We start from the raw sequence: 40676 nt of genomic DNA, 5'->3' as shown, positions 1-40676 counted from the left end.
TTTGTCACCTTGATTTCATTGACATAATAGTATTTCAACAACACGAACCCGTAATGAAGCATTACGGGTTGTTTTTATGGCGGAAAAAAATTTCAAAAAATATGAATCGGAATGGAATTGACATCCGTCAGTAGTTTAGAAAGAAGGTGAGGGCAACAATGGATATAGAAAAGATTATCGAGGTGCACGGTGACTATTTACTAAAGGTTGCTTATCTATATGTGAAAAATACAGCAACAGCTGAGGACATTGTGCAGGATGTATTGATTGCCTTTTATCAAAAGCAGGAGCAGTTTCGCCAGGAATCATCATTACGTACATATTTAGTGAAAATGACGGTCAATCGAAGCCACGATTATTTAAGAAGCTGGAAAAGTAAACGATTAACACTGCTAGAAAAAATAACTGGACGTACAACAGCAGTCACACCTGAAAAGGAATTTCTAGCTAAGTCAACGAAGCGAGAGCTAGTGGAAGCGTTGTTTACCTTATCAGTTGCCTACAGAGAGGTTCTTATTCTTTATTATTTTGAAGAAATGACGACTGTGGAAATTGCACAGCTCGTATGTTGTCCTGAGGCAACAATCCGAACACGCTTGCAACGTGCTAGAAAACAGCTAGCAGCAGCAATGGGAGATTATGATTGGGAGGTGTTACGCCATGAATCGATTTAAAGAAGATATGCTAAAAGAACTTCAAGGGGTAAAGCTTACAACTGAAAAAAAACAGGCGATTGCCCAAAAAGCGCGACATAAAAGTATTCGAAGAAGCAGTCCTTGGCAATATCGTGTTGTACTTACAACGTTTACGGTTTTTGTGATTTCCTTTGTGTTTCTATTATCAAATAAAAAAGATCAACAACTTGGAAGTCAACAAGCCACAAATATACAGCAGGAAACATGGAGTATTTTGGGTTTGCTAGAAAATGACTTTGTCAAAGGTATCTTGATATTTAGTATTTTTCAATTATTAGCTCTTTTTTTAAGGAGATATTTAAAAAAGAAAAAATATGGTTTACCAGTGTGTATTCAGTGTGGTGAATCATGGTCAAAAAAACAAGCTCACATGCTTTTTTGGAAAAATAATGCTAAACCAATTACATGTAAACATTGTGGAAAAAAACAGTATCGTACAAACAAATCGATGCAATTAAATGGATTAGTACAGCTACCATTAATTCAGCTTTTATTTTTAGTAAATTTTAATTTTAACAATATTTTAGTTGGCATAGCCTTTTATGTATTAAGCATCCCTGTATATCACTTTATACTATCCCCATATATATTTGCTTTACAAGAAAATGATCCGATGAAAGAGCCTCAAAAACCACTTTGGTAAAAAATTTTTAAAAAGAATTTATGAAAGGGGAATTGATATGGAAACGGTTATACAGATAGAAAATTTAAAAAAATCTTTTGGTTCCTTTGAAGCTATTCAAGATTTAACATTTAGCATTCGAAAAGGAGAGATTTTTGGCATAATTGGTCCAAATGGGGCTGGAAAAACGACAACAATTGAAATTATAGAGGGTTTGCAGGAATGTTCATCTGGCAAAGTAACAGTTCTTGGCTATGATCCTTGGAAAGATGCGAAAAAATTGAAGGAAAACATTGGTGTAATGTTTCAACATACAAATTTACAGTCAAAAATTAAAGTAGGTGAGGCTATTGAACTATTTGCCTCGTTTTATCCACGTCAGATTGATACAAAAAAAGCACTGGAAAATTTAAAATTGGAACCTTTTCGTCATACGTATTTTAAAAATCTATCTGGAGGATGGAAACAAAAATTACTTTTAACTTTAGCAACTTTGCATTCACCATCAATAGTTTTTCTAGATGAACCAAGTACAGGGCTAGATCCAAAGTCCAGAAGAGAACTATGGAAAATGATTGTTTCGCTAAGAGATGCTGGAACAACAATTGTCTTGACGACACATTATATGGAAGAGGCAGAACAGCTTTGTGATCGGATAGCAATAATGAATCATGGCTCTGTAGTTGGGTTAGATACGCCTCAAAAACTTATTCAAAGCCTGAACAAAGATAAATCAATATTAATAGCATGTAAACAATTGGATATAGCATTGGTTCAAAAGATAGCAGGTGTCTCAAGAGTAGTATCAAAAAATAATCTACTTCAAATTTTCACAGATACTATAGAATGGACGACATTTGAGCTTTTCAAATTAATTAGTACTGAAGGCTTGATAGTAGATGATTTTCGATTTAGTACGGGTTCATTAGATGATTTATTTGTCAAATTACCTCAGCTGCAAGAGGAGATGATGTTGTGAAGGCAATTCACATATTAACTTTAATTGAATTGAAATTATTTTTTAGAGATTTACAATCGTTAATTTGGACTTTTATTTTTCCCTTTGTCATGATTTATTTTTTAGGACTTTTATTTGGTAATTCTGCTGTGGGTGAAATGGACTATAAAACTTTATTAATTCCAAATATGATAGCACTATGTCTGTTAAGTACAGCTTTATTTACATTAGGTACTCGAATTGTTAGCTATAAAGAATCCCAGTTACTGAAAACTTATCAAATAACGCCATTACATTCTATTCGAATCATTCTTTCTTTTTGTTTATTGGGAGTAATTATTTCCCTTTTTAGCATTATTATTGCTTGTGTTAGTGGTCATTTCATTTACAATTTACAACCACCCATTTATCTAATAGCAGTAATTTTTTCTTTAATGTTAAGTATGGTAACGTTATTCTCGTTTGGAATTTTAGTAACAGGCATTAGCTCCACAATGCAAGGAGCGGCTGGCATAAGTGTTTTAGCTTTAAACTTACAAACTTTTTTATCTGGTGGGGTAATACCTTATCAAATTTTGCCTCTACCTCTAAAAATTGTGGCAAAAGCTTTACCATTACACTATGTAAATGACATATTAACATTTGCTTGGACAGGTCAATCAGTCAATTCTATATGGTTAAATATAATAATTCTAATAGGAATGGCTTTCGTATTTTTTATTCTATCAATTCGTTGTTTTAGATGGACTTAAAAAATTTTATAAGGGTGAGTGTTTATGAATTCTAAAAAAATAAGTAAAAAGAAAATATGGATAATTATGGGTTGTATACAAGGGACTATTCTCTTGATGCTATTACTATATTTAAGTGGGTATTTATAAATTTATTGTAAAGAAATTGCTAGCTCAACATTGTAATTTCATTTTTTATAGCTATTTTTCAAAATTGATTGACAACGGTTTTCATTTGCTTTAATCTTTGTGTTAACTTATTTTATATTGTAGTTAACGCACAAGGGGAGGCAATTTAGTGTGAAAAAGAGTAGTACATATCAATACGTATTAACAGCATTTGGAGCTGCTATTGTTTCAGTTTTGGCACAAATCAGTATTCCAATCCCATTATCACCTGTACCTATTACTGGGCAGACACTTGCCATTGGCTTAGTTGTAACAATCCTCGGAACAAGACTGGGCACATTATCAGTGCTATTATATATTTTAATTGGAGCAACTGGTTTACCGGTTTATAGTAATTTTTCTGGCGGCCCTAGTATTCTCTTTGGTCCTACTGGTGGCTATATTGTCGGCTTTTTACCAACAGCTATCATCATGGGGCTTTATTTAAAGAAATTTGGTCTTACAATTCCACATGCGATTGTCTCAAATGTAATAGGGATGGTTATAACTTTAGCATTTGGTACGGTATGGTTGAAATTTGCAATGAATCTTTCTTGGATGGGGGCATTTATGTCAGGTGCAGCGCCATTTATTATTCTAGGTTTAGCAAAAGCAGTACTTGCTGCATGGGTTGGCGTTATTGTTCGACGCCGCTTAGAATCTGCTCGTTTAATTGAAGCAACCGCATAGGAGGCGAATTGTTTTGGCAACGTTATGGACAGGCGGGAAAATTTACACGATGGCGAAAGTTGGCGAAACAGTTGAAGCTGTCCTTGTCAAGGATGGAAAAATAGTGGCGACAGGCTCAGTCGATAGTCTGTCGCCACATGCTACTTCTATTCAGGATTTACAAGGAAATGTCATGTATCCAGGGTTTGTGGATAGTCATTTACATATAATTGGATATGGGGAAAAATTAAAGCATATCGATGTATCGAACGTCACAAATAAGGATGAGCTACTTTCTATTATTGGTGAGCGAATGAAAAGTGCCTCAAGTGATGAATGGGTTATTGCCATCGGGTTGAATGAAACACAGTTTGATAAACCTATTTTTCCAACCCTGATGGAACTCGACGCACTAGGTGATGCTCATCTTATTATAAAGCGTAGCTGCCATCATTTAATTTTAGCCAATTCTAAGGCACTCGCTTTTGCGGGTATTACCAATGAAACGCCTTCACCCAAGGGGGGCATTATAGAGAAAGTACAAGGACAGCTAACTGGTGTATTAAAGGATACAGCTTTATATATGATTGTAAACAACATGCCTCATATCACACCTAGCTATATTGAGGATGCACTGAAAAAGGCTGTAGCATCACTACTATCATTCGGTTTAGTAGGCGGTCATTCAGAGGATTTAAGCTATTATGGACCACCAATGCAACCTATTCAAGCGTTCCGAAAGGTTGTAGACGCTCAACAATCGTTTAAGGTGCATTTATTGCAGCATCATACAATATTTGAGGAAATCGCTAAAATGGGGGAGACATCATCACCTTATATGGAATTTGGTGCGATGAAAATTTTTATTGATGGTGCGTTTGGTGGACGCACAGCTGCACTTCGTAAGCCTTACTGTGATGAACCCAATAATAGTGGTATGCTTGTTCATTCCACGGAGCAGTTAAAGTACTATGTTCAACTTGCACGTCAGCATGGACAAACTGTGGCAGTTCATGCGATTGGAGATTTAGCAATTGAAACCATTTTAGCGGTATTTAAGGAGTATCCGCCACTACAAGGGCAGGTAGACCGTGTTATTCATTGTAGCTTAGTAGATGACGAAATTTTAGCAAAACTAGCATCCTTACCCGTTGCAGTGGATATGCAGCCGCAATTTGTGCAGGGAGAGTTTCAAGCAGAGCTAGCTAGACTGGGTGAACAGCGAGCACTAGGATTGCATCCGTTAAAATCGCTTTTAGAGCGGGGATTAATTGTCGCAGGTGGCAGTGATGCTCCGATTGAAGTGCCAAATCCATTGCATGGTATTTATGCAGCGGTGACAAGACGAAACTTCGGTGAGACACATAACGGCTATAATGCTCATGAGAAGATTACACGCCATGAGGCAGTGCACCTTTACACTATTGGAGCTGCGCAAATAATAGGCCAGGACCATTTTCGTGGTAAGATTGAAGAAGGCTATACTGCAGATTTCACCATTTTTGAGGAGGATTTATTGGATATTGACATTGAAAAATTACCGCATGTAAAAGTGGTCTACACGGTTGTTGATGGCCGTATTGTTTACGCAAATCGCTGTGAGGGTTAATCCTGACAGCGATTTTTTAATGTTTTAGAAATGATTTTAGTTATAGTTTTCTGTAATTGGGCAATGATAACTCACCTCTTTTTCTAGCTTCAAGAGGTGGGCGCCTTATTGCCCGTTTGTGCGGGATAGCTTGTCAAGTTGTTGTTCGAGGCTTTGTACACGCTTTGTTAGTGCTTCTACTTGTTGCTGTAATGTCTGCTGTGGGGGCAGAGGGGTAGTAGCTTTCATTTTCTTTATCATATGAATCATGACAAAAAATATAGCCAGGAACATAACAAGAACTATACTCGTACTAATAATATCCCCAAGATTAAAACTCTTCTGTGTCATTATTACCTAACCCCCTTAAATTCTTCTCCATTATAGTATTTACTGGATGACCTATCTAAAAGTTTCAAGAAAATTGTCTAATACTATAAATACACAAATCTTAAGCATCTTTCTGGCATATGATATGAGACAAATTCAAATTCATTTCTATTGATGAACGTAATTTTGCAAATTAAGCATATTATATAGGAACATGTGTAGTAAGCGAAAATGGGGGAATACGGTAGTATGGACTGGGGTGATTTAAATGCAAAGAGCTGGACAAGTAATGCGACATGCTATCTACAATATATATCATTATCGCTTTGATTATATACAGGTTTTCGCGCTTATTCGGTTATGTCAGTTTTTATTCTTTTTACCTGTGTCAACGATTGTCTTCAAATTAATGCTGCGGGTTACAGGTTATACGCATATTACTGAGCAAAATATTCAAAGCTTTATTTCACATCCCTTTGTTATTTTGATGTTATGTTTGGTAATAATGGTATTTTTGCTTTTTATTTATTATGAAATGGGCTTTCTTTTTTTAATGGCCTTTTACCAACAAAGAGGCATTCGATACCGATTTCTAACCATTTGGCAGCGATTAAATCGAAAGGTTTTTTCTTTTTTTAGTGTGCAAATACTTTTTTTTATTGTTTATCTTGTTCTGTTATTACCATTGGCTTCGTTTATGTTACCTTTAACATTAACTCAAGCAATTACTATACCACGTTTTTTGATGGAAGAGATTATGAGTACTCATGAGGGCAGACTAATGTATGCAGCCGTCGCTAGTATTTTAGTTATCATAGGCATCCGTAGTATATTAACATTACCAATTTTTACGGTACAACCCAAAATTTCTATTTTCCAATCATTGATACAGAGCTGGCGTTTCTCAAAACGTGGTCTGTTTGAAATCCTCGTTTTATTAGTTATGCTTTTAACTGGCCATTTACTTGTCCTAGTAGGAGTTACGATTATCGGTACGTTGCCATTGTATATTTTGGAGCGTTTTATGCCCAGTATGGCGCTTCTTACAGCAGGGATGACATTGGCATTTTTAGAAATGGTTTTTGTCGTGTTATTCACTTTACTGCAAGCAACCTATTCACAGGTAATGGTGGCTATTACCTTTAATACATCTGTTTTAGGCAAGTTTTCGCAGGTGCCGAAGTTTAAGAAAAGGCGTTTAAAACCACTGTCATTTATTGTATTTTCTGTTTTTATTGCTTTAAGCGTGATGAACACTATCTCTTTAGAGAAAAGTGTCTATGCACCCGATACTAAAATCATTGCTCATCGAGGCTACACAGCAGGCAATGTGGAAAATACAATCAGTGGTCTTGTTAGTGCGGCTAGTGCTGGAGCAGACTTAATCGAAATTGATATTCAGCAAACTGTTGATGGGGAGTTTGTGGTCTTTCATGATCGAACCTTAAGAAGATTAGCCGGGAAAAATGGTGTGATTGCCAATATGACACTCGGCGAATTAAAAACGCTGAAGATCCATGCAAATGGTTTTAGCGATAAAATTTCCTCTTTGGATGATTTTATTGAGATTGCAAAGGCTTTAAACGTTTCATTGTTAATTGAGTTCAAGGTACATGGAAAGGAAACAGAAGATGCTCTGCCCAAATTAGTAGAAAAGCTTCGGGCTTATAAGGTGCTTGATTCATATTATGTGCAATCCTCTGATCCACAAATGATGACCCAATTAAAAAAATTGGCCCCAAATTTACGTGTAGGTATAGTCTATGCTTTAAATATCGGACCAATGGTTGAAACAGTAGACTTTATAGCTCTTGAGGAATCTTGGGTGACAGCTGAGCTAATTGCTGATTTGAAGCAACAGAAAATTGATTTATTTGTATGGACGTTAAATAAGGATCGCTCATTGCATGAATTTATTGAGAAAAATGTCAACGGTGTAATTACTGATCATCCCGATGTCGCCTTGGATATCCGAACAAAGCAGAGCGAGCATCAATACTTTTTACAGCGTGTCCTAAATAGACTTCAATTTATATTTTAAATAGCCTCCTAAATAAATATGGAGGAAGAATTTTAGGATAACTATCAAATAAAATATGGAGCTGTAACCTTTTTCATTTGAATACGACTACTTTTATGAATTCGAAATGATGAAGGAGATGCTTTTTATGAAAATGAAGAAAGTCGTACCATTTGCGATGACAGCTTTATTAATCGGGAGCGCAATCGGTGTTCCATCTGCATTCGCAAACGAAGAAGCAGCAGCTGTGACAAATGCAGCTAATAATAAGGAGCAAAATCCACAAATTCAGCCTACTTTTATAAAAGTAGCTGGCACTGTAGAAAATGTTGAAACTCGTAATAAAGCGACATATTATACGGTGAAAGATGGCGAAAATATAAATGTATTTGTGGTCACTGACGATACGTTAGTATTTGATAATACGGGTAAAGAGGTTAAGCTTCAAAAGGGTGATAAAGTAACGGCTTATACGTATGCCAATAAGCCGATGATTATGATTTATCCGCCTCAATATAACCCAGAGGCAATTATTGTGGAAACAAAAGAAATGGGAAGTGTTGAGCTTGACTTTTTCAATAAAGATTTAGTCAATACAAATAACACGTTAAAACTTAATATTGGTGAACAGACAAAATTACTTAGCCTATCTGGTAAAGAAGTAAAAGTAGCTGATTTAGCAGAGCAACATTTACTAGTGTTTTATACAATCGCAACAATGAGCATTCCAGCTCAAACACCACCTTCAAAAGTGGTTGTAATTGATACAATTACTGAAAAGCCAAGTGAGGTTGATCCTGAAGAAGGGGAGCCATCTGAATCTGCTGTACAAGAAATCATTAATAAAGATTTTTATGAAGTAGATGGAACAAAAATGGTACCATTACGCTTAATTGCTGAAGAATTAGGCTTTACTGTAGAATCAACAGGAAAAGGCGCAATTGTTTCTAAAGGTGCACGATCTTATACAATTACGCGAGGTCAAAAAGAATATGGTTATAATAAGGCAATTCGTCACTTTGAAGCAGCACCAGCTTTGTTAGAGCCAACAAAAACCTATGTTCCACTTGAATTTGTAGAAGAATTAATGAAATAACAACTATGAACCCTCCGTAGCATTTAGCTATGGAGGGTTTTTATCTTCTCTTAAAACAAATTTTCAATAAAAAATTTTGGACAATAAACAAAAGAATTAGCATGTTTTTGGTTATATTCAAAATAGTAATAATAATCTGATAATTTATTGACTTTTTACTGACCTAAAAATAATATGTACAATAACCGGTTTAACAAATAAATGCTTTAAAGCAGCAATTAAATGTTTGAATAATGATATAAAGACACAAGGGGTGATTGATTTGAAATCAGTTGTAACAAGAAATATCATTTTCTCTGCTTGCTTTATCGGGTTAATTTTACTAGCAAGTTTTCCAGGCTTATTTGATTTTAGTAATAAAATTGAGCCAAGAATTTTCAGTTTATCCTTTGCATATTTTTGGCAAATTTCTATGAATATCTTGATTTTTGCGCTATTAATAATTTGGTATTTTGTAGATTCCAAGTATGGGGATTTAGATATTGATATTGAGCCTTTAACGAAAGCGGAATTGCTAGAAAGAGAGGTGACTCGTTAATGCTATCTATTACCTTTATTGTCATCTTCTTTGTCATCGTTTTTGCAATCAATGCTAAAAATTTTGGTGTTAAGTCATTCGAGGAATATGCAACTGCACGAGGAAGCTTTGGGGTTATGGCAATTTCATTAGCCGTATTTTCAACCTGGTATGTTGGAGCCACATTTACGGCTTTTGCAGGCTATTCAGTGGGTTATGGATTTATTGGTCTTTACGTACTGACATATGCAACCTTAACAATGCTTTCCATGTATTTGGTTGCCGAAAAAACATATATTTGGGGTAAAAAATATCATATTGGTACGCAGGCTGAGTTAATGGATTTACGCTACAAAAGCAGCATGGTGCGTTTAGTTGTCGGTATTGCAGGAATTGTGTTTACTGCCCCATGGCTATTAATGGAATGGATTACCCAGGGCGTTATTTTCAACTATGCTACGAACGGCTTAATTAGTCCTGTTGTTGGGATGATTATTGGCATTATTGTTGTGCTTGCTTATGTTTCATTAGGTGGAATGAAATCAGTCATTACAGCGAATATTTTCCAAGGTGCTTTTATGTTTTTCGTTGGGACAGGTGTAATGATTTATATGATTTTTAAATTTGCTGGAGGAATATCTTCAGGTATGGATTCTTTAGTGGCTAACTATCCTGAAACATTAACATTCCCTGGACCTGGTTGGGAATTACCTACTCCGTTTTGGACGTCGATTATTATAACTAGTGGATTAGGAGGATTCATGTGGCCATGGGTGTATAATAAATTATTTGCCTCAGATAGTATTCGCTCCATCAAACAATCTGCATTAATTGCGCCTATTATCGGAGGGATCTTCTATGTAGCGTTCCAGCTACTCGGAAATGTACTGTATATGAATGATACAGCAAGAAGTAATCCTGAAGAAGCGTACATGTGGGCAGCTGGACAAATGGGACCATTCGTACTTGCTCTCATGTCTACAGTTATTATGGCGACAAGTATTGCAACAGTAAGTGGAATTATTCAAGCTATGTCAACATCGATTTCTAGAGATGTTGCGACCGTTATGAAAAAGGATATTTCTGAAAAAACAGCAATGAAAATTGCAAGAATTTCAGTATTTATAATAGGAGCCATTTGTGCAGTATTAGCAACAGTAGATGTAGGGGCATTAATTAATGTAGCATTATTGTCCTATCAAGGGATAATTATGATTTTCCCTGTGGTGATTCTGGGTCTATATTGGAAGCGTGCGAATAAAGAGGGTGCAATTGCAGGAATGATTGTTGGCACAATTGTATCCATGACACTAACTGTAACCGAGCCAGCATTTATTGCAGATTTAGGATGGTCTGCTGGTGTATACGGTCTGATAATAACAACTATTATTATGATTATCGCTGGGTTTATGAAACCAATAGAGTCACATGTTGAGGATCTATGGCAAGATGTAGAAACAGCAAGACAAAATAAAAAGGCAGTTTCGCAGAACGCAACAGAAACGGAACCAGCCATGGCGAATATCGGCTTGAAAAATGAGTAAAACAGGAGGAATAATATGAAAAATACATTATCAGTTGAAAACATTCAGCAAGACGTATTAGCTACCATAGATGAGATGCGTGAAGAAATCATTCAATTAGCAAGTAATATGGTGAAAATTCCAAGTGTAAACCCAAATTACGATGGGGTCAACAAGGCTGAAGTGATTGGTGGAGAAAAGAATGTACAGCTATTTTTGAAGCCAATCTTTGAAGGGATTTGCGATGAAGTAGATATGTGGGAGGTTGAGGAGCAACGGCCAAATTTAGTAGGACGAATGAAAGGCTCTGGTAATGGCGGTAAATCACTTATTTTTAATGGACATATCGATGTAGTGCCTCCAGGGCCAAACTCAGATTGGAAATTTAATGATCCTTTTTCGGGTAGAGTGGAAGATGGCAGACTTTATGGACGTGGCGCCTGCGATATGAAAGGTGGAATTGCTGCTCAAATAATGGCAGCAAAAGCCTTGAAGAAATTAGGCGTGCAATTGAAGGGGGATTTATTGCTAGAAACGGTTGTCGGTGAAGAAACAATGGACCATGAACTAGGTGTTACTGCTACTGTTGAAAGAGGCTATACGGCTGATGCTGCAATTGTATCTGAACCCTCTGGCCCACCACAAAGTTTAGCTGTAGTGCCAGTTAGTCCAGGTGTCATTCGAATGCACATTACAGTCAAAGGGAAAACAACACATGCATCTGTACGAAGAGAGTTTATTCGGGCTGGTGGGAAGCATGGTGAGGTTGGTATCAATGCTGTTGAAAAAGGAATGTATATTGTACAGGCTCTACAACAGTTAGAAGAGGAGTGGGGATTTACGAAAAAACATGAGCTGTTTGAACCAGGACATTTTTCAATTCATCCTGGCATCATTCATGGAAAATCCTATGATGTAGATTTACCGTTTGTCGTTTCGGATTATTGTACGATTCAATATGCAGTATGGCACCATCCTAAGGAAACCTTTGAGGAAGTAAAGGCAGAAATTTTAGGACATGTAGAAAGAGCTGTGCAGAATGATTTATGGTTACGAAATAATCCTCCAGAAGTTGAATTTTTATTGCATTGGCCTGCATTTGATGTAGCGGTAGATCATCCGATTGTGCAGGCAACAAGTCGTGCACACAAAGAAGCAACCGGTGAAGAAGCGACTATTCATGGCTTTGTAGCCGTGGCGGATGCAGCATTTTTAAATGCCAAGGGAATTCCTTCTATTATATATGGTCCAGGAAGTATTTTAGTAGCCCACGCTGCTAATGAGTACGTACTAGTTGAGGATTTAATAAAAGCTGCTAAAACATATGCATTAACAGCTATAGATTGGTGCGGTATTGATGGTTTATAAAGAGAGGTGTAGATGATGGGGAAATTAGCTGGGAAAACCGCCTTTATTACAGGTGGTGCTCGAGGAATGGGCAGGGAGTATGCTCTACGGTTTGCAGAGGAAGGCGCAGCAATCGTGATTACTGATATTGCGAAGGATGTCCCGACTGTTGCCTATGAAATGGCAAAGCAATCGGAATTAGCACAAACCGTGGATGAAATAAAAAAGCACGGTGTAGATGCCTTAGGTTTAGTAGCGGATGTTCGTAATGCACAGGAGCTTGAATTAGCTGTCCAAAAGACCATTGAACATTTTGGAAAAATCGATATTCTAGTAACAAATGCGGGCATATTATCGTATAACAAGCTATGGGAAATGTCAGAACAGCAATGGGATGAAATGCTCGATATTTGCTTAAAGGGTACCTGGTTAACCTGTAAATATGTACTTCCACATATGATTGATCGTCAAGCAGGGAAAATTTTATGTGTATCATCAGTCAATGGACTTCGAGGCGGTCAAAATGTAGGGCATTATGTGGCTGCAAAACATGGTGTATTAGGGTTAGTCAAAACTTTAGCAATGGAGGTAGGGCCCTATAATATTCATGTCAACGCTATTTGTCCAACCGCTGTTGATACAACAATGGCTAATAATCAAGCTACCTATGATCGTTTGGCTAACAAAAAAGGAGCTACAAGAGAAGAAGCGACACCTGCATTTGGCAATCATCATGTATTCCCACATCAAGATTTTATCGCGCCGAAGGATGTTATTAATGCAGCACTTTTCTTAGTGTCAGATGATTCCAACAATATTTCAGGATCACATATTGCAGTGGATGCTGGCTATTTGACAATGTAGGAGGGAACCATATGGTAGGTAGATTACGGGATAAAGTTGTAGTGATTACAGGTGCTGCACAGGGAATCGGCTTTGCAACAGCGAGGAAATGTGGCCAAGAGGGAGCGAAAGTCGTTATTTCGGATTTTAATGTGGAAAAATTACAGGAGGCTTCTAGACAATTACAGCTAGATGGCTTTGATGTTCATGCAGTAGTATGTAATATCACTGATGAAGAGCATATTGCTAAGCTTTATGAGGAAGCAATAAAAAAATATGGCTATATTACAACAGTTGTTAATAATGCAGGTATTTTTGTCAATAATACAGCCGAAACGTTTGATGTGATCACCTTTGAAAAAATTGCTAATATCAATATTAAAGGTGTGATGCTCAGCACAAAACATGCCATTCCATATTTAAAGGGACAAGAGGGTAGTTCTATCATCAATTTGGCATCTATTTCAGGTATGATCGGTACCAAAAACCATAATTTGTATATTATGACAAAGCATGCAGTGGTAGGTATTACACGAAGTACTGCTGTAGAGCTTGGGCAGTATGGGATTCGTGTTAATGCAGTATGCCCAGGATTAACAGACACGAATATGGCAGAGCAGCTAATCGAGGGAGATGGCGGCGGTCAATCTATACGGCAGGCTTATGAAAATGCCTATTTATTAGGAAGATTAGGTAGACCCGAAGAAATCGCCAATACAATTTCTTTCTTAGCCTCAAATGAAGCATCCTTTATCACGGGGGCCTTAATACCTGTGGATGGTGGCTATACGGCAACTTAAATTATCTAAAAAACAGTCTATTTTTATCGATTACATAAAAATAGACTGTTTTTGGTACTGCCATTATTGATAAGTAGGCAGTTGAAGCTCTTCTAGTAAGAAGCCAATATAAAATAAAATTTGATCCTGTAGTTTTTCAGGATTGAGCTTTGTGATTTCTTTAATTAAGCTAAGACGATAACGGACTGTATTTTTATGAACGAAAAGCTGCTCAGCGGTTTTATTAAAATCGGCGTTATTAAATAAAAATACTTTCAACGTATTATAGAGCTCCGCTGTCTTTTTTTCATCGAATTCTTTCAATGGCATTAAGTATTCCTGCTGAAGAAATGAAGCTTCTTTAATTGGCTGACTAGAAAAAAGGATTCGTTCAAAGTTTAATTGTTCAAAATTTATGACCTTCGATAATTGATTTTTTTTCGCTTGTGCAAAATGTAATGACACTAATGCTTCGTTGTAGCTTTTTACAATAGATTGCAAATCATATAATCTCCCAATACCGCCAAAATAAGCATTGTTGACATTATATTTGGCTAATAGATAATCGATTTTTTCACAAATAAATGCAACATCAATTTCTGCTGTCGCATCTAACAGCATAACTAAATAATTATTGGAATCAAACCCTATCTTGGTTAAAGTATACTTTTCCAATAAGAAGATAAAATTTGATGTTAAGATAAGTGTATCTTGTTTGTTATAATCCGGGAATTTTAATTCAATTAAAAGTAATTGATACGGGTGATCCTTCAAATCCCAATTGACCTCTCTTGATACTCGAATAATCTCCTCAGTACTACTAAATTTTCCATGTAATAAATCTACTAGAAAGCCGCTTCTATTTTGCTGAGATAATGAAATAATACTTTTTATCTTTTGTAGCTCAGTTAATAGAATAGCAGTTGCTTGTGAAATGGCAACCTTTTCCCATGGCGCGTGAATATCTTGACAATCCCAAAGAATAATACATCCCTCAAGATATCGGTTTTCATAAATCGGCTTCACATATACTTGGATGGGCAGCTCCTGAAAACTTTCTTTCGTTAGGTTTTTTGTTTTAATAATATGGATAATCTCTGAAGTAATTTCTTCATAAACGGATGTCAATTCAAATGAGCTATACAACTTATCAATGGAATGTAAATAAATAGTAGTTTTTCGGGAAGTCAATTTTTCAATTAATAATGGTAATTGTTGAAAATCCGTTTTAGATAATAAGAAATATTGAAATTCTTCATAGATATTCTTTACTTTTTCTAATTCGAGCCTTTGTTCATTATTAATATGATTGACAATTGGAATAATCATATCTGCCCAAGCAATTTGGTTGTCCAGCTCAACTATAACAATCCCATTCTGTTCTGCAAAATACTGCACGTCTATGGAAATAGACGGAACATGCCGACCAATTTTAATGCCTAAGCCACTAACACCTTTTTCAGAGAGTGTCAGAATTAATTTTTTTAATGTTTCATCTAAGCTACTTTCGTTTTTTAAGAATGGAAAACCCGTTGTAAGAATGAAATTACCTCGTTCAATCCAAGCAAATCCATCTGGTGCGTCCACGATTGTAGCACCTGTTACTTCCTTTTCCAATAAATCTTTTCCAGCGATAATCTTGGCATGTGTAAATTCTTGTAAAAGCATAACATCTTTTATCCGCAAGTTAATCACCTCATAATGTATGAATGAAAAGATGGTTATGTATGCTTTGAGCAACATCATAGTAATTTTATTTTATAAAAAAATGGAAGCATTCTTTTGGCACTTAGCCAAAAAATACAATGCTATAGTAAGTGAAAGGTGAGATTACTAGTATAATACACTAAATTTTTGTAATTTTCACTTATTTTTTGATTAGTAGCTTTAGATTCTTAACAATATTGACTAGGAACATACGCTACATTTCTATTGTGATCCAGTCTAGGAAGGGAGGTGTTATTTTGATTAATAAGGAAAGAGCAACGCAATTCTTACAAACTTTAGTTCAAATCAATAGCGTTAATCCACCTGCTAATGAGCTGGTAGTCGCTCATAAAATAGCTGAGCATTGTACGAGCTACGGCTTAGAAGTAGATATTCAAATGATAGATGATGCTAGAGCAAACATCATTGTAAGACTATTAAGTAATGCAAAAGAAAAGAATGCATCTTTGGTGTTCAGTGGTCACTTGGATACAGTTCCTGTTGGGGATTTACCTTGGGATTACGGGCCTTTTTCGGCAGAAATCATTGATGGCAAAATGTATGGCAGGGGAACGACAGATATGAAAGGGGGAGTAGCTGCCTTACTAGAGGCAATGATTATTTTAAAGGAAAAAAAGATTCCTTTAAAAGGAGATTTATTGTTTTTAGGGACAGCAGGTGAAGAGGTGGATTGCATAGGCGCAAAACAAGCCATTGAAACAGATATTGTAAAAAATGCAGGTGCCATTATTATTGCGGAACCGAGCAGCGGGGAGATTTTTTGCGCGCATAAGGGTGTTTTATGGTTAGAGATTGAAACTTTTGGTAAAACGGCACATGGTTCAATGCCTCAAAATGGCATAAATGCTATTACGCATATGCACAAAATTATAAGCGCCTTGCAAACTTATTCATTTAGAGCAGTGGAAGAGCATCCCTTATTAGGTCGACCGACACTTGTCATCAGCACGATAAAAGGAGGGGTTACTACAAATGTAATACCAGATTATTGTGCAATACGTATAGATATTAGATCCACACCGTTGCTATCTCATCAAGAAATAATAGAGGATATAAAAGGAATTATTGGAGAAATTCAAAAGACAGAACATGACTTCAATGCAAAGATCCATGTGCTTCATGATTTAAATTCAATTGATTATTCAGGTAGCCAAGCATTATTAGCACAATTGAAAGCGGTGAAAAATGAATTATCCAATGTGACATTACAAGAAAAGGGTGTTAATTACTATACTGATGGCTCTGTTTTTTCAGTTGCTACAAATGCACCTATAATCATCTATGGTCCCGGCAATGAAAATTTAGCACACCAGCCAAATGAACATATTGAAATGAATGCCTTTTTTGATGCGATTGAATTTTATAGTGTTTTTGCAGAGAGATATTTAACTTGATAGGGAGGATTAAAAATGAATGCATATTCGGAAACTGTTTTTAATGCCAAAACGAAGATTTATACAGGCGTATCTTCTATAAAAAATTTGGGGCCTGTTCTACAAGAAATTGGTGCTCATCGTATTTTAATGGTCACAGATCAAGGAATTAAGCACTCGGGTATTTTAAAGAATGTGCTTGGTGAAATCCCTGAAAATATGGAGGTTTTGATTTATGACGAGGTAAAACCTAATCCAGATGTTGCAAGTATTGATGAAACTGCCAATAACTATAGGAAAAAAGAGATTTCAGCTTTAGTAGCTGTAGGAGGAGGTAGTGTAATTGATAGTGCCAAGGCTTTAGCAATTGTACTAACAAATGAGAGCTCTATTTCAACCTATTATGGCTTCGATCAATATACTGAAAAAGCACTTCCGCTAATTGCTATTCCAACGACGGTTGGAACAGGGAGTGAAAGTGGAAATGCAGCAGTTATTACGGACGAGACAGATGGATTGAAAACGAAAAAATTAGTTTTTGGAGAAGATTTATTCCCTAGAGTAGCGATATTAGATGCAAGCTTATTACGTGCTATGCCAAGTGGTCTAATAGCCTCAACAGGGATGGATGCTTTAACACATGCTATTGAGGGATACGTATCTATTTGGAGCTCACATTTTACCGATGCACTTAATCTACATGCGGTGCGAGTCATTGGAAAATCATTATTACCTGCCATTGCCCATAGTGAAAATACAGAGGCAATGCATGGCATGTTATTGGCTAGTTCTATTACAGGCTTAGGAATGGCTAATTCAGGGTTAGGAATGGTACATGGGATATCACACGCTATTGGTGCGCAATATGATGCTCCACATGGTATTGTCAATGCTATTCTATTGCCTTATTTACTAGAATACAATTGGATTGCGAATCCTGAGAAATTTAAAGATATTGCTGAAGCCTTACGTGTCAATATCGAAGGACTTTCGGTAGAGGAGGCAGCCAAAGCAGCAGTAGCCTATGTGAAGAATTTAACGAAAGAAGCTGGTATCCCTGAGAAGTTGAGTGCTATTGGTGTAAGCAAAGAGCATATCGATGTTTTAGTTGATATTGCCTTCCATGATGCTCAGTACATGGTGCCGAATCCACGCAAAATGTCTAGGCAGGACATCTATAATATTTTAGATCAATCAATTTAATAAGGAGGTCTATAGATGCTAGAGATGAAATTACCACAAGCAATTGAATTATTACCTAAGGTGCAAGCTTTTTTAGAGGAAACAAAGGGCTTATATATTAATGGAGAATTCATTCAATCAAAAGCCGGGAAAACCTTCGATACCATAAATCCTTCTACTGGAGATAAAATAACGGATGTATATGAAGCACAAGCGGAGGATATAGATGCAGCAGTGGGAGCAGCCAGAGATGCTTTTGATCATGGACCATGGTCAAAGATGGATGCTGCTCAAAGAGCCTTATTGATGCTAAAACTAGCGGATTTAATGGAAGAGCATAAAATGGAAATCGCTCAGATTGATGCCTTGGATAATGGTAAGCCGATTAATGAGGTTTTGGGCAATGATATTCCAAATGCTGTTGAGCAATTTAGATACTTTGCGGGCTGGGCAACCAAAAATATGGGACAAGTTCTGCCTGTAGCGGGTAATTTCCTAAATTATACAAGACATGAGCCAGTAGGTGTAGTAGGGCAGATTATCCCTTGGAATTTTCCGTTTATGATGGTTTCTTGGAAAATTGCCCCAGCATTAGCAACTGGATGTACTGTTGTCCTTAAGCCTGCGGAACAAACACCACTGTCTGCACTTTATTTTGCTCAATTAGTGTCTGAGGCAGGCTTTCCTCCAGGTGTTATTAATATCGTACCTGGCTTTGGTCCAATTGCTGGAGAGGCGCTAGTGATACATGAGAAAGTCGATAAAATTGCATTTACTGGCTCTACAGATGTAGGAAAGGGCATAATGAAAAAAGCAGCTGACACAATGAAACGCGTGACATTAGAGCTTGGAGGAAAGTCTCCTAATATTATTTTGCAGGATGCTGATTTAAGTACAGCAATTCCAGGTGTTCTTTCGGGTATAATGGCCAATCAAGGTGAAGTTTGTAGTGCGGGTTCAAGAGTATTTGTTCATCGTAGCCAGTCCGAGGAGATCATTAAACAAATGGTGAGCTATGCTTCAAAAATTCAACAGGGTCATGCTTTAAATTTTGCTACACAAATGGGAGCACTTGTTTCGGAAAAACAGCTAAATCGTGTTAAAAACTATATTGAAATAGGTGTCGAAGAGGGAGCAACATTAGCATGTGGTGGTAAATCAACTGATAATGGCTATTTTATGGAGCCTACTATTTTTACAAATGTTTCTGATACGATGACAATTGCACAAGAAGAAATCTTTGGACCTGTAGTTGTTGTGCTAGAATATGATAGTTTGGATGAATTAGTAGAAAGAGCAAATAAGTCGAATTTTGGGCTAGCAGCAGGCATTTGGACACAGAATTTAAAAAACGCACATTCATTAGCTGCAAAATTAAATGCGGGTTCAGTATGGGTGAATTGTTATAATATGACAGACCCTGCTTCTCCATTTGGAGGATATAAGCAATCAGGCATCGGCAGGGAAATGGGCTCGTATGCTTTACAAAATTACACGGAAGTGAAGAGTGTTTGGATTAATTTGGATTGATGTTGTATTTTAATCAAACTAAACAAGTTCCCTAGTTATCATAAAACTACTAGGGAACTATATTTTTGTAGAAAAATATAGTATTAAGGAGAAAAAATACACGAAATTTAGATAAATTTAATATTTATAGTATTGACAATTATCTAACTATTCTATAAAATTCAAAACAAATCCACATAAATACAGAATATGAATGTTGGTTTTGTGGATTTTGTTGGATTCTACTATGTGTTTGGAGTGATTGTGTATGTCCCTTTCGTTTGAGGAACGCAAAAAAGTAATTTTAGATATTTTAGATTTAGAAGGCAAAGTAAAGGTAAGTGATGCCGAACAACTATTAAACGTATCAGGTGAGACTATACGTAGAGATATGGACCGATTGGAGAAGGAAGGGCTCCTGCACAAAGTTTATGGAGGTGCCGTGAAGGCTAAAGAAAAGTATGAACGGACATTTGAACAGAAAACTTCACTCAACAACTTAGAGAAAAGAATGATATGTAAGGCTGCAGCGAGTATTGTGGAGGATGGAGACGTTATTTTTATTGGTCATGGTACAACAGCCTATGAAATCGTTCGTTATTTAAGTGATAAACCAAATGTAATAGTGGTAACAAACTCTCTCCCGGTTCTTTCATTAGCAGCAGAATGCTTTCAAGGCAAAGTGCTTTTTGCAGGAGGTGAGTATGAGCATCGACAAAAATTTATGGGTGGTACTTTAGCTGATTTGTTTTTTAATCAATTAAAGGCAAATAAAGCCTTCGTAGCTGCAGGCGGAATTTCTTTAAATGAGGGCATTACAGATTATGATATTACTGGAGCTGCTATTTCAAAGAAATTAATAGAACGAGCTGAAAATACGATTATTTTAGCAGATCACACGAAATTTGGAGTCTCCACATTCGCACATATTTGTCATTTGGAAGATGTTGCTATGGTGATTACAGATCAAAAAAGCTCTACGCAATGGCAAGAACGCTTGGCCCAAAAAAAGGTTGAACTATTAATAGCAGGTGAAATTTTGGAGGATGTCAACGTATAGGAAGGTGGAAAACATGGATTATTTTGCGAATAAACAAGCGACCTTACAAAAATCAATTGACTGGTGGAATCCAGGGAAAACAAAACAATGGCAAATAGATGGCGTTGATGTCGTCATCGGAAAAAGAGAAGGCTATTACTTTTATGATGTAGATGGCAAAAAATTAATGAATGCCCATTTAAATGGCGGAACCTATAATTTAGGCCATCGTAATCCAGAGGTAATCGCAGCTTTAATTGAAGGAACAAATTATTTTGATATTGGTAATCATCATTTTCCTTCAACAGCTCGTGCCCAATTAGCTGAAAAATTAGCAGCCTGCACACCAGAAGGCTTAAAATATACGATTTTTTCAAGTGGTGGAAGTGAAGCGATTGATGTTGCCTTAAAATGCGCTCGCTATGCCACAAAACGTAAAAAAACCATTTCGATTAAAAATGGCTATCATGGACATAGTGGTTTAGCCGTGTCATTAGGGAATGAACGTTACTCTAAGCCATTTTTAAGTGAAGGCGATCCAAGTGAATTTGTACATGTGCCGTTTAATGATTTACCGGCGATGGAGCGAGAGCTGTCCAAAGGGGATGTAGCGAGCGTTATAATCGAAACAATTCCGGCAACATATGGTTTCCCTTTACCGAATGCCAATTATCTATCAGGGGTAAAGGCCTTGTGTGAGCGCTACGGTGCACTATATATTGCAGACGAAGTGCAAACTGGATTAATGAGAACTGGGAAGCTATGGGGTATTGATCATTATGGTGTGAAGCCGGATATACTAGTGACAGCCAAAGGTTTAAGTGGAGGTATTTACCCAATTGCAGCAACCGTTGTAAATGAACGAGCTGGCGGTTGGATGGAGGAGGATGGACTAGCCCATATTTCTACTTTCGGTGGTGCTGAGCTTGGATGTTTTGTTGCCATGAAGGTATTAGAAATTTCCCAACGACCAGAAGTAGTTAAAAATGTGGAATATGTCGCACGTTATTTACGTTCAGGCTTAGAGCGTATCCAACAGAAATTTCCGGATTTCTTTGTTGGCATTCGTCAATTAGGAGTTGTCATGGGGCTAGAGTTTAATCATCCTGAAGGGGCAAAGCATGTAATGAGCTCCCTGTACAAGCATGGAGTGTGGGCAATTTATTCAATGCTCGATACACGAGTTCTTCAATTTAAACCAGGCTTATTATGCGATAAAGCATACTGTGATGAGTTACTTGAAAAATGTGAAGCAGGTATTAAAGAGGCTGCACAGCTTGTAAAGTTTGCACGTTATTGAAGGGGTAGAAAGATTGGCGATTTGTAAACAAGGGGGTTTTCAAATGGGACAAATGGATTTCTTAGATTTAGAAGCTGTACTATCTAATTTTCATCAAGCTGCGCATGATGCCTTGAAGGAATTCAGCTGTTTAGCAGGCGCATCTTGTAAAATGATTGATTATTCCGAAAACTCTACGTATTTAGTAGAGGATGGACAAGGTAAAAAGTATATTTTGAGAATTAGTCGACCAAATTATCATAAAAAAGAAGAAATAGAAGCGGAGATTGCTTGGTTAAACTCATTACACGAGCAATCTCCCATCGATGTATCATTACCAATTCGAGCAGATGACGGTGACTACGTACATGCTCATAAATTAAATGACATCATCTATTATAGCACGTTATTTACATTTTTGGAGGGAAATGCACCGGATGAAAATAACGAAGAAGATTTAATTCAACAATTTGAAACATTAGGAACAATTACCGCGATGTTCCATAAACATACAATTGAGCAGCATGAGTATTATAAAGACTTTAAACGAATGACGTGGGATTATGACACGATTGTAGGAAACTCACCGAAATGGGCTAGGTGGCAGGATGGCCTTGGTATGACACCGTCACGATTAGCTTTATATGAAGAAGCATCTCTTATTATTAAAAAGAAGTTAGAAGCGTTTGGTAAAAGTAAGACAAGATTTGGACTAATACACTCAGATCTACGTCTAGCCAATTTATTAATTTGTGGAGATGAAATAAAGGTTATCGATTTTGATGATTGTGGCTTTGGTTGGTTTTTATATGATTTAGCCACGTCAGTAAGCTTTATAGAGCATATGCCTTACCTAGATGATTTAATTGCTTCTTGGTTAAAAGGCTATAGTAAAATAAGAACCTTAACGGATGAAGAAATTGAAATGATTCCAACTTTTATTTTAATGAGAAGACTACAGCTTATTTCTTGGATAGGTAGCCGCGATAATGAAACAACAAGATTACTAGGTGAAAACTATACAGTGCAGAGTGATGCTTTAATGAATGCATATTTGGAAAAAAGTAGAGTACTGTAACATCTAAATATGAGAAAAGGTGGCGAATGATATGTCTTCTAAAAAGGGTGAAATAATTGTATTAAAGAAAGCCCTTACACCGATTCATTTATGGACAATTGGTGTTGGGATTGTTATTTCAGGAAATTATTTTGGTTGGAATTTTGGGTTAAGTCAATCTGGCTACTTAGGGATGCTAATCGCTACACTCTTCATGGCTATTATGTATTTAACGATGACCTTAGGAATCTCAGAATTATCGACGATGTTACCGTATGCAGGTGGCCCATACTCTTTTGCTAGACGTGCAATGGGAAGATATATTGGCTTTATTACAGGGATTGGCGTTGTGCTTCAATATGTGATTGCTGCACCGATTATTGCCATTGGTATAGGTGGTTATATAAGCTTTTTATTCCCATCCGTTCCGACAGTAGTAGCAGCAGCTTTCATGTATGCCCTATTTATGGGTGTCCATATTATCGGTATAAAGGAATATGCAACAATTGAAATGGTGCTCGTCTTTATAGCACTTGGATTATTAGTATTAATGTATTTTGTTGGATTACCACAAATTAATGTGGCTCATTTATTCCCTGAAAATGGTGATTTAATACCTGGTGGATTTAAAGGGGTTTGGTCTGCCTTGCCATATGCTATGTGGTTATTTTTAGCCATTGAGATGCTACCAATGCTATCTGAGGAGACGAGAGATGTACAAAAGGACATGCCAAAGGGCTTAATCTCCGGAATGATTACGTTATTAGTGTTGTCCGTTTTAACGACAACTGTGGCAATAGGTCTTGCTGGTATAGATGTTATGACTGTTGCGGAAGATCCACTTCCAGCAGCAATTGCAGCGGCGTTTGGTAATACGTACTGGCTAGCTCAAATTTTAGCTTCTGTAGGATTAGTAGGATTAATTGCTAGTTTCTCAGGTGTTATCTTAGCTTATTCACGTCAAGTTTACGCATTATCTAGAGCAGGTTATTTACCAAGCATTTTAGCAAAGATGCATAAAAAGCGTCAGACACCTTATATGGCAATTATTTTACCAGGCTTTATCGGCTTAGCGCTTGTTATCCTATTCAATCCTGATGATCTCATTTTAATTTCTACATTCGGGGCATTAGTGTCTTATATTACGATGAATTTATCAGTGTTGATTTTACGTAAAAAAGAGCCAAATCTTGTAAGAACATTTAAAACACCCTTATATCCATTTACACCAATTGTTTCTCTTGTGCTAGCAATTATTGCTATCTTTGCAAGCTTCTTTGCCAATTTTACATTTTTCATCGTGTCGTTAGCTGTTTTTGCTGTTGCAAGTATCTACTATTGGATTTGGGCTCGTCATCAAATTAATGAGGATGCTCCAGAAGAACGTTTTGCTAAAGAAGCGACTACTTCGCATGAAAGTCAGATTACTGCAGCGCCCATTGAAGCAATTAGAGAATAGAGTAAAAGGATGTGTCCTCCAATGAATCAAGTAGAATGGATTATTTTTGATAAGGATGGAACCATTATTGAAATGGATTCCTTATGGATAGCATGGGCCACAAATTTTTACCTCAATTTAACTGAAAATTCGGATTTTGAAGTTGGTTTTACATTACAGGAGTTTTTAAAAAATATAGGTGTAAAAGACAATGGTCGCTCCATTGATCCAACAAGTCCATTAGCCATTGGAAGTATACAAGAAGCAGAAACGATTGTTGCCTATTTACTTTATCAAGAAGGTATAGCATGGAGTAAGGGTGTGACAATGGCGAGAGCTGCAGCAAGTTTAGCTACTACTAAACAAGAGCATGTAACTGTAAAAGAACTACCAGGTATTCGACGGCTATTAATGGCTTTAAAAAATAATGGGATAAAATTAGGCGTTATCACGGCTGATTTAACTGCTCGAGCGGAGAACCATCTTAAACAGCTAGGTATTCTAGAGCAATTTGAATTTGTTTTAGGAAGTGATCAAGCAGTTTATAGTAAGCCATTTCCAGATTTAGCTTATGTAGCAAGGGAACGTTATCATGTGCCACTTGAACGGACAGTGATGATTGGTGATTCAAATGCTGACATGCTTTTTGCTAAAAATGCTGGTATGCAATTTTCCATCGGCATTATCCCAAAAGAAGTTTACCCAAAAGACTATTTACCAGATGCTACAAAAATCATTGAATCCTATGATGAATCATTAGTAGCTATGTTTGTAAAAAAGGAGTGATTATATGGACCATCAATTGATTGCAAAAATTACTGAGTTAGTATTGGAGAAAATTTCACAAACGTCTCAATCGGGTGGTGGCTATCAAGGTCTAACACAAGGCGAGCTGCAGGAATGGCAGTCATTTCATCCGATGAATCCAAGCATAAGCATGTCTCAACAGCCTGTCGTTGCTGCTAGTGTTTACGAGGCTTTAACTGCGCAGGAATTGCAAAATTGGGATAGCTTACATCAGCAGCAAGCATTTGTTGTCTCTAAATCAGCACCATCCCAGACAGACGACTTAATCGCCATTAAAAAGTTTTCATGATGGGAGGATGGTCGAATGATAAAGGATCAAGATTTACTATCGATTCAAGAAGCAAGAGATGCTGTTATGGCAGCATCTAGTGCCCAAAAAAAGTTTTCAAGCTTTTCGCAAGAACAGGTGGATCGAATTATAGAAGCAATCGCTCAGGCAGCCTTTGAGCAAGCAGAGAATTTGGCCATATTAGCTGTTACAGAAACACAGATGGGTGTCATTGAGCATAAGAAAATAAAAAATGAGCTCGCTTCAAAAGGAGTCTATGAATCGATACGCAATGAAAAAACAATCGGTATTATACAGGAGGATTCAGTAGCACAGCAGGTAGAAATTGCTTATCCGTATGGGGTTATTGCAGCGGTATCGCCTGTTACAAATCCAACTGCTACGGCGATTTATAAAACACTAATTGCCCTGAAGGCTCAAAATGCAATTGTCTTTAGTCCCCATCCAACAGCCGTCAACTGTACGATTGAGGCATTAAAAATATGTCAACAGGCAGCTGTTCGTGCAGGTGCTCCAGAGGGCTTGATTCAATGGATTGCCCATCCCACATTAAAGGGAACAGAGGCATTAATGCAACATAAAGACGTACAGTTAATTTTGGCGACTGGAGGATCAGGGCTAGTGAAGGCTGCCTATAGCTCAGGTAAACCTGCATATGGTGTTGGACCAGGAAATGTCCCTGCGTATATAGATCGCACGGCAAATATAGCTCGTGCTGTCCAGCAAATTATGGATAGTAAGTCATTTGATAATTCTACTATCTGTGCAACGGAGCAGGCGATTGTGGTTCATCAGGATGTAAAGGATCAAGTAATGATAGCCTTAGCCAATAATGGAGCTGTGCTACTAAAAGGAGCAGATAAGGAAAAATTAGCAAAGGTTATTTCTCCTGTCCCGCGTACACTGAATAGCAAAATTGTTGGCAAACCAGCTACAGTCATCGCCAAAATGGCAAATATTAATGTCCCTTCATCTACAAGAGTATTAGTGGCTGAGGAGCATCTAATTGGCAAGGAGTATCCATTTTCTATGGAAAAACTATCACCGATATTAGGAATTTATACTGCCAATTCTCATGAGGATGCAGTATCCATTTGTCAACAGTTATTAGATGTTGGTGGTAGGGGGCATAGTTTAGCTATCCATGCTCAAGACGAGCGCTTTGTTAAAGAGTTTGCTGCACAAATGCCAGTGTCTAGAATTTTAGTCAATACATTAGCGTCTGTTGGTGCTGCTGGTGGCACTACAAGCTTAATGCCTTCCTTTACCTTAGGCTGTGGGGCATACGGAGGAAATATTACAAGTGATAATATTTCAGCCCGTCACTTAATCAATAAAAAACGAGTTGCTTATGGCATCAAGGAACTTTCGATTCCGAAGCCACAACACCCGAAAAATATACAAGATACATCTCCTTCATTTCAAGTAAATGAAGAAGCACAATTGAATGCAACCATGATTCAAAAAATAGTTGAAGAAATCGTCACGAAATTAAGTGTCTAGAGGAGGAATTTTAAATGAGTGTGGAAATTAATGGAGCATTGGGAATGATTGAAACTAGAGGGTTAATTGGATCTATTGAAGCAGCAGATGCCATGGTGAAAGCTGCAAATGTTAACATTGTTGGTAAAGTGCATGTGGGTGGAGGCATTGTAACGGTTCTAGTAACGGGAGATGTAGGAGCCGTTAAAGCTGCTACAGATGCAGGTTCTGAGGCTGCCCGTCGTGTTGGTGAATTATTATCCGTGCATGTGATTCCACGTCCGCATTCAGAGCTATTAGCCATTTTACCAAAATAAGAATTGGAGGTGTTTGAATGACGAACCATCAAACGCTTGTGTCTAATTCTGTAGCTGGAGCAATCCCCATTGCAGTATCAGCTCGTCATTGCCATGTCAGTAAAGAGGATTTCATTCATTTATTTGGCGCAAATGCTCAACTAAAAGTGTGGAAGGAACTTTCCCAGCCAGGTCAATTTGCTGCAGAGCAAGTTATTACTATTAAAGGTCCTAGAGGCCAAATTGACAAAGTTCGGGTATTAGGACCGTTCCGTCAGGAAACACAGATCGAAATCAGCCAAACAGATGCAATTAAGCTAGGTGTTTCCCCACCTATTCGAATGTCAGGTGATTTGGAAAATTCTTCACCGATAATATTGATAGGGACACATGGAATATTGCATAAAGAGAACGGGCTAATTATTGCACAGGCTCACATTCATATGTCCGAAACAGAGGCAGCTACATTTAATGTAGCGGATCAAGACATTGTGAAGGTAGAAATTACAAATGAGGTTCGCCAAATCCAAATTATGAATGTAGTTGTACGTGTGTCACCAAATTTCAGGCTAGAGATGCATATTGATACAGATGAGGCCAATGCAGCATCTATCACTACAAATCAAACCGGAAAGCTCATGAAAATGGGGTGACACAAATGGATATGCAAGCGTTACAACGACTTATTCAAGAAGTGGTCTCTACCATTGTGAACACAAATAAAAGAGTATTGATTGTTCATCCCCAGACAACAATCTCAAATAGGCAGGTTGAAACATTAAAAAGCTATTTTCAAGTAGAGGAGTGGCAAGCGGATACCCCATCCCAAATGTTTCATGACGCAACAGTTTTTCTTGAAGTAGATCAGTCTTTCATTGTCAGCAGTGCACAAGGATTGCCCCATTCCCCGGCATCCTTGTTCCTGACTGAATTACTTCTGAAAGATGAGCCAGCTATTTTAGTCCCCAATGAAAAAATGTCTGTTGTTTTTACTACGAATGAACCAAATGCTTACATGAAAATGCTTCTACAGCATATGAAAAGCTTACAGGAATTCGGCTGTGAGTTTCAATTATTCTCACAGCTAATTCCTTCTATCAAGGATAAGGAAAATCTCAATCATTACGATATCCAAGCAGATTTTATTACAGAGGAAATGATTAGGTCGTACAAAGGGCAGCAGTTGAAACTTCCATTTCATACAAAGATCACACCACTTGCCCTTGATCTGATTCATGAGAAAGGCATTCGCATTCTAAGAAACTAGCAGGAGTGTTGTTACATGACAAAATCGATTGGTATTGTGGAAACGAGAGGTCTTGCCATTTCTATTCAAATCGCAGACGCCATGTTAAAAGGAGCAGCTATTAGATTGCTTCGACAAGAAACAATTGATTTAGCACTTGTAACAATTGCTATTGAAGGTGATACGGAGGCAATTCGGGAAGCAATTGAAATTGGTACGAAAATGGCCAAAGCTGCTAACCAGTGGATTGCCTCTACTACTATTTTACGCCCTGAAGATGCTGTTAACGGTTTAGTGATGGAAATTGCTAAAAAACCGACTTAATCGCACAATCATTTGAAAAGGTGGGAGATGGATTTGAAAGTAGATTTATCTGGTAAGGTTGTTATTGTTACTGGCGGAAGTAAAGGAATTGGTAAAGGCATTGCGACAGTGTTTGCTAAGCAGGGTGCTCATGTCGTTATTGCTGCAAGAGGCTTAGAGCATGCGACGAAATTAGCAACTGAGCTACAAATATTGGGCTACTCTGCTTCTGGGGCAGCCGTTGATGTAGAAAGCTATGAATCTGTGAAAAACATGGCACAAGAGGTTGCTAGTAAATATGGGGCCATCGATATTTTATGCTCAAATGCTGGTATTTTTCCATCTGTCAAGCTAGAGGATATGAGCACAGACCAATGGGACCATGTGTTGAATGTTAATGCGAGAGGAACAATGTTTGCTGTGAAAGCATGTGTTCCTTATTTAAAGAATGCGGATTATGGAAGAGTCATTATTACTTCCTCCATTACAGGTCCAGTAACAGGATATGCAGGGTGGACACACTATGCAGCAAGCAAAGCAGCACAGCTTGGTTTTATGCGGACTGCAGCACTTGAATTAGCACACTATAATATTACCGTTAATGCAGTTCTTCCAGGCAATATTGCAACAGAAGGATTAGATGGTCTTGGAGAGGAATATTTGCAGAAGATGGCAAAGGCTATTCCATTCGGTGGATTGGGCAGTGTTNNTTGAGGATATTGCCTATGCAGCACTATTCCTCAGCAGCAAAGAAGCAGGTTTTATTACAGGACAATCCATTATTATTGATGGTGGACAAACATTACCAGAAGATGCTGAAGCATTTTAAAAACGTAGGGGGAATTGAAGGATGAATAATTTTGGTGCATTAGGAATGATTGAAACAAAAGGGCTAGTCGGCTCCATTGAGGCGGCAGATGCTATGGTAAAGGCTGCAAATGTCAATATCATTGGTAAAGTACATGTAGGTGGGGGGATTGTCACAGTCCTTGTACGTGGAGATGTAGGAGCAGTAAAAGCAGCAACTGATGCAGGGGCAGCAGCCGCACAGCGAGTAGGAGAACTGTTGTCTGTTCATGTGATTCCACGCCCACATGCAGAGTTAGAAGCGATTTTACCTTTGACTTAGAAGTGAGGTGGAATGATGAATCAACAAGCAATAGAGCAAATTGTGAATGAGGTCATTGCTGAATTACTGCAAACAAAGCAGGAAGCGCCGATTACACATTACGACATTCCCATCGGTATTTCAGCGAGACATATCCATTTGAAACAAGAGCATGTAGAGCATCTCTTTGGTAAAGGAGAGCAATTAACAGCAAAAAAGATGCTGTCCCAACCAGGGCAGTTCGCAGCTAATGAAACATTAATGGTTGTTGGTCCAAAGGGCAGTATTTCAAAGGTCCGTGTTTTAGGCCCTGCTCGTTCCTTAACACAGGTTGAAGTTAGCCATACAGATGCTATTGCATTAGGCATTCAGCCACCAATAAGAGAATCAGGCAATATTGCAGGATCAGCAAGCTGCACGTTAGTTGGCCCGAAAGGTAGTTTATATTTACATGAGGGTGTTATTATTGCCCAGGCACACATCCATATGTCACCAGAGGAAGCAAACGGGTTAAACGTTTTTGATGGAGAGTATGTTTCCATTAAAACGCAAGGTATCCGACCTGTGACATTTCATCATGTGAAAGTACGAGTTTCAGAGCGCTATCGTTTAGAGATGCATATTGATACAGATGAAGCAAATGCTGGCTTCCTAAAATCCGGAGCAACAGGTACTTTAGTGAAAGAAAATATGGAAGAGCTTACGTATAATTCCTCCCAAAAAGCAACTATCGTGCAGGCAAATGAAATTAATGAAAGAATAATTACTGAAAAGGATTTATTAGCCTTTCAGGGACAAACAATTATCGTTCCTCAATTTACGAGATTCACTGCACTTGCAATGGATGCGGTGGTAACTTTAGGGATTACTATACAGTATAAAGATGAAGGATGATGATGCATGCGTATAGGTACAGTCGTAGGGAATATTTGGGCAACACGTAAAGAAGAAGGGCTTCAGGGATTGAAATTACTTATTATTCAACCCAAAAAAACGGATGGACAACTTGGAGATGAGCAAATCGTTGCGGCAGATCGAATTGGCGCGGGTGTTGGTGATGATGTGATTTTAACGATGGGCAGTGCTGCTGTTCGAAGCTTTTCAAAAGAAACAATTTGTCCGATTGATGCCATTATTGTAGGCATAATTGATGCAACAGAGGGATCGTGAGGTGAAAGCAATGAAGGAAGCGATTGGTATGATTGAAACATTTGGTATGGTCGGCTCTATTGAAGCAGCAGACGCAATGCTAAAGGCCTCGAATGTCCAATTAGTCAAACATGAATTAATAGATGGTGGGATTGTGACTGTTATTGTTGAGGGAGATGTTGGAGCTGTGCAGGCAGCTGTTGAAGCAGGAAAAGAAGCAGTTGCTCGCGTTGGCACATTGTTAAGTGCACATGTGATTCCAAGGGCAGCAGACGATGTTTTTACAACAATCATTGACCATCCCCAAGCAAAACCAAAAGTAGAAAAAAACGTGGAAAGAGTACAGAAAACATCCTCCCGCAGTAAAGCTCAAGTAAAAGAAAGTGCCCAAAATTCTTCTACAGATGTTCAAAGTGAAAAATAAAATAGATTCTGTATCTATATCATAATGCATCACTGAAGGAGTGATGATAATGATATTTAAAAGGCCAAAGATCGCCATTATTGGTGCTGGTCATACAGGTGCCACTGTAGCTTTAATGGTTGCTCAAAAAGAAATCGGAGATATCATTCTAGTCGATATTCCAGATTTAGAAAAACCAGCTAAGGGGAAGGCGCTAGATATTTTACAAACAGGCCCAATAGAAAAGTTTAATGTGCATATTGCAGGTACAGCACAATATGAGGAAATTGCCCATGCAGATATTGTTGTCATAACAGCAGGTATTGCTAGAAAACCTGGAATGACTCGAGAGGATTTGATTACAACAAATGCCTCGATTATTCGTTCTGTAAGCGAAAATGTAAAGCGCTTTGCCCCAAACAGCTATGTCATTGTGCTGAGTAACCCTGTCGATGCCATGACCTATGTTTGTCTAGAAACAACTGGCTTTTCCAAGAATCGTGTTATGGGGCAATCAGGCATTTTAGATACAGCTCGCTTTAATACATTTATTGCAGAGGCACTTCAGCTAGCAGTAGAGGACGTGTCGAGCTTTGTTTTGGGAGGGCATGGAGATGAGATGGTGCCACTTGTGCGCTATACGTATGTCGGTGGAATCCCGCTCGAAAAAATGCTGCCAAAAGCACAAATCCAACAATTAGTGGAACGGACACGGAAAGGTGGCGGCGAAATTGTGGAGCTTCTTGGCAATGGTAGTGCCTATTACGCGCCAGCAGCATCAATTGTCCAAATGATAGAAGCCATCATCAAGGATAAACGAAAAGTGATGCCCGTTATCGCTTATTTACAGGGTGAATACCATGTAACCGATGCTTGTATTGGTGTACCAGTTGTTCTTGGTGGGAATGGGATAGAAAGTGTTATCGAATTACACTTAAACGAAGAGGAGCATCAGGCATTCAGCAAGTCTGTTCAGGCTGTCAAACATACCTTAAATTATATTAAATGAATCATTTACCATCTAATAAGGAAGGTGTATTAGATGGTTTTTTACATACTTAGCGAAAGCAGCTTAACATTAACACAATGTTAGATTGCTTTCGTTTTTCATAATTTTCTTTCAATAAATGAAAGATTTCTGTACAATTAGTAGGTTAAAGTCGGAAGCTTAAAACAAAGGAAGTTGCCATTAGTCATTGTTAGTAGCCAAGTCTCTTATTTGAGGTAGAAAAAGTGCTAGAAAATATTAATGCTTGAGAACATTCCAGCCAAGTAAGGATTTTTTAACCAGCATTACCATTCAAATGGGTGGATTGTGTGTTTGACTAGCTAGGTTGGAGCTTTATTAATTAGAGGATAATGAAATTCAAAAAACATCATGGGATTCATTTATCGAACAGAATTACGCAATTTTTCTGTAAAATAAACTATGATAAAAATTAAAAAAGGGGAATTGCATATGAATAAAAGACAGTGGAGAGTAGGGATTTTTTTATTTGATGATGTAGAGGTTTTAGATTTTGCTGGGCCATTTGAAGTCTTTTCTGTCACAGAAATAGAAAATGATCAGCAGCCATTTGTCGTAGAAACAGTATCAGAGAAAGGGAACTTAGTAATTGCTACTAATGGGTTAAAGGTACAGCCTGATTACAGTTTTGATAATGTTCCTAGATTTGATATTTTAATTATACCTGGTGGTCTAGGTGCAAGAGAACGAGAAATGTATAATGATAATGTAATAAACTGGATTACAAATCAAATGAAAACGGTGCAACTCATGACATCTGTATGTACGGGTGCTTTACTATTAGCAAAGGCTGGTTTACTTAATGGTAAAATGGCGACGACTCATTGGGCAAGTCTTGAAAGGTTAAAGATAGAATTTCCACAAGTCGAAGTACAACGGGAAGTTAAATTTGTAGATGAAGGCAATATCATCACATCTGGTGGAATTTCAGCAGGTATCAATATGTCATTTCATATTGTGAAAAGATTACTAGGATCTGAAGTTGCTCAGAATACTGCTAAAATTATGGAATACGAAATTATTATTTAAATTATAAAATGGCCATCAAATTAAAAAGCGTCACGAATCGATTTGACAACAACCGTTTGTCACTACCCAGCTAATGAACTTCTTTAAAAACTGATAAAAGTGAGGATTCAATGATGCTTATCAAACAACAGGAATTTTATATAAATGGTCTTCGTTACACGATTAGATCCGCTACTATCCCAGATGCACAAGCATTATCAGACCTAAGATTACAATTAGATGGAGAAACGGAAAATTTTGATCGCGAGCAGGGTGAAGCTTTTATCGATAAATCTGGATTTGAGCAGATAATTCGTATAGATACAGAAAGCCCAAGCAATATATGTTTAGTAGTTGTTGTCGATAACCGGATTATCGGATTTTCAAGATGCGAGGGATCAGCATTAAAAAGATTGGCGCATAAAGTGGAATTTGGTGTAGGTGTAATAAAGGAATTGTGGGGCTATGGCATCGGTAAGAACCTTTTACAAGTATCGATCGATTGGGCAGATGCCAACAATATAAAAAAAATAGCCTTACAAGTTTTAGAGACAAATGACAAAGCAAGGAGACTCTATGAAAAACTTGGCTTTACTGTAGAAGGTATTTTAAAAAATGATAAACGCCTTTCTGATGGCAAATATTATCATACTATGATTATGGGTAGATGGAAGGTCTAAAACCTTATGAGCTATTCTGTAAATAAACAAGAAGGAAGTGTGCTAATTTGAAACGAGAGGGGATTGTAGAATGGTATAAAGAAGAGGAGGGCTATGGACGGATCCTTCTTGAAGGTGAAGAAGTACATGTTTTCGTTCATTTTAGCTCAATTCTTTTGGATAAAGGCCGATTTCCTGATCATTTTAGATACCTTCATCAGAAGCAAAAAGTCACCTTCGATTTAATTGAAACATCCATGACAGGTGAACAGAAGTATGTAGCTGAAAATGTGATGATAATTTCTGACTAAAGCTTAATTACCCTGTGTAATGGGTGATGAAATTTTAAATGAACTAAAACATCTTACATAACATAGAATAAATAAAATGTTATAAAAGGATGATGCTTACATGTCAGCGAGGATTTCCAAAGCACAAAATGGCTCCCTTTCTAGGGGAGGAGGTACATCTGAAGGTTGGGATGATATTGATCGTTGGGAAAATGACGGGGGCAGAAGTCTTGATACATGATGAATATTTTTGAATCGAATGAGACTGGGGTAAAAACAAAATAATGTTAGACCAATTGTATCTTGGTCTAACATTTTTTTGATTCATGAAGAAACTCTCAACTTAATGAAGTAAAAATTTATTATCCATTTTCGATATTTTTCATAAAAATTGAAGTTATGCCCAGCCGCTTTAAAATGTAATGAGGATTACTTAAATTGAATTGTATCCATATAAGTCGCTGTTCCTTGTTCGAACTGAACTTTTACATGCATATAATACGTGCCTGTTGGATATGTGCCATCTTCATTTATAATCTTTTCAACCTTGTTCATTTGCTCATCCAAAAACACAATTTCACTGTGAAGTATATCCAAGTCATTAGTCATCAGTTTTACTTTTTCTGGTTTCTGGAGGGGAATAGCTTCATTAAAGGATGCTTGTATATTCGACAGAGGTGTTTCGTGTTCTTTTTGCTTTTTTCCTCCTGTTTTAATGTCAGTGTATGTCCAACTATATTGTTGGAGGTATAAGGAGAGTTGTTCTTCTTCGTTTATTGCAAATGCTAGTTGAGGAGGTTGTTCATAGATGGGTGGTCCAAGCGAGATAGGCTTTTGATCCTGAATAACCATCCCGACAAGTGTATCATTACCTGCAATATCTATTTTATAATGCAGGGTCCATATGTTCTTTTTAGCATCAAACTTTATATTGGTGATAATTGGGGTGTACTCAAGATTTTCTGCTACTTTAGAGAGGACCTCATTAGTAGAGAGTGTACTATTTAAGTTTGATGGTACAATTTGAATTTTATCTGTACTTGTTTGACCTGGATAAGATTCATTAATTGCCCCAGCCCATACTTTTACATAGTCACCCACAGCTAATTCCTTGGTTGTGGAAACCCATAATGCATTCACAAACTGTGGATTCGAATTATTTAAATAGACCGGCTCATTACTGACAACTAAGTATCTACCATCTTCTGCTGCTGTTATATATCCTTCCATAGTAGCAGAGCTTCGTTTGTTTTTGGTACCATTTGCTGTGCCGCAACTAGCTAAAATAAGGATTATCATACATACTAATATTATTTTTTTCAAAGCGATTCCTCCTATTTTCGAATTAGACGCTTTCCTTTCAGATAGGTTACTCTAGTTTTATCATCAAGTTGAGCATTCATGGCACATCGAACAAAGGACAAGCATGATAGGATTTTTCTCTAAAAATTCAGTTTTAAAGAAGACATTGTAAATTTTATTTAATAATTTCCATAATTTTGGTTGACATAAAATTTGTATTAAGCCTATAATACATTCGAAGTGTATTATAGGCTTAATACGTTTTTTGAGATGGTGTATTAAATGGTTAATACAGATGGTTCGATGAAAGCAATTTAATGCATAGTTCTTTATGAAAAACCAATGCATTGCCTATCATTTTGCGTATTGTGTATTAAGTGATTAATACACGGAATATTATTGCAAGGAGTTGAATTAATTGACTGTAAAGTTTAATAATCGAGATCCGGTTTATGTACAGGTTATCCGGCATTTTAAAGAGCAAATTGCCAAGGGATTCTTTGAACCTGGTCAGGAAGTTCCTTCAAGAAGGGAACTAGCTAATCAGCTGAAGATTAACCCAAATACTGCACAAAGGGCTTATAAGGAAATGGAGGAACAAGGATTGATTTTTACTGAGGGAAATATGCCAAGCTGTATTACGAAAGATGAAGCGGTCCTTAAAAGTGTCCGTGAAGAATTAATTATCGAAGCCGTTGACTTATTTTTAGGTTCTATAAAAGCCATCAATGTGCCGTTATCTGAAGTGTTGAAACTAGTGGAGAAAAAGTATGAGGCTGAAAGTGGGGAAACGGAGGAATCAATATGATCGAAGTGAAAAATGTCCATAAAAAATACGGCAGGAAACAAGTGTTAAAAGATCTTTCCTTTACTGCTAAAAAGGGTGAAATTACTTGCTTAATTGGGATAAATGGAGTAGGAAAGACGACAATCATGAAGGCTATTATGGCACTCACACCGATTAATAGTGGTGAAATTTTAATAGATGGGGAAAAAATTCGGAAGGATAGTTTTGAAAAAATAACTTTTATTCCAGATACAATCGCGACGCTGCCACAAATGAGAATTGATGAGGCTTTTACGTTCATGGCCGATTTTTATAAAAGTTGGAACCCACAAAGGGCAGAGGAGCTGTTGCAATTTTTTAAGCTAGACCCAACTGAAAAAATTGCGAATTTATCAAAGGGGAGTACAGCTAAAGTCAATATGTTGTTAGGCTTAGCGCTAGATGTGGATTACTTACTGATGGATGAACCATTCTCTGGTATTGATATGTTCTCACGGGAACAGATTGCCGAAGTGTTTACAAGCCATTTAATTGAAGAACGTGGTGTGATTCTCACAACCCATGAAATCAGTGATATTGAACATTTAATTGATAAAGCCGTACTTATTGATAATGGTGAAGTAATAATGGAATTTAGCGTGGAAGAAGTGCGTGAGAATGAAGGAAAATCAGTTGTTGATGTAATGCGGGAGGTGTATCGAGGATGAAAAATTATTTAAAGCTTGTAAACTTTGAAATAAGCCGATTTTTCAAATTGTATTTAATTCTAATAGGGTTGACAATAGTCTGTCAGTTAATTGGAGTAATTAGAGTCTCAAAAGGATATGTGGATCTAGCTGAAAAGGTGATGGATAAAAATCAACTATCAGTGAGCCAATTTATTGAGCAATATGGAACTTTTTCTTTCCAACGTTTTGTTTATTCTGAATGGTTTTTGATGTCAATTTATATTGGTATCGCCATGTTAATGATTTATGTTTTTATTATTTGGTATCGGGAGTGGCTCGGAAAAAATTCTTTCATTTACAGATTATTGATGTTGCCGACTGAAAGAATTACTATTTATTTCGCTAAACTGACGGCAATTATGCTTTTGCTTCTTGGTCTAATTACCTTACAACGATTATTAGTACTAATCGAAATACAAATTGTAAATAGTATTGTACCAGCAGATTTCCGAACATATAGTTATGGGATTAGTAATATAGATATATTTGTCTTACTGTATCCTAATACATTTACTGAATTTATCCTGATTTATGGAATTGGGCTAATCTTCATAGCAGTACTATTCACGGCTATATTATTTGAGCGGAGTTACCGTTTAAAGGGTATTTTCTTTGCAATCGTTTATGGAGTGCTTTCATTAGGTGTCTTTTTTGCACCTTTATTATTGAATGGTTTTTACCCACGCTATTTTTATCCACTTGAAATCATATTAATGGGGATTGTAACAAGCTTCATTGTTTTAGGTAGTACCATTTGGATCGCGAATCACTTGCTTAAACATAAAATAATGGTCTAATGGGAGGGAATGACAATGAAAAAATATTGGAGAACGATCGTAATTAGCTTAGTAATCGTGGCAACAATTAGTACTTTCTATATCCAAGGAGCAATGTCTTCTAAAAACGATGTAACCTTTAAATTTAAAACGACTAGTGGAAATAAGGAAGAAATTGAAAATCTTGTGCTTCAGGCAAGCTATAAGAATGGTGATATTTATCATCCGTTATACATATCAAAGGATGGTTCAACTAATCCGAGAAGCCGGTTTATTATTGAAGATTTAATAGCTGATCCTGTACCTATGGAGTTTGAAAAATATATTCAAGATTACCGCAAGTTCATGCGCGGAAAAGTATTTGACCCGAGTAACTACTTTGAAGATGATGCTCGTTTGATTTACACAGATTTTTCGGTTAAAAATAGACAAGTGTTAACACTTCAAATCGATATTCTTGACAAGCAGACAAACGATAGTACATCATTTGAAATTACTACCCCAACCCAAGCAAATATTAGCTGGATACAGGTGAATGATGTCTTTGTGAAAAATGGGGAAATAAAGATACTAGTAACGAGCTATCTCTATAACGATGAAGAGGAATTACACGTATATACGGTAAATGAAAACAAAAAGGAATTAGAAGTTGATTCAATCATTGCAAAATCAGAGCCAGGCATGTCCAGCATCCGCATATATAATGATTCCAATAAAATTCAAAATGAGCATTATTACTTATACAAGGTAGATAAATATAAAAATAAAAGTGAAGTTGCTGAGTCTGAAATTATTTCTAGCCAAGCGAACCTTCACAACAACCTCAATAATGAAGTTGAAGAAATAGATATTGCTAACAAATTAAAATCGGCGATGAACTCGATGATTCTTCATGGAGGAGAGGTATTCATTCCTGTTCATTCAGCCAACGGTTTAGAGTTGAATCGTTATAATATTAAAAAGAAACAATGGGGAGAGCCTTTACACTTTAACTATCCAACTAAGGCTAATAATGAAGAAGNNACCTTTTTTACAGCTTACAGGTAGTAAACTTTATTTAGTGAATCGTATTTCTGACGGTTATTCGTTATTTATCGGAGATTTACGTACAGGGAAATCATTGTATGAAGGTAAAATCATCGATGAAAACAGAGAAAATCTTAATAAAGATTACTCGCTTACTATCGATCAAATATATAGTATCTATTAAAGCTATTCGAGGTTGTTCAATTAAGCGAATCACGTAGGTAGCTAATTGGCTGAAATGAATTCAATAGTGGTTCATTCCAGCCAATTTTTAGTTCTTTGGTTATTGAGTTAATAACTGCGAAGTGTGAATTTAAGTGAAACCTTATCTAACACAGCAGCGATTAGTATCCCTACTGTATATCGAATTAAATCCTCTATAAGAAAACCTTTACCAAGTATTAAAGCCCCAAGCGTTGTTGCACGAATCTGATTGATCCAATTTTCCTGATATAGCTGACTAAATTCAATGCTGAAACTAAACAAAAAACTGAGCAAAATAGCTGTGAGAGTGCTCTTCTGTACTAGCAAAAATCGAAATCCAAAATAGACCATTATAGCCCATAGGACGTCTCCAGCGTTTTGAGCTACAAAGGGTGAGAGGGAAAGACTCCATTTTCTAGAGGCAAGTCCTAAAAAAATAGTGATTATAATCGTTATTAAATAAACTATTCGCATGTTTCGGGATTGTGAGTTTAAAGGTTTCAATAGGATCACTCTTTCAGCATCTTGATCGTATTCTTTTGCTTTCATTATCTCATACATGGTGGCAATAAAACTATTACATCTAGTTTCATAGCAGGTCATCGAGGACCATTTCTTTTAACGGCATCATTTTTATGATGAAATCGGGATCATATGCATATTTATTTCTCTTCTGCTTTTTCAAAATAAACGATTTCACATAATCTAATATGATGAAATTTTCCATTAACGACAAGAGCTACATGATCAATGAAAACATTATCTAGGGTACCTATCAATTTGCCGACAGTTGTTGTGATGACAATCATTAGCCCTTTATGTTGAATCAAATTCTCTATAAATTTGGGCTCAATAGTTGTCATGTACATAACATTTTTCGGTAATCTCATAGCTTCCCAGTGCTGTACATCTTCATTCCGATAATGTGGAGGGGGTGGGAATGAGGAGTAGGAGGGTGGGTAGCCATAGTACACAAATCTATTCATATGTTGTATGCTCCTTTGTCATAAGTAGAAAAGCATTTCTATAACTTATGACAAATAGCTATAAGGTGTTCCAATGAGCGGCGATGGTAACACTAACCTGCTCGTTTGTTTAATGATTACTTATATTTTCTGCTATTTTTTTGATACGGTGGCTTTAACTGATTAACTAAATAACTCATTCATATTCAGCAAGAGGAATCTGAAAATAGACTGTCATAGTAGAAAAGTAATGCGATTTTAGACATTCAATTAAAAGAAAATGTTCAGCAAGGAAGGAGAAAACTTGCTGAACATTACTGTAAATATGAT

Annotated in this window: 43 protein-coding genes and 1 pseudogene; 39 read left to right on the top strand and 5 right to left on the bottom strand. The window is 37.0% G+C overall.

Features of this window, described 5'->3' with window-relative positions:
- Positions 1 to 158 precede the first annotated feature (158 nt).
- The 6 genes from B2R82_RS11175 (at position 159) to B2R82_RS11150 (ending at position 5452) form a co-directional block, all read left to right on the top strand.
- Positions 159 to 674, top strand: coding sequence for a sigma-70 family RNA polymerase sigma factor (locus tag B2R82_RS11175; protein ID WP_283872023.1), 516 nt, complete (start codon positions 159 to 161; stop codon positions 672 to 674).
- The gene (locus tag B2R82_RS11170) at positions 661 to 1338 is read left to right on the top strand and encodes a TIGR04104 family putative zinc finger protein (RefSeq protein WP_286924928.1); all 678 of its coding nucleotides are present in this window, start codon (positions 661 to 663) and stop codon (positions 1336 to 1338) included. The genes B2R82_RS11175 and B2R82_RS11170 overlap by 14 nt, the downstream gene beginning before the upstream one ends.
- A gap of 37 nt (positions 1339 to 1375) precedes the next feature.
- Positions 1376 to 2296, top strand: coding sequence for an ABC transporter ATP-binding protein (locus tag B2R82_RS11165; protein ID WP_286924927.1), 921 nt, complete (start codon positions 1376 to 1378; stop codon positions 2294 to 2296).
- Complete coding sequence (locus B2R82_RS11160) at positions 2293 to 3027, top strand: ABC transporter permease (protein ID WP_286924926.1); 735 nt, start codon at positions 2293 to 2295, stop codon at positions 3025 to 3027. The genes B2R82_RS11165 and B2R82_RS11160 overlap by 4 nt, the downstream gene beginning before the upstream one ends.
- Before the next feature lie 279 nt (positions 3028 to 3306).
- Entirely contained in the window at positions 3307 to 3864 is a 558-nt protein-coding gene (locus tag B2R82_RS11155) for a biotin transporter BioY (protein ID WP_286924925.1), read from the top strand.
- A 13-nt stretch (positions 3865 to 3877) separates the two neighbouring features.
- On the top strand, positions 3878 to 5452 hold the full coding sequence (locus tag B2R82_RS11150; protein WP_286924923.1) for an amidohydrolase: 1575 nt from the start codon (positions 3878 to 3880) through the stop codon (positions 5450 to 5452).
- A gap of 105 nt (positions 5453 to 5557) precedes the next feature.
- On the opposite strand, the gene B2R82_RS11145 is transcribed toward B2R82_RS11150, so the two are convergent.
- Positions 5558 to 5782: a hypothetical protein gene (locus B2R82_RS11145; RefSeq protein ID WP_286924922.1), complete on the bottom strand. Its 225-nt coding sequence runs from the start codon at positions 5780 to 5782 to the stop codon at positions 5558 to 5560.
- Between the two features lie 247 nt (positions 5783 to 6029).
- On the opposite strand from B2R82_RS11145, the gene B2R82_RS11140 reads away from it, so the two are divergent.
- The 7 genes from B2R82_RS11140 to B2R82_RS11110 all read left to right on the top strand — a co-directional run bounded on the left by B2R82_RS11140 (position 6030) and on the right by B2R82_RS11110 (position 13907).
- Positions 6030 to 7802: a glycerophosphodiester phosphodiesterase gene (locus B2R82_RS11140; protein ID WP_286924921.1), complete on the top strand. Its 1773-nt coding sequence runs from the start codon at positions 6030 to 6032 to the stop codon at positions 7800 to 7802.
- A gap of 127 nt (positions 7803 to 7929) precedes the next feature.
- Entirely contained in the window at positions 7930 to 8877 is a 948-nt protein-coding gene (locus B2R82_RS11135) for a stalk domain-containing protein (RefSeq protein WP_286924920.1), read from the top strand.
- 262 nt (positions 8878 to 9139) lie between these two features.
- A complete protein-coding gene (locus tag B2R82_RS11130) occupies positions 9140 to 9415 on the top strand; it encodes a hypothetical protein (protein WP_283872038.1) in 276 nt (91 codons plus the stop codon).
- The gene (locus B2R82_RS11125) at positions 9415 to 10938 is read left to right on the top strand and encodes a sodium:solute symporter family protein (protein ID WP_286924918.1); all 1524 of its coding nucleotides are present in this window, start codon (positions 9415 to 9417) and stop codon (positions 10936 to 10938) included. Before B2R82_RS11130 ends, B2R82_RS11125 begins: the two co-directional genes overlap by 1 nt.
- 15 nt (positions 10939 to 10953) lie before the next feature.
- The gene (locus tag B2R82_RS11120) at positions 10954 to 12285 is read left to right on the top strand and encodes an ArgE/DapE family deacylase (protein ID WP_286924916.1); all 1332 of its coding nucleotides are present in this window, start codon (positions 10954 to 10956) and stop codon (positions 12283 to 12285) included.
- A 15-nt stretch (positions 12286 to 12300) separates the two neighbouring features.
- Positions 12301 to 13128, top strand: a complete 828-nt coding sequence (locus tag B2R82_RS11115) for a mycofactocin-coupled SDR family oxidoreductase (protein WP_283934533.1) — start codon at positions 12301 to 12303, stop codon at positions 13126 to 13128.
- Between the two features lie 11 nt (positions 13129 to 13139).
- On the top strand, positions 13140 to 13907 hold the full coding sequence (locus B2R82_RS11110) for an SDR family NAD(P)-dependent oxidoreductase (RefSeq protein WP_286924914.1): 768 nt from the start codon (positions 13140 to 13142) through the stop codon (positions 13905 to 13907).
- Positions 13908 to 13970: 63 nt separating this feature from the next.
- Here B2R82_RS11110 and B2R82_RS11105 read toward each other — a convergent pair whose 3' ends face one another.
- On the bottom strand, positions 13971 to 15572 hold the full coding sequence (locus tag B2R82_RS11105; RefSeq protein WP_286924913.1) for a PucR family transcriptional regulator: 1602 nt from the start codon (positions 15570 to 15572) through the stop codon (positions 13971 to 13973).
- A 278-nt stretch (positions 15573 to 15850) separates the two neighbouring features.
- Between B2R82_RS11105 and B2R82_RS11100 the strand changes: the two genes are divergently transcribed.
- From B2R82_RS11100 to B2R82_RS10990, 23 genes and pseudogenes are all read left to right on the top strand, one after another.
- Positions 15851 to 17008, top strand: a complete 1158-nt coding sequence (locus B2R82_RS11100; protein WP_286924912.1) for a M20 family metallopeptidase — start codon at positions 15851 to 15853, stop codon at positions 17006 to 17008.
- 15 nt (positions 17009 to 17023) lie between these two features.
- Positions 17024 to 18190, top strand: a complete 1167-nt coding sequence (locus tag B2R82_RS11095; RefSeq protein ID WP_286924911.1) for an iron-containing alcohol dehydrogenase — start codon at positions 17024 to 17026, stop codon at positions 18188 to 18190.
- A 24-nt stretch (positions 18191 to 18214) separates the two neighbouring features.
- Positions 18215 to 19699: an aldehyde dehydrogenase family protein gene (locus B2R82_RS11090; protein WP_286924930.1), complete on the top strand. Its 1485-nt coding sequence runs from the start codon at positions 18215 to 18217 to the stop codon at positions 19697 to 19699.
- A gap of 247 nt (positions 19700 to 19946) precedes the next feature.
- On the top strand, positions 19947 to 20738 hold the full coding sequence (locus B2R82_RS11085) for a DeoR/GlpR family DNA-binding transcription regulator (protein WP_286924910.1): 792 nt from the start codon (positions 19947 to 19949) through the stop codon (positions 20736 to 20738).
- Between the two features lie 13 nt (positions 20739 to 20751).
- Positions 20752 to 22017 (top strand): aspartate aminotransferase family protein, encoded by a 1266-nt coding sequence (locus tag B2R82_RS11080; protein WP_286924909.1) that lies wholly within the window; start codon positions 20752 to 20754, stop codon positions 22015 to 22017.
- 43 nt (positions 22018 to 22060) lie between these two features.
- Entirely contained in the window at positions 22061 to 23074 is a 1014-nt protein-coding gene (locus B2R82_RS11075; protein ID WP_286924908.1) for a phosphotransferase enzyme family protein, read from the top strand.
- A gap of 31 nt (positions 23075 to 23105) precedes the next feature.
- The gene (eat, locus tag B2R82_RS11070) at positions 23106 to 24512 is read left to right on the top strand and encodes an ethanolamine permease (protein WP_286924907.1); all 1407 of its coding nucleotides are present in this window, start codon (positions 23106 to 23108) and stop codon (positions 24510 to 24512) included.
- Positions 24513 to 24533: 21 nt separating this feature from the next.
- Positions 24534 to 25277, top strand: coding sequence for an HAD family hydrolase (locus B2R82_RS11065; protein WP_286924906.1), 744 nt, complete (start codon positions 24534 to 24536; stop codon positions 25275 to 25277).
- Positions 25278 to 25281: 4 nt separating this feature from the next.
- Positions 25282 to 25587, top strand: coding sequence for a hypothetical protein (locus tag B2R82_RS11060; RefSeq protein WP_286924905.1), 306 nt, complete (start codon positions 25282 to 25284; stop codon positions 25585 to 25587).
- Positions 25588 to 25602: 15 nt separating this feature from the next.
- On the top strand, positions 25603 to 27090 hold the full coding sequence (locus tag B2R82_RS11055) for an aldehyde dehydrogenase family protein (RefSeq protein WP_286924904.1): 1488 nt from the start codon (positions 25603 to 25605) through the stop codon (positions 27088 to 27090).
- Positions 27091 to 27104: 14 nt separating this feature from the next.
- Entirely contained in the window at positions 27105 to 27386 is a 282-nt protein-coding gene (locus tag B2R82_RS11050) for a BMC domain-containing protein (protein ID WP_053995836.1), read from the top strand.
- A 17-nt stretch (positions 27387 to 27403) separates the two neighbouring features.
- On the top strand, positions 27404 to 28018 hold the full coding sequence (gene pduL, locus B2R82_RS11045) for a phosphate propanoyltransferase (RefSeq protein ID WP_286924903.1): 615 nt from the start codon (positions 27404 to 27406) through the stop codon (positions 28016 to 28018).
- Between the two features lie 5 nt (positions 28019 to 28023).
- Positions 28024 to 28632 carry a hypothetical protein gene (locus B2R82_RS11040; protein WP_286924902.1) on the top strand — a complete coding sequence of 203 codons (609 nt, stop codon included), beginning with the start codon at positions 28024 to 28026 and terminating at the stop codon, positions 28630 to 28632.
- 15 nt (positions 28633 to 28647) lie between these two features.
- Positions 28648 to 28935, top strand: coding sequence for a BMC domain-containing protein (locus B2R82_RS11035; protein ID WP_283872062.1), 288 nt, complete (start codon positions 28648 to 28650; stop codon positions 28933 to 28935).
- A 33-nt stretch (positions 28936 to 28968) separates the two neighbouring features.
- Positions 28969 to 29743, top strand: a pseudogene (fabG, locus tag B2R82_RS11030) (3-oxoacyl-ACP reductase FabG).
- 21 nt (positions 29744 to 29764) lie between these two features.
- The gene (locus B2R82_RS11025; RefSeq protein ID WP_054771699.1) at positions 29765 to 30043 is read left to right on the top strand and encodes a BMC domain-containing protein; all 279 of its coding nucleotides are present in this window, start codon (positions 29765 to 29767) and stop codon (positions 30041 to 30043) included.
- Positions 30044 to 30058: 15 nt separating this feature from the next.
- Positions 30059 to 30916, top strand: a complete 858-nt coding sequence (locus tag B2R82_RS11020; protein ID WP_286924901.1) for a phosphate propanoyltransferase — start codon at positions 30059 to 30061, stop codon at positions 30914 to 30916.
- Between the two features lie 6 nt (positions 30917 to 30922).
- Positions 30923 to 31192 carry a EutN/CcmL family microcompartment protein gene (locus B2R82_RS11015; protein ID WP_054771700.1) on the top strand — a complete coding sequence of 90 codons (270 nt, stop codon included), beginning with the start codon at positions 30923 to 30925 and terminating at the stop codon, positions 31190 to 31192.
- 10 nt (positions 31193 to 31202) lie between these two features.
- Positions 31203 to 31595, top strand: a complete 393-nt coding sequence (locus B2R82_RS11010) for a BMC domain-containing protein (protein ID WP_286924929.1) — start codon at positions 31203 to 31205, stop codon at positions 31593 to 31595.
- A 49-nt stretch (positions 31596 to 31644) separates the two neighbouring features.
- On the top strand, positions 31645 to 32583 hold the full coding sequence (mdh, locus tag B2R82_RS11005; RefSeq protein WP_286924900.1) for a malate dehydrogenase: 939 nt from the start codon (positions 31645 to 31647) through the stop codon (positions 32581 to 32583).
- A 450-nt stretch (positions 32584 to 33033) separates the two neighbouring features.
- Positions 33034 to 33630 (top strand): DJ-1/PfpI family protein, encoded by a 597-nt coding sequence (locus B2R82_RS11000; protein WP_286924899.1) that lies wholly within the window; start codon positions 33034 to 33036, stop codon positions 33628 to 33630.
- Between the two features lie 113 nt (positions 33631 to 33743).
- On the top strand, positions 33744 to 34289 hold the full coding sequence (locus tag B2R82_RS10995; RefSeq protein ID WP_286924898.1) for a GNAT family N-acetyltransferase: 546 nt from the start codon (positions 33744 to 33746) through the stop codon (positions 34287 to 34289).
- 47 nt (positions 34290 to 34336) lie between these two features.
- A complete protein-coding gene (locus tag B2R82_RS10990) occupies positions 34337 to 34579 on the top strand; it encodes a cold-shock protein (RefSeq protein WP_286924897.1) in 243 nt (80 codons plus the stop codon).
- A gap of 408 nt (positions 34580 to 34987) precedes the next feature.
- Here the strand turns inward: B2R82_RS10990 and B2R82_RS10985 are convergent, their stop codons facing one another.
- The gene (locus B2R82_RS10985) at positions 34988 to 35881 is read right to left on the bottom strand and encodes a DUF3221 domain-containing protein (protein WP_286924896.1); all 894 of its coding nucleotides are present in this window, start codon (positions 35879 to 35881) and stop codon (positions 34988 to 34990) included.
- 397 nt (positions 35882 to 36278) lie between these two features.
- Between B2R82_RS10985 and B2R82_RS10980 the strand changes: the two genes are divergently transcribed.
- From B2R82_RS10980 to B2R82_RS10970, 3 genes are read left to right on the top strand one after another with little or no spacing between them, the layout of a single operon-like run.
- On the top strand, positions 36279 to 36668 hold the full coding sequence (locus B2R82_RS10980; RefSeq protein ID WP_283872075.1) for a GntR family transcriptional regulator: 390 nt from the start codon (positions 36279 to 36281) through the stop codon (positions 36666 to 36668).
- The gene (locus tag B2R82_RS10975) at positions 36665 to 37354 is read left to right on the top strand and encodes an ABC transporter ATP-binding protein (RefSeq protein WP_286924895.1); all 690 of its coding nucleotides are present in this window, start codon (positions 36665 to 36667) and stop codon (positions 37352 to 37354) included. Before B2R82_RS10980 ends, B2R82_RS10975 begins: the two co-directional genes overlap by 4 nt.
- On the top strand, positions 37351 to 38172 hold the full coding sequence (locus tag B2R82_RS10970; RefSeq protein ID WP_286924894.1) for a hypothetical protein: 822 nt from the start codon (positions 37351 to 37353) through the stop codon (positions 38170 to 38172). The genes B2R82_RS10975 and B2R82_RS10970 overlap by 4 nt, the downstream gene beginning before the upstream one ends.
- 1296 nt (positions 38173 to 39468) lie before the next feature.
- Here B2R82_RS10970 and B2R82_RS10965 read toward each other — a convergent pair.
- Positions 39469 to 39930 (bottom strand): DUF2809 domain-containing protein, encoded by a 462-nt coding sequence (locus tag B2R82_RS10965; protein ID WP_286924893.1) that lies wholly within the window; start codon positions 39928 to 39930, stop codon positions 39469 to 39471.
- Between the two features lie 113 nt (positions 39931 to 40043).
- Positions 40044 to 40367, bottom strand: a complete 324-nt coding sequence (locus B2R82_RS10960) for a DUF2642 domain-containing protein (protein WP_286924892.1) — start codon at positions 40365 to 40367, stop codon at positions 40044 to 40046.
- Between the last annotated feature and the right edge of the window lie 309 nt (positions 40368 to 40676).

The organism is Lysinibacillus sp. UBA6686 (assembly GCF_002455205.1).
Lineage (GTDB): Bacteria > Bacillota > Bacilli > Bacillales_A > Planococcaceae > Lysinibacillus > Lysinibacillus pakistanensis.
Note: the sequence above shows the minus strand (reverse complement) of the source record. Positions and strands in the feature narration are given on the sequence as shown.

Coding starts and splice junctions, on each gene's coding strand:
- B2R82_RS11125 (WP_286924918.1), top strand. CDS start 9,415: ATGCTATCTATTACCTTTATTGTCATCTTCTTTGTCATCGTTTTTGCA.
- B2R82_RS10975 (WP_286924895.1), top strand. CDS start 36,665: ATGATCGAAGTGAAAAATGTCCATAAAAAATACGGCAGGAAACAAGTG.
- B2R82_RS11025 (WP_054771699.1), top strand. CDS start 29,765: ATGAATAATTTTGGTGCATTAGGAATGATTGAAACAAAAGGGCTAGTC.
- B2R82_RS11015 (WP_054771700.1), top strand. CDS start 30,923: ATGCGTATAGGTACAGTCGTAGGGAATATTTGGGCAACACGTAAAGAA.
- B2R82_RS11010 (WP_286924929.1), top strand. CDS start 31,203: ATGAAGGAAGCGATTGGTATGATTGAAACATTTGGTATGGTCGGCTCT.
- B2R82_RS11145 (WP_286924922.1), bottom strand. CDS start 5,782: ATGACACAGAAGAGTTTTAATCTTGGGGATATTATTAGTACGAGTATA.
- B2R82_RS11080 (WP_286924909.1), top strand. CDS start 20,752: ATGGATTATTTTGCGAATAAACAAGCGACCTTACAAAAATCAATTGAC.
- B2R82_RS11065 (WP_286924906.1), top strand. CDS start 24,534: ATGAATCAAGTAGAATGGATTATTTTTGATAAGGATGGAACCATTATT.
- B2R82_RS11110 (WP_286924914.1), top strand. CDS start 13,140: ATGGTAGGTAGATTACGGGATAAAGTTGTAGTGATTACAGGTGCTGCA.
- B2R82_RS11095 (WP_286924911.1), top strand. CDS start 17,024: ATGAATGCATATTCGGAAACTGTTTTTAATGCCAAAACGAAGATTTAT.
- B2R82_RS11175 (WP_283872023.1), top strand. CDS start 159: ATGGATATAGAAAAGATTATCGAGGTGCACGGTGACTATTTACTAAAG.
- B2R82_RS10965 (WP_286924893.1), bottom strand. CDS start 39,930: ATGAAAGCAAAAGAATACGATCAAGATGCTGAAAGAGTGATCCTATTG.
- B2R82_RS10995 (WP_286924898.1), top strand. CDS start 33,744: ATGCTTATCAAACAACAGGAATTTTATATAAATGGTCTTCGTTACACG.
- B2R82_RS11035 (WP_283872062.1), top strand. CDS start 28,648: ATGACAAAATCGATTGGTATTGTGGAAACGAGAGGTCTTGCCATTTCT.
- B2R82_RS11090 (WP_286924930.1), top strand. CDS start 18,215: ATGAAATTACCACAAGCAATTGAATTATTACCTAAGGTGCAAGCTTTT.
- B2R82_RS11040 (WP_286924902.1), top strand. CDS start 28,024: ATGGATATGCAAGCGTTACAACGACTTATTCAAGAAGTGGTCTCTACC.
- B2R82_RS11085 (WP_286924910.1), top strand. CDS start 19,947: ATGTCCCTTTCGTTTGAGGAACGCAAAAAAGTAATTTTAGATATTTTA.
- B2R82_RS11165 (WP_286924927.1), top strand. CDS start 1,376: ATGGAAACGGTTATACAGATAGAAAATTTAAAAAAATCTTTTGGTTCC.
- B2R82_RS11060 (WP_286924905.1), top strand. CDS start 25,282: ATGGACCATCAATTGATTGCAAAAATTACTGAGTTAGTATTGGAGAAA.
- B2R82_RS11140 (WP_286924921.1), top strand. CDS start 6,030: ATGCAAAGAGCTGGACAAGTAATGCGACATGCTATCTACAATATATAT.
- mdh (WP_286924900.1), top strand. CDS start 31,645: ATGATATTTAAAAGGCCAAAGATCGCCATTATTGGTGCTGGTCATACA.
- B2R82_RS11050 (WP_053995836.1), top strand. CDS start 27,105: ATGAGTGTGGAAATTAATGGAGCATTGGGAATGATTGAAACTAGAGGG.
- B2R82_RS11075 (WP_286924908.1), top strand. CDS start 22,061: ATGGGACAAATGGATTTCTTAGATTTAGAAGCTGTACTATCTAATTTT.
- B2R82_RS10970 (WP_286924894.1), top strand. CDS start 37,351: ATGAAAAATTATTTAAAGCTTGTAAACTTTGAAATAAGCCGATTTTTC.
- B2R82_RS11120 (WP_286924916.1), top strand. CDS start 10,954: ATGAAAAATACATTATCAGTTGAAAACATTCAGCAAGACGTATTAGCT.
- eat (WP_286924907.1), top strand. CDS start 23,106: ATGTCTTCTAAAAAGGGTGAAATAATTGTATTAAAGAAAGCCCTTACA.
- B2R82_RS11135 (WP_286924920.1), top strand. CDS start 7,930: ATGAAAATGAAGAAAGTCGTACCATTTGCGATGACAGCTTTATTAATC.
- B2R82_RS11020 (WP_286924901.1), top strand. CDS start 30,059: ATGAATCAACAAGCAATAGAGCAAATTGTGAATGAGGTCATTGCTGAA.
- B2R82_RS11170 (WP_286924928.1), top strand. CDS start 661: ATGAATCGATTTAAAGAAGATATGCTAAAAGAACTTCAAGGGGTAAAG.
- pduL (WP_286924903.1), top strand. CDS start 27,404: ATGACGAACCATCAAACGCTTGTGTCTAATTCTGTAGCTGGAGCAATC.
- B2R82_RS10960 (WP_286924892.1), bottom strand. CDS start 40,367: ATGAATAGATTTGTGTACTATGGCTACCCACCCTCCTACTCCTCATTC.
- B2R82_RS11055 (WP_286924904.1), top strand. CDS start 25,603: ATGATAAAGGATCAAGATTTACTATCGATTCAAGAAGCAAGAGATGCT.
- B2R82_RS11000 (WP_286924899.1), top strand. CDS start 33,034: ATGAATAAAAGACAGTGGAGAGTAGGGATTTTTTTATTTGATGATGTA.
- B2R82_RS11115 (WP_283934533.1), top strand. CDS start 12,301: ATGGGGAAATTAGCTGGGAAAACCGCCTTTATTACAGGTGGTGCTCGA.